This window comes from Falsibacillus pallidus (assembly GCF_003350505.1).
GTDB lineage: Bacteria > Bacillota > Bacilli > Bacillales > DSM-25281 > Falsibacillus > Falsibacillus pallidus.
Map to the genome: position 1 here is coordinate 1 of NZ_QQAY01000005.1, position 55202 is coordinate 55202.

Annotated in this window: 65 protein-coding genes and 1 pseudogene (1 of these 66 running past the window's edge); 22 read left to right on the forward strand and 44 right to left on the reverse strand. The window is 43.6% G+C overall.

All coding sequences use genetic code 11. The annotated features are described in order from the left end of the window. Positions 1 to 127 precede the first annotated feature (127 nt). From DFR59_RS10315 to DFR59_RS10365, 9 genes are all read right to left on the reverse strand, one after another. Positions 128 to 499 carry a thiol-disulfide oxidoreductase DCC family protein gene (locus DFR59_RS10315; protein ID WP_114745564.1) on the reverse strand — a complete coding sequence of 124 codons (372 nt, stop codon included), beginning with the start codon at positions 497 to 499 and terminating at the stop codon, positions 128 to 130. A 63-nt stretch (positions 500 to 562) separates the two neighbouring features. After that, a complete protein-coding gene (locus DFR59_RS10320; RefSeq protein ID WP_245948450.1) occupies positions 563 to 2050 on the reverse strand; it encodes an MFS transporter in 1488 nt (495 codons plus the stop codon). A 207-nt stretch (positions 2051 to 2257) separates the two neighbouring features. Further along, complete coding sequence (locus DFR59_RS10325) at positions 2258 to 2791, reverse strand: hypothetical protein (protein WP_114745565.1); 534 nt, start codon at positions 2789 to 2791, stop codon at positions 2258 to 2260. Between the two features lie 416 nt (positions 2792 to 3207). After that, positions 3208 to 3660 carry a GNAT family N-acetyltransferase gene (locus DFR59_RS10335; RefSeq protein ID WP_114745567.1) on the reverse strand — a complete coding sequence of 151 codons (453 nt, stop codon included), beginning with the start codon at positions 3658 to 3660 and terminating at the stop codon, positions 3208 to 3210. Between the two features lie 25 nt (positions 3661 to 3685). After that, positions 3686 to 3994, reverse strand: a complete 309-nt coding sequence (locus DFR59_RS10340; protein WP_114745568.1) for a hypothetical protein — start codon at positions 3992 to 3994, stop codon at positions 3686 to 3688. A 104-nt stretch (positions 3995 to 4098) separates the two neighbouring features. Next, positions 4099 to 4722 carry a zinc dependent phospholipase C family protein gene (locus DFR59_RS10345; RefSeq protein ID WP_114745569.1) on the reverse strand — a complete coding sequence of 208 codons (624 nt, stop codon included), beginning with the start codon at positions 4720 to 4722 and terminating at the stop codon, positions 4099 to 4101. 486 nt (positions 4723 to 5208) lie between these two features. After that, the gene (locus tag DFR59_RS10355; protein ID WP_114745571.1) at positions 5209 to 5559 is read right to left on the reverse strand and encodes a VOC family protein; all 351 of its coding nucleotides are present in this window, start codon (positions 5557 to 5559) and stop codon (positions 5209 to 5211) included. 33 nt (positions 5560 to 5592) lie between these two features. Continuing rightward, positions 5593 to 6156: a DUF4256 domain-containing protein gene (locus DFR59_RS10360; protein ID WP_114745572.1), complete on the reverse strand. Its 564-nt coding sequence runs from the start codon at positions 6154 to 6156 to the stop codon at positions 5593 to 5595. A 12-nt stretch (positions 6157 to 6168) separates the two neighbouring features. Continuing rightward, the gene (locus tag DFR59_RS10365; protein WP_245948451.1) at positions 6169 to 6969 is read right to left on the reverse strand and encodes a putative protein N(5)-glutamine methyltransferase; all 801 of its coding nucleotides are present in this window, start codon (positions 6967 to 6969) and stop codon (positions 6169 to 6171) included. A 182-nt stretch (positions 6970 to 7151) separates the two neighbouring features. Here DFR59_RS10365 and DFR59_RS10370 point away from each other — a divergent pair, with 182 nt between their 5' ends. The 7 genes from DFR59_RS10370 (at position 7152) to DFR59_RS10400 (ending at position 12416) form a co-directional block, all read left to right on the forward strand. Then, on the forward strand, positions 7152 to 8186 hold the full coding sequence (locus DFR59_RS10370) for an ABC transporter permease (protein ID WP_114745573.1): 1035 nt from the start codon (positions 7152 to 7154) through the stop codon (positions 8184 to 8186). Position 8187: 1 nt separating this feature from the next. Then, positions 8188 to 8868, forward strand: a complete 681-nt coding sequence (locus DFR59_RS10375) for an ABC transporter ATP-binding protein (RefSeq protein WP_114745574.1) — start codon at positions 8188 to 8190, stop codon at positions 8866 to 8868. A 90-nt stretch (positions 8869 to 8958) separates the two neighbouring features. After that, a complete protein-coding gene (locus DFR59_RS10380) occupies positions 8959 to 9639 on the forward strand; it encodes a response regulator transcription factor (protein ID WP_114745575.1) in 681 nt (226 codons plus the stop codon). Continuing rightward, positions 9636 to 11027 carry a sensor histidine kinase gene (locus tag DFR59_RS10385; RefSeq protein ID WP_114745576.1) on the forward strand — a complete coding sequence of 464 codons (1392 nt, stop codon included), beginning with the start codon at positions 9636 to 9638 and terminating at the stop codon, positions 11025 to 11027. Before DFR59_RS10380 ends, DFR59_RS10385 begins: the two co-directional genes overlap by 4 nt. Before the next feature lie 277 nt (positions 11028 to 11304). Next, positions 11305 to 11556, forward strand: a complete 252-nt coding sequence (locus tag DFR59_RS10390; RefSeq protein ID WP_114745577.1) for a hypothetical protein — start codon at positions 11305 to 11307, stop codon at positions 11554 to 11556. Further along, on the forward strand, positions 11556 to 11975 hold the full coding sequence (locus DFR59_RS10395) for a hypothetical protein (RefSeq protein ID WP_114745578.1): 420 nt from the start codon (positions 11556 to 11558) through the stop codon (positions 11973 to 11975). The genes DFR59_RS10390 and DFR59_RS10395 overlap by 1 nt, the downstream gene beginning before the upstream one ends. A gap of 27 nt (positions 11976 to 12002) precedes the next feature. After that, positions 12003 to 12416, forward strand: coding sequence for a hypothetical protein (locus tag DFR59_RS10400; protein WP_114745579.1), 414 nt, complete (start codon positions 12003 to 12005; stop codon positions 12414 to 12416). Between the two features lie 139 nt (positions 12417 to 12555). Here the strand turns inward: DFR59_RS10400 and DFR59_RS10405 are convergent, their stop codons facing one another. From DFR59_RS10405 to DFR59_RS10420, 4 genes are all read right to left on the reverse strand, one after another. After that, complete coding sequence (locus DFR59_RS10405) at positions 12556 to 13848, reverse strand: globin-coupled sensor protein (protein ID WP_114745580.1); 1293 nt, start codon at positions 13846 to 13848, stop codon at positions 12556 to 12558. 226 nt (positions 13849 to 14074) lie between these two features. Beyond that, complete coding sequence (locus DFR59_RS10410) at positions 14075 to 14758, reverse strand: BMQ_0737 family morphogenetic spore coat protein (protein WP_114745581.1); 684 nt, start codon at positions 14756 to 14758, stop codon at positions 14075 to 14077. Positions 14759 to 14994: 236 nt separating this feature from the next. Then, on the reverse strand, positions 14995 to 15300 hold the full coding sequence (locus tag DFR59_RS10415) for a putative quinol monooxygenase (protein WP_114745582.1): 306 nt from the start codon (positions 15298 to 15300) through the stop codon (positions 14995 to 14997). A 213-nt stretch (positions 15301 to 15513) separates the two neighbouring features. Beyond that, positions 15514 to 16131, reverse strand: coding sequence for an NUDIX hydrolase (locus tag DFR59_RS10420; protein ID WP_114745583.1), 618 nt, complete (start codon positions 16129 to 16131; stop codon positions 15514 to 15516). 98 nt (positions 16132 to 16229) lie between these two features. On the opposite strand from DFR59_RS10420, the gene DFR59_RS10425 reads away from it, so the two are divergent. Continuing rightward, entirely contained in the window at positions 16230 to 16439 is a 210-nt protein-coding gene (locus DFR59_RS10425) for a hypothetical protein (protein WP_114745584.1), read from the forward strand. A gap of 89 nt (positions 16440 to 16528) precedes the next feature. On the opposite strand, the gene DFR59_RS10430 is transcribed toward DFR59_RS10425, so the two are convergent. Both DFR59_RS10430 and DFR59_RS10435 read right to left on the reverse strand, forming a co-directional pair. Then, positions 16529 to 17335, reverse strand: coding sequence for a membrane lipoprotein lipid attachment site-containing protein (locus DFR59_RS10430; protein WP_114745585.1), 807 nt, complete (start codon positions 17333 to 17335; stop codon positions 16529 to 16531). Between the two features lie 86 nt (positions 17336 to 17421). Next, positions 17422 to 18006, reverse strand: coding sequence for a histidine phosphatase family protein (locus DFR59_RS10435; protein ID WP_114745586.1), 585 nt, complete (start codon positions 18004 to 18006; stop codon positions 17422 to 17424). A 188-nt stretch (positions 18007 to 18194) separates the two neighbouring features. Here DFR59_RS10435 and DFR59_RS10440 point away from each other — a divergent pair, with 188 nt between their 5' ends. Next, positions 18195 to 19016, forward strand: coding sequence for an MBL fold metallo-hydrolase (locus tag DFR59_RS10440; RefSeq protein WP_114745587.1), 822 nt, complete (start codon positions 18195 to 18197; stop codon positions 19014 to 19016). A 181-nt stretch (positions 19017 to 19197) separates the two neighbouring features. On the opposite strand, the gene DFR59_RS20330 is transcribed toward DFR59_RS10440, so the two are convergent. Then, complete coding sequence (locus tag DFR59_RS20330; protein ID WP_211318548.1) at positions 19198 to 19620, reverse strand: SEC-C metal-binding domain-containing protein; 423 nt, start codon at positions 19618 to 19620, stop codon at positions 19198 to 19200. A gap of 103 nt (positions 19621 to 19723) precedes the next feature. Here DFR59_RS20330 and DFR59_RS10455 point away from each other — a divergent pair, with 103 nt between their 5' ends. Beyond that, entirely contained in the window at positions 19724 to 20095 is a 372-nt protein-coding gene (locus tag DFR59_RS10455) for a hypothetical protein (protein WP_114745588.1), read from the forward strand. Between the two features lie 98 nt (positions 20096 to 20193). Here the strand turns inward: DFR59_RS10455 and DFR59_RS20515 are convergent, their stop codons facing one another. From DFR59_RS20515 to DFR59_RS10480, 5 genes are all read right to left on the reverse strand, one after another. Continuing rightward, positions 20194 to 21360 carry an SEC-C metal-binding domain-containing protein gene (locus tag DFR59_RS20515; RefSeq protein WP_211318549.1) on the reverse strand — a complete coding sequence of 389 codons (1167 nt, stop codon included), beginning with the start codon at positions 21358 to 21360 and terminating at the stop codon, positions 20194 to 20196. A gap of 113 nt (positions 21361 to 21473) precedes the next feature. Then, positions 21474 to 22112 (reverse strand): pyridoxamine 5'-phosphate oxidase family protein, encoded by a 639-nt coding sequence (locus DFR59_RS10465; RefSeq protein WP_211318550.1) that lies wholly within the window; start codon positions 22110 to 22112, stop codon positions 21474 to 21476. A gap of 34 nt (positions 22113 to 22146) precedes the next feature. Further along, on the reverse strand, positions 22147 to 22545 hold the full coding sequence (locus DFR59_RS10470) for a hypothetical protein (RefSeq protein ID WP_114745590.1): 399 nt from the start codon (positions 22543 to 22545) through the stop codon (positions 22147 to 22149). A gap of 1 nt (position 22546) precedes the next feature. Then, positions 22547 to 22750 carry a helix-turn-helix transcriptional regulator gene (locus tag DFR59_RS10475; RefSeq protein ID WP_114745591.1) on the reverse strand — a complete coding sequence of 68 codons (204 nt, stop codon included), beginning with the start codon at positions 22748 to 22750 and terminating at the stop codon, positions 22547 to 22549. A 150-nt stretch (positions 22751 to 22900) separates the two neighbouring features. Next, on the reverse strand, positions 22901 to 23167 hold the full coding sequence (locus DFR59_RS10480) for an MATH domain-containing protein (protein WP_114745592.1): 267 nt from the start codon (positions 23165 to 23167) through the stop codon (positions 22901 to 22903). A 286-nt stretch (positions 23168 to 23453) separates the two neighbouring features. Here DFR59_RS10480 and DFR59_RS10485 point away from each other — a divergent pair, with 286 nt between their 5' ends. Continuing rightward, on the forward strand, positions 23454 to 25505 hold the full coding sequence (locus DFR59_RS10485; protein WP_114745593.1) for a S9 family peptidase: 2052 nt from the start codon (positions 23454 to 23456) through the stop codon (positions 25503 to 25505). 81 nt (positions 25506 to 25586) lie between these two features. On the opposite strand, the gene DFR59_RS10490 is transcribed toward DFR59_RS10485, so the two are convergent. From DFR59_RS10490 to DFR59_RS10505, 4 genes are all read right to left on the reverse strand, one after another. Next, positions 25587 to 26159, reverse strand: coding sequence for a hypothetical protein (locus DFR59_RS10490; protein ID WP_114745594.1), 573 nt, complete (start codon positions 26157 to 26159; stop codon positions 25587 to 25589). A gap of 231 nt (positions 26160 to 26390) precedes the next feature. Then, positions 26391 to 27344, reverse strand: a complete 954-nt coding sequence (locus DFR59_RS10495; protein ID WP_114745595.1) for a tRNA dihydrouridine synthase — start codon at positions 27342 to 27344, stop codon at positions 26391 to 26393. 183 nt (positions 27345 to 27527) lie between these two features. Then, entirely contained in the window at positions 27528 to 28295 is a 768-nt protein-coding gene (locus DFR59_RS10500; protein WP_114745596.1) for an SDR family NAD(P)-dependent oxidoreductase, read from the reverse strand. A gap of 367 nt (positions 28296 to 28662) precedes the next feature. Continuing rightward, the gene (locus DFR59_RS10505) at positions 28663 to 29448 is read right to left on the reverse strand and encodes an SDR family oxidoreductase (protein WP_114745597.1); all 786 of its coding nucleotides are present in this window, start codon (positions 29446 to 29448) and stop codon (positions 28663 to 28665) included. A 167-nt stretch (positions 29449 to 29615) separates the two neighbouring features. Between DFR59_RS10505 and DFR59_RS10510 the strand changes: the two genes are divergently transcribed. The 4 genes from DFR59_RS10510 (at position 29616) to DFR59_RS10525 (ending at position 33358) form a co-directional block, all read left to right on the forward strand. Then, positions 29616 to 30524, forward strand: coding sequence for a Gfo/Idh/MocA family protein (locus DFR59_RS10510; RefSeq protein WP_245948452.1), 909 nt, complete (start codon positions 29616 to 29618; stop codon positions 30522 to 30524). Positions 30525 to 30644: 120 nt separating this feature from the next. Beyond that, positions 30645 to 31466 (forward strand): endonuclease VIII, encoded by an 822-nt coding sequence (gene nei, locus DFR59_RS10515; RefSeq protein ID WP_114745598.1) that lies wholly within the window; start codon positions 30645 to 30647, stop codon positions 31464 to 31466. Positions 31467 to 31582: 116 nt separating this feature from the next. Next, on the forward strand, positions 31583 to 32392 hold the full coding sequence (locus tag DFR59_RS10520; RefSeq protein WP_114745599.1) for a cupin domain-containing protein: 810 nt from the start codon (positions 31583 to 31585) through the stop codon (positions 32390 to 32392). A 195-nt stretch (positions 32393 to 32587) separates the two neighbouring features. Then, the gene (locus DFR59_RS10525) at positions 32588 to 33358 is read left to right on the forward strand and encodes a class I SAM-dependent methyltransferase (RefSeq protein WP_114745600.1); all 771 of its coding nucleotides are present in this window, start codon (positions 32588 to 32590) and stop codon (positions 33356 to 33358) included. 80 nt (positions 33359 to 33438) lie between these two features. On the opposite strand, the gene DFR59_RS10530 is transcribed toward DFR59_RS10525, so the two are convergent. The 6 genes from DFR59_RS10530 to DFR59_RS10560 all read right to left on the reverse strand — a co-directional run bounded on the left by DFR59_RS10530 (position 33439) and on the right by DFR59_RS10560 (position 38961). Then, the gene (locus DFR59_RS10530) at positions 33439 to 34089 is read right to left on the reverse strand and encodes an SDR family oxidoreductase (protein ID WP_114745601.1); all 651 of its coding nucleotides are present in this window, start codon (positions 34087 to 34089) and stop codon (positions 33439 to 33441) included. Positions 34090 to 34232: 143 nt separating this feature from the next. Further along, positions 34233 to 34430 carry a hypothetical protein gene (locus DFR59_RS10535; RefSeq protein WP_114745602.1) on the reverse strand — a complete coding sequence of 66 codons (198 nt, stop codon included), beginning with the start codon at positions 34428 to 34430 and terminating at the stop codon, positions 34233 to 34235. A gap of 52 nt (positions 34431 to 34482) precedes the next feature. Beyond that, positions 34483 to 35868 (reverse strand): 23S rRNA (uracil(1939)-C(5))-methyltransferase RlmD, encoded by a 1386-nt coding sequence (rlmD, locus tag DFR59_RS10540; protein WP_114745603.1) that lies wholly within the window; start codon positions 35866 to 35868, stop codon positions 34483 to 34485. A 6-nt stretch (positions 35869 to 35874) separates the two neighbouring features. Next, positions 35875 to 36747, reverse strand: a complete 873-nt coding sequence (locus DFR59_RS10545) for a DNA-3-methyladenine glycosylase family protein (protein ID WP_114745604.1) — start codon at positions 36745 to 36747, stop codon at positions 35875 to 35877. A 253-nt stretch (positions 36748 to 37000) separates the two neighbouring features. After that, positions 37001 to 37804 (reverse strand): delta-lactam-biosynthetic de-N-acetylase, encoded by an 804-nt coding sequence (gene pdaA / locus DFR59_RS10550; RefSeq protein WP_114745605.1) that lies wholly within the window; start codon positions 37802 to 37804, stop codon positions 37001 to 37003. Positions 37805 to 38175: 371 nt separating this feature from the next. After that, entirely contained in the window at positions 38176 to 38961 is a 786-nt protein-coding gene (locus DFR59_RS10560; RefSeq protein ID WP_114745727.1) for a LysR family transcriptional regulator, read from the reverse strand. Positions 38962 to 39082: 121 nt separating this feature from the next. Here DFR59_RS10560 and DFR59_RS10565 point away from each other — a divergent pair, with 121 nt between their 5' ends. Together DFR59_RS10565 and DFR59_RS10570 are read left to right on the forward strand one after the other, a co-directional pair. Continuing rightward, a complete protein-coding gene (locus DFR59_RS10565; protein WP_114745607.1) occupies positions 39083 to 39580 on the forward strand; it encodes a DUF4865 family protein in 498 nt (165 codons plus the stop codon). Positions 39581 to 39595: 15 nt separating this feature from the next. Beyond that, positions 39596 to 39990: pseudogene (locus tag DFR59_RS10570) on the forward strand (tautomerase family protein). 68 nt (positions 39991 to 40058) lie between these two features. Here the strand turns inward: DFR59_RS10570 and DFR59_RS10575 are convergent. The 3 genes from DFR59_RS10575 to DFR59_RS10585 form a co-directional block, all read right to left on the reverse strand. Beyond that, complete coding sequence (locus tag DFR59_RS10575; RefSeq protein ID WP_114745608.1) at positions 40059 to 40358, reverse strand: hypothetical protein; 300 nt, start codon at positions 40356 to 40358, stop codon at positions 40059 to 40061. Positions 40359 to 40436: 78 nt separating this feature from the next. Beyond that, positions 40437 to 40691, reverse strand: coding sequence for a hypothetical protein (locus DFR59_RS10580; RefSeq protein ID WP_114745609.1), 255 nt, complete (start codon positions 40689 to 40691; stop codon positions 40437 to 40439). A gap of 445 nt (positions 40692 to 41136) precedes the next feature. After that, entirely contained in the window at positions 41137 to 42684 is a 1548-nt protein-coding gene (locus tag DFR59_RS10585; protein WP_114745610.1) for a fumarate hydratase, read from the reverse strand. A gap of 337 nt (positions 42685 to 43021) precedes the next feature. On the opposite strand from DFR59_RS10585, the gene DFR59_RS10590 reads away from it, so the two are divergent. Then, positions 43022 to 43651: an HAD-IA family hydrolase gene (locus DFR59_RS10590; protein ID WP_114745611.1), complete on the forward strand. Its 630-nt coding sequence runs from the start codon at positions 43022 to 43024 to the stop codon at positions 43649 to 43651. 80 nt (positions 43652 to 43731) lie between these two features. On the opposite strand, the gene DFR59_RS10595 is transcribed toward DFR59_RS10590, so the two are convergent. Beyond that, positions 43732 to 44145 carry a GNAT family N-acetyltransferase gene (locus tag DFR59_RS10595; protein WP_114745612.1) on the reverse strand — a complete coding sequence of 138 codons (414 nt, stop codon included), beginning with the start codon at positions 44143 to 44145 and terminating at the stop codon, positions 43732 to 43734. 292 nt (positions 44146 to 44437) lie between these two features. Beyond that, positions 44438 to 44623, reverse strand: a complete 186-nt coding sequence (locus DFR59_RS10600) for an SE1561 family protein (protein WP_114745613.1) — start codon at positions 44621 to 44623, stop codon at positions 44438 to 44440. A gap of 147 nt (positions 44624 to 44770) precedes the next feature. Here DFR59_RS10600 and yfkAB point away from each other — a divergent pair, with 147 nt between their 5' ends. Both yfkAB and DFR59_RS10610 read left to right on the forward strand, forming a co-directional pair. Next, on the forward strand, positions 44771 to 45895 hold the full coding sequence (gene yfkAB, locus DFR59_RS10605) for a radical SAM/CxCxxxxC motif protein YfkAB (protein ID WP_114745614.1): 1125 nt from the start codon (positions 44771 to 44773) through the stop codon (positions 45893 to 45895). A gap of 360 nt (positions 45896 to 46255) precedes the next feature. Continuing rightward, positions 46256 to 46540: a hypothetical protein gene (locus tag DFR59_RS10610; protein WP_114745615.1), complete on the forward strand. Its 285-nt coding sequence runs from the start codon at positions 46256 to 46258 to the stop codon at positions 46538 to 46540. A gap of 35 nt (positions 46541 to 46575) precedes the next feature. Here DFR59_RS10610 and DFR59_RS10615 read toward each other — a convergent pair whose 3' ends face one another. The 6 genes from DFR59_RS10615 to DFR59_RS10640 form a co-directional block, all read right to left on the reverse strand. Continuing rightward, on the reverse strand, positions 46576 to 46785 hold the full coding sequence (locus DFR59_RS10615; RefSeq protein ID WP_114745616.1) for a hypothetical protein: 210 nt from the start codon (positions 46783 to 46785) through the stop codon (positions 46576 to 46578). 18 nt (positions 46786 to 46803) lie between these two features. Further along, positions 46804 to 47040 (reverse strand): DUF3977 family protein, encoded by a 237-nt coding sequence (locus tag DFR59_RS10620; protein ID WP_114745617.1) that lies wholly within the window; start codon positions 47038 to 47040, stop codon positions 46804 to 46806. Positions 47041 to 47050: 10 nt separating this feature from the next. Beyond that, positions 47051 to 47491, reverse strand: coding sequence for a hypothetical protein (locus tag DFR59_RS10625; RefSeq protein ID WP_114745618.1), 441 nt, complete (start codon positions 47489 to 47491; stop codon positions 47051 to 47053). Between the two features lie 92 nt (positions 47492 to 47583). Continuing rightward, positions 47584 to 48390, reverse strand: a complete 807-nt coding sequence (locus DFR59_RS10630) for a YfkD famly protein (RefSeq protein WP_114745619.1) — start codon at positions 48388 to 48390, stop codon at positions 47584 to 47586. 365 nt (positions 48391 to 48755) lie between these two features. Then, the gene (gene cax, locus DFR59_RS10635; RefSeq protein WP_114745620.1) at positions 48756 to 49814 is read right to left on the reverse strand and encodes a calcium/proton exchanger; all 1059 of its coding nucleotides are present in this window, start codon (positions 49812 to 49814) and stop codon (positions 48756 to 48758) included. A 66-nt stretch (positions 49815 to 49880) separates the two neighbouring features. Then, positions 49881 to 50264 carry an OsmC family protein gene (locus DFR59_RS10640; protein ID WP_114745621.1) on the reverse strand — a complete coding sequence of 128 codons (384 nt, stop codon included), beginning with the start codon at positions 50262 to 50264 and terminating at the stop codon, positions 49881 to 49883. A gap of 121 nt (positions 50265 to 50385) precedes the next feature. On the opposite strand from DFR59_RS10640, the gene DFR59_RS10645 reads away from it, so the two are divergent. After that, a complete protein-coding gene (locus DFR59_RS10645) occupies positions 50386 to 51579 on the forward strand; it encodes an MFS transporter (RefSeq protein ID WP_114745622.1) in 1194 nt (397 codons plus the stop codon). A gap of 15 nt (positions 51580 to 51594) precedes the next feature. On the opposite strand, the gene DFR59_RS10650 is transcribed toward DFR59_RS10645, so the two are convergent. Then, positions 51595 to 51999, reverse strand: coding sequence for a YidH family protein (locus DFR59_RS10650; protein ID WP_114745623.1), 405 nt, complete (start codon positions 51997 to 51999; stop codon positions 51595 to 51597). A 257-nt stretch (positions 52000 to 52256) separates the two neighbouring features. Here DFR59_RS10650 and DFR59_RS10655 point away from each other — a divergent pair, with 257 nt between their 5' ends. Further along, entirely contained in the window at positions 52257 to 54167 is a 1911-nt protein-coding gene (locus DFR59_RS10655; protein ID WP_114745624.1) for a heavy metal translocating P-type ATPase, read from the forward strand. Between the two features lie 477 nt (positions 54168 to 54644). Here DFR59_RS10655 and DFR59_RS10660 read toward each other — a convergent pair whose 3' ends face one another. Then, positions 54645 to 55202, reverse strand: the 3' portion of a protein-coding gene (locus DFR59_RS10660) for a YihY/virulence factor BrkB family protein (protein WP_114745625.1). 282 nt of this gene lie beyond the right edge of the window; only the last 558 of its 840 coding nucleotides appear in the window; its start codon lies off the right edge, out of view; the stop codon is at positions 54645 to 54647.

A 55202-nucleotide genomic window follows, 5' to 3' on the forward strand; every position in this document is an offset into this window, starting at 1 on the left:
CAGACAATGCACTACCTGTCAGCTAGACACTTCCGCCACTGCGGTGTGTCAGGGACTTTCACCCATTAGTCCGATGCGCTGCCAAGCGCACAAAAACAGCCTGCAGATAGTCTGCAGGCTGTAAAAATCATGAAGTCTGTGGAACATCATACCTTCCAAACCAATCATATCGGTTCGTCGACACCCACATGTATACGGGGCTAAGCAATTTTTTCATGAATGGCAAGTAGAATATCCAGCTGATTGGAAATGTCAAAGGCAAGAGAGTCAAGATTTTCCTTACCGTTTCGAATCCCGCCAATACTTCCCCTTTTGCGGTTACCATGTGAATGCGGTCGTACAGATCCCGCCCTTCGTCTTTTAAAAATTTATAAGGTGTCTGTTCGATATACTGAACCGGAATCCACTCAATTTTTTTGCCCCAATCAAGTGTCTTGATTACCTTTTTCGCATTGGAACAAAGCGGACATCTTGCATCAAAGAATACCTTGTGTTTCATGATCGATCACCTTCCTAATTCATGTTTTCCACCTTGGCATAGTGATAAACTAAATCGAACAATCTACGCTTTATTATCACTTATGATCGTTTCTTCTCTTTTTTCATCAAGTAAATCTTTTTCTTTCTTCCACCATAATGCTTCTTCCGGTTCTTCTAAAACTTCCGCAATTTCGTGTTTTTCTTCAACTGCCGGAGCGGATCCGCGCAGGGACCTTCCTGCAGTTTCTTTCACGAAATATGCCACGACAATGATTCCAATGGCTGATGCACCAATCAAATAGTAGGCAGGAATCATTCGATTTGCTGTTATATCAATCATCCAGGCAAGCACCAATGGCGTCGTGCCACCGAATAATGACGCGGAAATATTATACGTGATGGCCAATCCCCCATACCGAACATCCGTAAAGAATAAGGATGGCAGCAGCGAAGGCATTGTACCTTGAAAGGCTGCTAAAAATACTGCCAAGATCATTAAGCCGAAGAATACAAGCCAGTTGCTTCCCGACCCGATTAACATGAACGCCGGAATGGATAAGAGCACCAATCCAATCAGGGCGCTTAAAATGATCTTTTTTGCCCCGATGCGATCACTGAAATGCCCCATCAAAAGCACAATTGGAATCATAATGAACATGATCACCAAGATTAACAACAAGCCCTTCGTTTCGCCATATCCAAGCACTGCTGTTAAATGGGACGGCATATAGGACAGCAGCATGTAGTCGACAACATTATAGAAAAATACCAATATCATTCCGATCAGGAGCGTTCTCCAATGGTAAACTAAGATATTTTTCATCGAAACATGCTTTTTCTCTTCCTCAGCTGCTTTTTCCATCGCTTCAAATGCCGGCGTTTCGTCTAAATTGCTGCGCAAGTAAAGTCCGATAAGACCGATAGGAGCGGCAATCAAAAATGGAATCCTCCATCCCCATTCCAACATTTTTTCCGGCCCTAGCAAAAATGTCAGCAGCGTTACGATTCCAGACCCGGCAATATAGCCAATCAGCGTTCCCACTTCCAGGCCACTGGACATTAGACCCCGCTTTTTATCAGGCGTTGACTCTGCTATAAACGTCATGGCGCCAGAGTATTCGCCGCCGGTTGAAAACCCCTGCAGCAGACGCGCCACCAGCAGTAAGATGGGAGCTGCCATTCCGATTGAATTATAGCTCGGAATCAACCCTATGCTTAGCGTGCTCAACGCCATGATTACCAGCGTGATTGCTAAGATTTTTTTACGACCCAGCTTATCCCCCAACATGCCGAAAAACATTCCACCGATGGGACGGACAAGGAATGCTACAGCAAATGTTGCAAATGTGTAGACTAGCTGCGCTGAATCATTTAAATCGGAGAAAAACACCTTTCCGATGGTGACGGCCAAATACGAATAAATCCCAAAGTCAAACCATTCCATGGCATTACCAAGCCCTGTTGCCACCACTGCCTTTTTCGCAACTTTCGTATCAATGACAGTGATATCATCTTTATGTAGTTTGTGTTTGGATTTTTTCTTGAAGGAAAATCTCTGTTTATCAGACAACTGTTTTCTCCTTTCTTTTTTAGAATCCTTTTTATTTCCATTCCCCTTCATATTTAAATTAAACAAAGACATAGTTGCTGATGAATTTCCCCGGTACTGTCGATATCAAGAGCTCACCTTTACTTTTCAAGTAATATAAAAAAGCATCTCCAATTTACGTTGGAGACGCTTTACCCTTTGAAGACACTCGTACTAGAAACTTGCTCTTTATCCATTAACGGTTTTTCCCTTCGAAAACCCCGTAATCACAAAACAAGTCAGAAAAGCGACACTCGTCACGATAATTGCAATGACTAAACCAATCGACGCCATAAACATATCATCTCCAGGATAAGCAGGCTTCAGATTCTTTAGCCAAAAAACGAATACGATGGTCAAAACTAAATAAAAACTGCTTCCAACAGCACTCATTTTCAAACGGTTTTTCCTGCTGCCGCTCCAAGCCTTATGGATTAAAATCCAAAAATAAATACTGGCCCCTACAGCAATGAACATAACAAAAAGATGTAAAAACGGAATCATCAGCTTCATCAATAAGTAAATCAGAAGAATGGCGGCAAAAAACAAAACGGCATTCAGTCCAAATAAGAATAGCCCAGACAGCCAATGGTTTTGAAACCACTCTGCATTTCTGAGCTTATGTACAAATCTATTATCTTTCCCAACTTGATTGGTCAAGGGCCTTTTGAAAATAAGGACCAGCATTACCCCTACAAATCCTATTAGTAGGATTGAACTCATGTTATTCCTCCTTGTTGCGGAAGCGTAGAAACGGTTCTCACACTTCCTTTCCCTCTATAGGACTCTAATTTTTCACCTGCTTCGACCAAAGTTCTTATTCAATAATCTCCCCATCGATAAACTTAGTGTCACAATAAGGGCAGCGGTAAATATCATTTAGGTCCTTATCTTTATCAAATTTCAATGGCAATCGCGTTTTACATATCGGACATTTCCATAAGGTGAATGTCATGAAGAGAAATATTGCGAAAAACGAAATGCCGATGATGGTCATCCATCTGTTTCCTACAAAACTGTTTATGAAACTAAGGGAGATGGCAAGAAATAAGAACACCAAAGATATTTTCCGATACTTCATAATGTCTCTAACTTTCTGCGGCACAATAATCCCCCTCCTTTGTGAGTCACATCTATCCTTAATGCAGCTCCATATAGTGAGTGGAGTTCGGGTAAGCGTCTCCTTTTGTAAACCCGTAAGAAGTATAGAAGCGATCAGCATCTATAGTATCCGTATGCAGCACCAATATGGAAAAATGTTTACTTGCCTCGTCTATAATGCTTTTAAGCAACAGACTTCCTAAACCGTTCCTTCGATATTCCCTACTAACATAAAACCTTCTCAGCCTGCCAGTATTCGGGCGGTCTGAAAACGGATCAATATTCACTCCACCAATTACAACAATCTCTCCGTGCTCATTAAACACGCCAAATAAAGCCTCACCATGCTGGCTAAACGTATTCGTACCATCATGATAATCATTGACCAGCCTTTCTACAAAACGAAACCCGTCTTCTTTGCTTTCTTTGATTAACAAACTCAAATCAACCTTTGAGAGGTCGTTTATCTGTTTTACTACATAGTTCCCCATAACAAACCATCCTAAAGTATTTATTTTAAAATCCTATATTGTATAATACCAGCATCGTAAAAGCTGCAAACGACAGCCCTAATATAGAGGCTGCAAACTTACTTTTGTTTTTATTTTTATTAAAAATCAAATAGACTAAAACAATCAAAAACCCTACTGGAAACCAGAGTCTAAATTGTCCATGAACTCTTGTGACTGAATAAACAGGGTAAATTAAGCAGCTTCCTAAAAAATACAAAAATAGTATTGTTTTATTATTTTCTAATCGTTTGGCCCAACCTATAAACAAAAAAACAAGGCATGCAAAAGCCATTAAACTCAATAATCCTAACATGAATATTAATCCTTTCTTGCTGCTGATTTTAATGGCTTTGAATTATAATCTCAAAAGCTCTTTTTAGACAGCTCCAAATAGCTTAACTTCATGATACTTGTATGTCATTTTAGTATCTCCCTTAATTTCAAAACACCCAGTCCAATTGAAGTTTCCAGATAACCTACAATTTGAACTAAGGTAAACACCTTCAGTTCCTCATCCAATACAGACTTTTCATATTCCATATCCCCTAATACATATGGAATCAATTCTTGGACCTCTTTTGCCTTCACCTCTTCCAGATCGATAATCGCTGGAAGTTGGCTGAATGCCTGCTTTAATTCATTTGCCACTCCGTAATGTTCGATCAGCTTCCCGTTCAACAGTCTAAAGTCATTATGATAAATCTTGTACATTTCTTTATCAGCATTCATACGGTTTCTCAGCCAGGAAAGATAGAAGCCTTTCAGCCAAATATCATCCGCAGCCAGATGGGCATAGTATCCCAGCAAATAAGGATTTTTCCGTTTAAATTCGGAACTGTATTTTTCAAGAAAACCTTCAAAATCTACTCTTCTCGTATAATCCTCAGCATCCCCTACAAAGAAATGGGATGCGTTTTTTTCATCAACAGAGAAGACAGCATCAGCTGCGACACTTCCCGCCATGAAAGATGTTCTATCTTCTATCTCTAATATCTCTGCAATCCTGTTGCCAATAATGGCATGCATAATTCTTGAACCCATAATTCCCTTCCCCCTTTAAGAACATACTTCGACATTTTTTGGGAATATCCTCCAATGGAGTGCTAAGAAACAACAGCACTATTCCAAATAAAAAACCTGCACCCCGCACGTAAAAGAACTAACGTATCGGGGGGCAGGCTAATTGACCTCCACAAAATGTGAGGTCTGGATAATGATTAGTTAAAGAAACAAAAATTCATGCAAAAGGAATTGGCAAATACTACTTCCTACCCAACGGAGCAGATTGTCCTTTTTTTGCGAAAATAAAGGATAAAACCAATAAACCCATACAGGATATGACATACGCTATCCCTTTAAATAAGAAATACACTGAAAATGATGCTGAATATTCAGGATGATGCAAGTAATGTTGATAATCAATTATTGCGTTTGCTATCATTACGAAGATCAAGAGAACAGATAAAGATAAGAATAATATAGATGCTGCTTTATGTTTATTTCTCACCCCAACTGCCTCCTGAAAAACTAGCATTTACAAATCATCAAATGATTCCCGTCCGGGTCTTTAAAATTGAACCAGTGCCCATTCTCGACTTCTGTTGTAAGCTCGACGTTTTTTTCCTTCATATACTTATAGGCTTGTTCGATATCGTTTGTATTCAGATGAAATGGCGGTGTTTTAAATGTGTTCTCCTCTGAATAGATCTTGCTGTCCAATACGATGTTGACGCCTTCCATCGGCAATATGTATAGATGTCCAAACAAGATTTCCCCGCCTGCCGGCACCCCTAATACATCGCAGTACCAATCCCGTGCTTTTTCAATATCACTGACCGGTATAAATAAAGCCCCGATCTGATTTAATATTGGATTCATTTTTTCCCTCTCCTTTGTTCATAAAAATTACTTTTACACCCTAAGAGATCCGCGGAATCCCCTGGCCGCATAGTAGGAATCTGCTCCATTATGGTAGACAAAGATTGTATTGTAGCGGCGGTCGCAAAAAATAGCCCCGCCAAGCTTGCGAATATTATCAGGGGTCTTCACCCAGCTGGAGGTTTTCTTGTCGAATTCTCCAAGTGCCTGCAGCTCCCGGTATTGTTCTTCGGTCAGAAGTTCGATGCCCATGGCGGCTGCCATATCCATCACGCTGTTTTCCGGCTTGTTCTTTTTCCTCGCATCCAACGCTTCGCGGTCGTAGCACAGGCTTCTTCGGCCGGTGGGACTTTCCGCTGAACAGTCGTAAAAAAGATATTCTCCAGACTCTTGATCATAGCTGACAACATCCGGCTCTCCGCCTGTCTCCTCCATTTGATGGAGCGACCACAGTTTATCTGTCGACGCTGCTTCAAGCTTTGCCTGTACCTCTTTCCATTCCAATCCTTCATGGAGATTCCTATTCTCTTCAAATCGCTCTTTCAACGTACTTAACAGTTCATCCCGATATTCAGGCGATAATTCTTTTTTGCTCATTTTCAATTCCTCCTAATCTATTGAAACTCTGGTCCCGACCACAACCGTCGCATCCCATTCCTCATTCCGGACAATCCACGGCGCCAGACCCGCATTCTTAAAGATTTCGAATGTGAGTGCAGCCTGCCTCTCGCTCGTTTCTATTAAAAGATGTCCCCCATGTGCGAGCCACAAAGGTGCTTCCTTTGCGATTTTCCGCTGCAAGTCAAGTCCATCCGCTCCCCCGTCGAGCGCCGTTTTCGGTTCATACAATCGTGCCTCTTGCGGAAGCCGTTCGATTTCAGCTGTCGGCACATATGGCGTATTGGCAGTAAGAATATTGACGGTTCCTTTCAATGATTGTGGCAGCGGCTTGTACAAATCCCCTTGGAATACACTTGCTCTATATCCTTTGAGATTTTGTTCAGCACATTGGATTGCTGCTGGATCGATATCTGCCGCATATAGGGAGATCTGATCTGCTCCAGCCGCAATGGCAGCACCTACTGCTCCCGACCCGCAGCACAGATCCATCACGATATCATCTGAACGTGCCAACGCACATGCCTGCTCGACAAGAAACTCTGTCCTTCTGCGCGGCACGAACACGCCTTTATCTAATTGAATCCGAATACCGCAGAATACAGTTGCCCCGATGACATACTCAAGGGGGATGCCTTCAGCTCGGCGATTTACCATTAAAATAAGCTCTTCCATCAACACATCTTCTGACAAAAGCAGCCTTGCCTCTTCCTCCGCGAAGACGCAGCCAGCTTCCCGCAATATTGTGACAACCTCTTGTTCGGTCATTCCTTCACCACTTTCGGGAAGCATCCGGACGTTCTCCTGCTTCTTTCTTTACATGGCTGAAGCACAGGAACCATCCCCTCGCTTCCTATTTCGCTATAATCCCCCCATATCCTTCTCACTGTGGAAAAATGTAATATCCCGTTCATGGTCCATTCATATACGCGTCATATTCTTAGGGTGTAGGAAAGAGATTGGAGGAGATCATGATGAATCTTGCCTGGAAAGAAATGAAGAAGAACAAAGCTAAATTTTTGATTTTAGGTTCCATTATTTTTTTGGTCAGCCTGCTGACTTTTATCATATCCGGACTGGCCAACGGCTTGTCCCAGGACAATGCAGCGTTGATAAAAGATTTGCCGGACGGACAATTTTATATGAACAAAAATGCTGATAAAACATTCACCCTGTCACGAATCGATAATGACACGCAGGAAAAATCCCTGAACAATCACAAAGATGCGTCTGCCCTTTCCATCCAAATGGGCTTCGTGAATGATGAGGATGGCAAGCAGCAGAGCGTCGCATTTGTCGCTTCAACCGATTCTACCTATTTGCCGAAAATCAAAGCCGGTGAAATTCTTTTGGACCGCACGATAGAGAAAAAAGGGATAGATGTTGGAGATACGCTGACAAATAACCAATTCAACGGAGCATTCAAAGTGCAAGGCTTCGTTGATCAAAAGAAATTCAGCCATGCCCCTGTTGCTTTTATCAATATTGATGACTACAAAAAAATGTACAGGACCGATGAGATGCAGCTGATTTTCCTTCCTGGAGGCGATACAGCTGATGCATTCCCTGGTCTGCAGGGATTTTCAAAGCAGGCTTTTCTCAAAACGATCCCAAGCTATCAAGCAGAACAGATGTCTTTGAATATGATCGTCTGGTTTTTAGTGGTGATCAGCGGCATGCTTTTCGCGATTTTCTTCTATATGATGAACGTTCAAAAGATTGGATTATACGGAATTCTAAAAGCCATCGGATTGAAAACAAGCAGACTATTCCGCATGATGTGGACGCAGATGATCATGATTACCGCCGCTTCCCTTGTCTTGTCCATTATCTTCAGCCAATTCTTTAAGATGATCGCACCTGAAGGGATGCCGTTTCACTTGACCATGGGAACAACAGCACAATTGTCTGGAATCTTCGTGATGATCGGATTCATCGGAGCCACCCTATCCGGGATCCAAATGAAGAAGGTTCAGCCGCTGCAAGCCATTCAACAAGGAGAGATGTAGGATGTCGATATTTACGATTGATGGAGTCAGGAAATCATTCACAAATGGGGAAATCACGGAGGAAATCTTAAAAGGAATCGACCTTTCCCTTAAAGAAGGCGAAGTGACTGCCCTGGTGGGTGCATCCGGTTCCGGGAAAAGTACGCTGCTCACCATTGCGGCAGGACTTCAGCCTGCAACTGATGGACAGATTAGTTTTGACGGAGAAAAAATGAACGCCATGAATCAAGAGGAAATCCGAAAAATACGCGCCAGCAAGTTTGGATTCGTCTTTCAATTTGCCCATCTCGTCCCTTTCCTCACAGTGGAAGAACAACTGATGCTCATGCTGGATGTGGCGGAGTCAAAATTGCCAAAGCGCGCTCAGAGAAAAGAAGTCGAGCGCATCCTGAATCTCGTCGGCATGGATCACCGAAAAAATGCCTATCCTTCTTCCTTGTCCGGCGGGGAAAAGCAGCGTGTGGCGATTGCGCGTGCACTCATTCATCAGCCCAAAGTTCTTTTCGCAGATGAACCGACGGCAAGCCTTGATTCAAAGAGGTCCAATGACATCATGTCCTTAATCAGGGAATTAACGAAAACCCTGGGCATCACTACCCTTCTTGTCACACATGATGAAGAAATGCTCGTCTATGCAGATCGCGTGATCAAGATGAGCGACGGACTCATTTTGCCGAACTGACTTATTTTTTATCCCGCCCGGCTGTATTGCGCTGGGCTGTTTTTTTCTATACAGTGGAATTAATTTCATATTTTAGTGGGAGTTAACATGATGACAAATATACTAATCGTAGATGACGATATCCATATTTTGAACCTTCTCACGATCCATTTATCAAAGGATGGCTATCAAGTTTTCCAGGCAAAGGACGGAGTAGAAGCCTTAGACCTCCTTCAGGAAAAAAGCTGCCAATTGGCTGTCGTCGATGTGATGATGCCTTATCTGGATGGCTTTGAATTAACGAAAAAAATCCGGGAGCAGTACAATATCCCGGTTATCCTGTTGACGGCGAAAAACCAAATTGAGGATAAAGAACAGGGATACGCGGCTGGCACAGACGACTATCTCGTGAAGCCATTTGAACCGAAAGAATTAAGCTTTCGGATCAAGGCTTTATTGCGGAGGTATGATTCCAGAGCGGATGACTCCGTTGTCCGCATTGGCCATACAACGATCGACAAGAAAAGCTATGAAGTGCAGACGGGAAGCCGGACAATTCTTTTGCCGTTAAAGGAATTTGAACTTTTGTACTTCCTCATGTCAAACCCCCTGCAGGTGTTTTCCCGGGACCGCCTGATTGAACAGGTGTGGGGATTCGATTTTTCAGGAGACGAACGGACCGTCGATGTTCATATCAAACGAATCCGGGAACGCTTCTCCACTTTGACCGACGATTTCCAAATCAAAACCGTACGCGGGGTCGGATACTCACTGGAGGCAAAACGGTCATGAAAACTCTTTATGTAAAATTTGTCGCCATTACGATCGGCATCATGCTGTTGAGCAGCATTATCGCCTTCCTTCTTTCCAACGCCTATTATCAGCAAAAATTAAAACCGTATAATGATGAAAAAATCACGAAAATGGCCCAGTCGATCGCTGCGTACACAGATGATCATCCGGATGTCGACCTGCCGGAATACTTGAACAGCATCTCATCCATCGGCTATCAAATGTTCCTGATTGATAAGGCTGGGGACGAAACGTTCTACGGGGCGCCATTCAGGGTTAATAGCCTTCCTGCTTCGACGCGGGCTCAGGTTTTGGACGGGCATGTCTATCACGGTATTCTTCATTTTCCGCAGGCCCTGTTTATCACCGGATTTTTTGCCAATGAATTGAAGAACACAATTGGTGTCCCATTAACGCACAACGGGAAGCAGTATGCCCTTTTCATCCGGCCTGATATCAAACTTCTATTCAATGAAATGCATCTATTATTTGCCTGGCTGCTTGGTTTGACGATATTGTTGAGCATTTTGCTAGTGCTGTTCGGCACGAAGTATCTAGTGAAGCCAATTTCCACTTTGACCCACGCCACGAAGTCCCTGGCTGAGGGAGATTTTAATGTGAAACTTGCAGTCAACCGACGTGATGAACTGGGTGAGCTTTCCCGTAGCTTTCTAGGGATGGCAAGGAAACTTGAGCAAATGGATGAGATGCGGAAGGAATTCATATCTAATATTTCGCACGATATCCAGTCGCCACTTTCCAATATTAAAGGCTATACAAACCTATTGGAGAACGAATCCTTGAGTGTCGAGGATCGGCGCCAATACACTTCAATCATCAATGATGAAATCAAGAGGCTGTCGACGATGACCAAACAATTATTGCTGCTTGCATCATTAGACCGCAATGATCAGATGTTAGAGAAAAAGCCTTTCAATGTCGGTCAGCAAATCAAAGAGCTGGTCCGGAACTACCAATATCTTGTCAGCGAAAAAGGGATCATGCTCAGCTATTCGCTGCCGAATGTTGAAATCATCGGGGACCCTTCCCTGCTTCATACCGTTTGGGACAACCTTTTAACCAATGCCATCAAATACAACAAGCAGGATGGCAGCATCGATATCTCTATTGATGAAAAAGAGACGGAAGGCGGCGGCGCGATCCTGGTCACCTTTAAAGATACTGGAATCGGCTTGAACCAGGCAGAAACAGAGAGAATCTTCGACCGCTTCTATCGGGCAGACGCCGCCCGTACCCGAACCATCGAAGGCACAGGCCTCGGGTTATCCATTGTTCAAACCATCCTGCACCTGCACCACGGCCGGGTTTCCGTGGAAAGCCAGTACGGGGAAGGAACAGCTTTTATCGTGGAGCTTCCTGCTAAATAACGGGGCCGACATAAAGGTGCCTGTTACCCCCCGATTTTTCTTGTTTCACATGATGTTTCACGCACTGAAAAAGGGTCTGTTTCCCTGGCACGTACATTAGTACCGGGAAGCAGACTCTTTTTTAAAAGTTAAGTTTTTTCTTATCTTTAGGGGATTGCCTCTTAAATTAATTCTAGAAAAATCAAGAAGTCATTTACCTTTTTTTGGTATTGTTATAACATAAAGCTTAAACCTAATTGAATTTTTTTCATAGTATCAATTTAAAGGGGGATCCGAAATGCGCAGTAAACTGAGTTCAATTTCCTTTATTCTATTTCTAATTGCCGTTGTATCCTATTTAGTTACGTTGCTAGGTTTGGAAAAATTCCTTATCATAGCTGTTTTATGTTCTGCTGCCGGATTTGTAATTGCTCTGTTTTCAAAAAGTGGAATGTATAAAACGATCTCACTATTCGGGAATGGGATTGTCATTTTTATCGCAATCCTTATCCCATTTGTTGTGACCACATTCTTTTGGAATCGACCTTAATGTTAAATCAAAAGTTAAAAATGAATGACGAAGTGAGAAAAAACACTATTATTCTAATATTCACTTCTTGTCTGCTCTTGCTCGCTGCCTGCAGCAAAGGCCATGTAAAGATGGTACTTAGCAAACAGGACTCTGCGCTTTCCTACCATGAAAAGAAGAAAAACATCAGCAAAGCCGACTATCAATTCATTGAATCGATTACTCATCCATGGGATCAAACTCAAGAAAACCGGAATTTAAAAACCAAGCCATTTTATAAGTTTTATTTCAAGTCAAAGGAAAATGACTACGCCAAAATTGCAGGATACAGCGTATGGATTTTGGAAGGAAACACTGTGGAGATTGGCCAGTCGGGGACCACTGCTTATAAAACGCTGACAAAAGAAGACTCCATGCATCTTCTCGACATCTTAGAATAAAAAATGCCAAAGGGTGGTGAACAGTGAATGAAAAAGATAGCCTCATTATTTCTCATATCAATCATATTGGCCGGCTGCTCTAATTCTTCAAATATTCCTATTGACCCGCTGCTTAAACTCTTTGAAGAAGAAGGAATCACACTTTCAAAAACCGATCCCATCAAAGAAAGCATTTTCTCCCAATCACTCAATGGGGTTAGACCCAGAGCCTATTCCGATGGAGTAAGCTACTATTATTTCTTTGCCTATTCTAATGAAAAGAAGGTTTCAAGAGCTCTTAAACAGTTCGAAAAGAAAACCGCATCCATGGACCTCATCAACCATCATAAATACCCCATGAACAACCTCCTGCTGTTCTATATCTATAATCCAAACGAACAAAAAGACCTAGATACAACCATCAAAAAAGTGCAGGATCGGTATATAAATACTAAGAAGTGACACTACAGGTGACAGGCACCACCCGAATTTTCTTGTTTCACAGAATGTTTCACACAACTTAAAAAGGGTCTGTACCCGACGCGGCCACCTTTAATCGCAGCGAGGACAGTTCCCTAAATTAATAATAGAAAAATAGCTATTAGTTCATTTCATTGGTTATTGAGGTGAGGCTGTCTGCAGAGATGGCCACTTCTTGGAAGGCATCCCCCAGCTCGTTTACCACATTAACAACCGTCACAAGTTCATTTTGAATCTTATTATTTTGAAGCATGGTTTCATTCATGACATTAAGGATCTGTTCAAAATAGCTTTCCGTTGTTTTTATGTTGGTATTGCCGCTTTCTACATCTACACTGATTTTCTCCAGGGATTTTGCCAATTTTTCGACTTGATTATTTGTATTCAGTATCAGGGATGAGACACTGCTGACGGAGCTCTTGGTTTCTTCAGACAGCTTGCGGACTTCCCCCGCTACCACTGAAAATCCTCGGCCAAATTCGCCTGCCCGTGCAGCTTCAATTGCGGCATTTAAAGAGAGCAAGTTGGTTTGATCAGAAATTCCCGTTACGATATCTACGATTTCCTGCATTTGATTTAGTATTTCAACTAAAAGCCGAACTTCTTTTGAAATATCATGGATCGAGCTATGTATATTTGACATGGTTAGGGTTTGTTTATGGATCTGTTCCTTTCCATTTTCAGCACGCTCTTTAGCATGAAGCAATAATTCAGTTCCAGTTTTAGCAATAGAGACAATTTCATTCGATTGGGAAATCAGTTGTTGGAATGAAGCATTGGTCTCTTCGGAAATAGCCGCCAGGTTTTGTGAAGCACTTGCAACGTTGTCACGGACCGTCCTTTTTTGCTCATTTATGACCTCTTTTAATCTCTCAGCTTCTGCATCATAAGCTTCCAAAACTAATTGCTGTTCTAAGTTCAGGATTTTCGATACAGCCCTGATCGACAGAAGAATGTCATCTTTTTGTGTGACGTTCTCTTCGATAATATTGATTAGCGATAATAATAGATCCTGAAACGCACACATATACCATTTCGTCTGCAAGCCGATTCTCACATGGACATGCGCAATTCTTATCCGCTTTAACAGATAAGATTCATCTACTATCCCGTCAAACATTTCAACAATATGCTGAGTTAACGTCTTTTTTAACCGTTCAATCGAACTGTTGTCATTGATAATTTTGAACAAAGAAGGTTCATTTTCAAGATTTTTATAAAATCTATCCACGATATAGTCGATCTTTTTCAAAACAAATGGCTGCAGCGAATTGATCACTTGCAAATCTTTCGATGTCAAACCGATCATTTTTAATTGGGTTTCGACATCACTTTCCGAGATAACGTTAATATCCCCGCGTCCACTCTCAAAATGAAGAGCAGCCGCCCCCTGATTTCCCTTTTTAAAAAACATGAACTTTCCTCCTGTAATTTACATGGTTGAACAGGAACATTATACCACCTCCAGTATCAATAAAATACCATTTTTGGTGACAGGCACCACCCGAATTTTCTTGTTTCACGGAATGTTTCACAGAGCTCTTGCTCCATTTCAAACAAAAAAAGAAGAGAATCATTGAAAATTCTCTCCTTACACGGTGGTAATAATTTTTTAGGTATACCTGTAACTAGCCCCAAAATTATCGTGCAGCAAGCCCATTGGCAGGAAAAATAATCGGGCATTGCGGTGGGATGGCAGGTGATGGGCACTGTTCGTTGATGATGTCCCGAGGCTGACAGAACTCTGCTTCCAGCTCGATTGTCACATCGGCAAAGGTCTGGACAGATTGGCAAACGGTTATAAAAATATCCACTGTGTAGGCTTCCTCCACTAAACAGTTCAAACGCGTCCTGCAATTTAACTCAGTCAATCGCACCAGCAGGTCCGTTCCTTCCGGTGCACATAAGAAGGCCGATTCCGGAATTTCAAACAGAATTGGCTCTCTTCTATAAACAAACGGTGTGACTCCTAGAACCCCCGTAAATTCCACTACAATATAAAATGATTTTATCCATGAAACATTTTGAAGCGTTACGACCGCCCCATCTACGATAAACTGCTGAGATTCCCTTGTCCCGATTTCTTGAATGGAAACGGCATTAGGAGAAGATAAGGAAACGGGTGTACCGGACGAATCGGTTAAAATACAATTGATTTCTAAATTGGTGACTTCAGGAGAACAAGGATTGATCAGTGCATCTCCGTCTGGTGCCGCGCTCGTTACCGTCATTGATTCACTGGATTGTAACATCACCCAATCATAAATCTTTTCTGCATTGATACACAAAAGCTCTTGAGCACCGCGTAATGGCTGTGCCTGCATAAACTCTCCACCTTTCAAATACTTCATCTAAATACAATATGAAATATAAGGCTAATTGCCTTGGTCAATCGCTGAATTTAAATGAAATAGGCGGGGAGAATGAGTAACACTCCAGGTGACAGTCACCACCCGAATTTTCTTGTTTCACGGGATGCTTCACACATCAAAAAAGAATCTGTCCCCCCGGCGTGTTAGCAACGTAACACACCGATGGCCAGATTCCCTTTTTAAATAAACTAGATACCCTTTCCACCCATTGCCTGCATGGTGCTGATCCTCTCAACACCCTTAATGAGCGGTTTTGCTTCGCTGATTAACGTTTGGGCAGCTTCTTGATTCAACGAGGCTTGATGAGCAGCTGCATCACTCCACACTTCATACACATACACCGCATTTTGTTCATTCTCATCAGTATTAACTAGATAGATTTCACACTCCTTTAGTTCATTCATAGATTCTGCTGCCTGCAGCATTATATCCACCATTTTGTCCCGTTTGCCTTCCTGTACTAAAAATTTATTAAACAAACTGTATTTATTCATACCATCCTCCGTTAGAATGTGTCCTATTTATCATTTCGGCAACCCATGAACAATCTCCTGTCAGGATAAAGGAGTCTATAATTCTTCCTAGAACATATTCTCCTGTTCTCACTCCGGGTGCCTGTCACCATCCGAATTCTCTTGTTTCACATGATTGTTTCACAGAGTTAGCATTCTTCATTTACCGATATTTCTATGAGACCATAAATTCTATCAATCCAAGTAAACGGACTCTCCCGGATTTCGCAAATGCTTAAACGACATCCGTATTTGCGATTCCGTGTTTCTTTCTACAGACAACGGCGGTAGGCTGTCTTCAGCAAAGAAGGCCACTGCACTCGTCTCCATACCTTCTTTTGCCTGTCCTCCTAAGATTTCGCATCGGATGAACATCTTATAGACGTGATATGGAGATGGTGGGTGCGGGTGGCACTTTTTATCCAGCACGCCCAGTAATTTCACTGGCTTCACGTCTAGCCCTGCTTCTTCCTTCACCTCTTTGACGACCACTTCACTTGGTGTCAGCCCTATGTCGCCCCATCCTCCCGGCAGCGACCAGGCGCCATCCATCTTTTCTTTCACCAACAAGATTTTTTCATCCTTAAACACCACTGCCCTGATATCTACCTTTGGTGTGGCATATCCTGTCTCATTCGCAAACAATTCCTTGATGACGGTTTTCTCCATTTTTGTTTGCTCTGCCAACATTTCCACGCTAATATTTCGTATCATTTCGAATCGTTCAATGTCATAAATATCTTTAGAATAGGTCAATCCCGCCTGTGCAATAGACTGCAGCTGCTTTGCCCATTCCAGCCATTTTGGTTCCATTTAGCTTCACCGCCCATTTGAAAGATTTGAAGAAAACGTATTGGAAAATATTGTGTTACTATATAAATAACTAATTTTACAAGTTTGGAGTGTCTACGATGGAAAATAATACGGAGAAACAGATCCTAAATGAACTGCAAAAAATATCTCATGCACTAAAAGAGTTGAACGAAAAACTCGAGGAAGACAAACCGTCCTTCGTCCTATGGGACATGCTCAAATCACTGTTGATTGGGTTGTTCATAGTTGGGCCTGGAATTGCAGTCGTATTTGGGATTTTTGCCATTATTTCTGCTAAACTATCTTAATTTTTCATTCAAAAGGTGCCTGTCACCACCCGAATTTTCTTGTTTCACAGCGATGTTTCACAGCGCCTCCTAGTAGCGGAATTCCCGCTTCACTTCTTCCACAATACTTCTGTTTTCACAACGTGGTAATCCGAATTCCTTACCGTATACCGTTCGAATGGATTATCAGGGTACGAGGCATTCCCATCAAATGCAGTAATTTCAGTGGTCTCCCCATGCTTCACTAATTGCGCATAGCTTCCGCCGGCTCCACCGATATTGGTAAAGTGAAGCGTTATCGTATCTCCTGAGGTCCTATCCTTAACCAAACCCCATAAATCTTTTCGGTAATTCTCCCAGATCATATTTTTGGAAATCTCATTGTCCGTATTTTTATAGGTCTTCTCCCAGAAATTAATGGCCTGATCCACGCTTCCCCAACTGTTTTCTTGCAGAGAGAATTCAATTCGCTGTCCATCCGGGACTGTTCCATCTGCTAAGTATTTTTCGTAAGCCTGATTTTCAGCGGTAACTCCTTCTAGTTCCTTGCCCTCGCCCTTTAATAGCAACGCATGTTTCTTGCCATTCTGATTTTTTATCGTCATAACTGTATATCCTTTGGCATCCTTATTCTCAGCGACCTCATAAAAAAAATCATTATTGTAATTCACGACAAGCTGCCCGTCGTGGAAATACCATGTGCTTGGAATTCCATCCTCTTGACCCTTCGCGAGCCAAACACCCTCCACATCATCACTTGCTTCCGCTTTATCCTGAGACTGCGAATTCTCCTTTTGTGAGGACGTTTCTTCCGTTTTTACATTTTTCTCTGAAGTCCCTGCGACTTCCTCGTTCGATTTCTGGCACCCTGCCAAAATCAGCCCAAGAAAAACAGCTGCGCATATCATTTTCTTCATTTACAATCACACCTTTGTGTCCTTATTTCCGTGGCTACTTGTGATGTAACACTACAGGTGACTGTCACCACCCGAATTTTCTTGTTTCACAGCAATGTTTCACACGGCTCCCAAAGTCTTTCAAATCCGACCAGCTGAAAGTCGGGATCAATCGTGAGTTTATATATATCCGGCTTTGTCGTCTTCTCCCAAAAGTCAAAGTCGAATTTCTCACCAAAATAACTCAAAGTACAGGTCATTATATTCCCATGGATGCCAATGGCGACTTTCTTTCCCTGATAGTTGGAGACCACGTCCTTTAAAGCACTGATCCCCCGCTCCTGCACCTCATGGTTGGATTCACCGCCTGGAAAACGGAAATGCGGATCTTCAAACACTTTTTTCATCGCCTCCGACGGATCTTCAAAATGAAAATCCCTCGCTGCCAAATCCCTTTCCCTGAAGCGTTTGTCTAACTCAATCTCTATATTCATTAATTTTGCCAGCCCCTCGACCGTCTGCCTCGCTCTCACATATGAGCTGGAAAGGATGTAATCGATTCCCTCTTTCGCCATGATCTCCGTAATCCTCTGTGCATCCTGCCACCCCTTTTCGGACAACTCCCTCGTTTCCTCATTCTCTAATGAAAAAACGGAATGGGCATGCCTGACAAAATAAATCTCAGTATTCAATCCATTCCCCGCCTTTTTCTTTTTTCCTTATTATACCTAAACCAACACTCCATTTGGGTGATTATGGAAATATTGATAGTCTTCTACTTTCTGTATCCGAATCTGGGGTTCTTCTAATTTTCCAAAATAAAGAACTTTCTATAGAATATAAATATAATAATTTTCCATTTTTAAAAGGAGGTTTTCTTTTGCAGCGATACATATGCAGAACTTGTGGAGTTCAATATGGTGAGTCAACCGAGGTGCCCGACCATTGCTTGATTTGTGAGGAAGAGAGACAATATGTCAGTCCAACTGGCCAGACTTGGACCACTTTGGAGGAAATGAAAAAGGAATCATTTAAAAATGAGATCAAGCTGGAAGAACCCGGTTTATACAGCGTGAAAACAGAGCCTGAATTTGCCATTGGCCAGACTGCTTATCTCGTGCAAAATGAAGGGTTTAATCTTCTATGGGACTGTGTCACTTTTCTAGATGAAGAAACCATTAATGAAATCAATAGATTGGGAGGGTTGGATGCCATCGCCTTATCCCATCCTCATTACTATTCCACCCAAGTGGAGTGGGCGGAAACGTTTGATGCGCCGATTTATATTCACGAAGACGACCGCGAATGGGTGACGAGAGACAGCAGCCGCATCGTTTATTGGTCTGGCGAGTCACTCGAGCTGCATAATGGATTGACCATCCACCGCCTCGGCGGACACTTCAAAGGTGGTGCCGTACTCGAATGGAAAGCAGGATACGACGGCAAAGGCATATTGCTTTCAGGCGATATTATCCAAGTTGTTGCTGACCGTGAATGGGTGAGCTTTATGTACAGCTATCCCAATTTGATCCCCCTTCCTGCAGCCAAGGTTAAAGAAATGGCGGCAGCGGCAGCAGGGTTCCAATTCGAGCGCCTATACAATGCCTTCCATCGGATTGTAAAAGAAAACGCCAATGAAAGAGTGCAAAAATCTGCGGAACGATATGTGAAGGCTTTGGAAGGTCGGTTGTTTGATACCTAAAAAGTGCCTGTCCCGCCCCGATTTTTCTTGTTTCACAGAGATGTTTCACGGACTACCAGATTTCAAAAAAAATTCCAGCCCCCAGAACAGCAGAATTTCTCCTCTGCTGTTCTGGGGGCTGGCGCCTTATTATTAGATTCCAAACTAGTAATCTGGTCCATTTGGGACACTAAACCTGTCCCTATTTACCGCAGCACTTTTTGTATTTCTTACCGCTTCCACATGGGCATGGATCATTTCTGCCCACAGAAGGTCCTAAACTCACTGGCATAGCATCATCATTGTACTCTCTTTCTTCAATCCCATCTAAATAATCAGGCAATAAAGCCAATTTTTTTTCATAGCGTTTTTCGTTGAATGGATCTTGTTTTTTCATAATGAAGTATATTTCTTCCGTTAAAACGGTAGCAATCATTTGTTTTGCAATTTCTTCTTCAAAACCAAGATCCATTAGTCGATTTAATGTTCTCCTCGTACATTTTGGATCGTTCATGTTCAATTGATTATCTACCACTTCTAATATCTTGGATTTCAATCTATAATTAACCACGTAAATCCCCATTTCATTAGAAAATATATGGACATTATAATCAAATTTTAACATAGCGATACACCAATCTAAAAGTGAGGGTAGGATTTTGGGTAGCAAAAAGAAAAAATCAAAAAACAAGCGAAAGCAATATTGGGGTTTATCGAAGGAAGAGCGAATGGAGATAGCGCGGCCTTGGATCAAAGAACTCGACGGCGAAAACACAGTAATAGCATATTCAAAAAAATTCGGGCTCAATCTTAAGAACTCCATGAAAGATCTAAGAAGCATCGGTTATAAAATTAGCAGTCAAGAAAAGGTTGAAGTTGATAAAATATTGGACGATAAAAGACAACGAAAATTAAGCAAAAAGAGAAAAAAGGAAGAACAGGAAGAACGTAGACTTGCGGAATTATATGATTTTGATGAAACATTCGCATTCATAGCAGGGTATACAGAAGGCGGCGCTCCATTTGGTGTTACTTATGAAGAAATGGATGAAATGGACGAGGAAATGGATGAAATTGAAGATAACGACCTACCGTTTTAAAGTTAACCAAATGGATGATGATTGAGGATATGACAGTTTAGTTGGACAGGTTCATCGTTCCGCATGTCAAGCGGGACGATGAACCTGTCCCTCTGTCCCTATTTACCGCAGCACTTTTTGTATTTCTTACCGCTTCCGCATGGGCATGGATCATTGCGGCCAACTGTTGTTTCTTTTACAACTGGATTTATCGTTGATGGTTGGAAGATACCTTCTCTTTCTTTCTTAGAGCGATCATCTTTCTCTTGAATCAATTCCTGCCAGCTTTCTAGATTCTGGTGCTCTAAATTCATGATGCGATAATACCCATACGCAGTTTCTTCTACATCAATCACAAATGATCTTCGCTGTTCTTTTAAATATTCTTCGATTTCTGGAAGCCCTTCTAATGCTAATTGTCGGCATAGGCCTTCAAATACAAGGTCCTTGCTTTCAGGATCCGTTATTTCGTGGAATAATTCCTTTAATTTCTCAACAGCAAGCGGCGTTTTTGTCCCACCTAGTACCGAAAGGGCAAAAATCGATGACTCCTCTTTTTTGCAAAGTGGATATACACTTTCTACAACTTCATCACTTTGGAACGATTTTAGCGTACCAGCCACTTCCTCAAGCAATATATCTTCGTCGCGCTCCAATAACGGGGACATTAAAGGTATAAACTTTTTTAATTTCATTAAACCAATCATATAGACTATTAAAATCCCTTCGTAGTCAAAGAATGGCTCCTTTAATTGTTCCATTAGCTTTAATTCAACCTTTTCTTCCGTAATCCACCCATTCTCTACGATTAATCCAGCTAGATGTTTAGCCTGTCTATATAATTGAGAATTATAGTAATGTTCTTCTTCCATCTCTTTTAAAATTTCTGCATATCTCCCCAAAATTTCTATTTCAGTGCTGCTTTCTAAAATTTTATAAAACTTCATTTCTGTCTTTGAAAAGTGTCGCTGCAATTCTTTTTTATATTTCTGCACCATTTTGAAGTCCAATTTCTTTAATAACCGTAAATAAAGATGCATATACAACGGATTTGATTTTTTTATTCCTTTAATAAGCAAGCCGGCTGCCTCTTCATTCATTGGAAAATTATCTAATGTTGCAAAGTTCGTTTCTTTTTCCTTATTACTTAATGAATCTTTAATGATGCGGACAGTCCATTCCTCAGGCACCAAAGTAGGAATGTCACTCAAAATGTGCAAAGCGAATTTCTGCAATTGAATATCTTCACTTGTTATATGTGGCTCTAATTTTTGTAAAAATTCCATTTTTAAATCCTCCTATCTATTTCATGCGGCCCTATCCACAATGTTTATCTGCTCGTATAATGAGAGCCGTGCGGACCTGAATGGGACACTAAACCTGTCCCTCTATCCCTATCCTAGTAAAGCTTATTGGCATATCCTTCTTCAAGTCGTTTATGTATTTCTTCTTCGCTGCTGTTAGAAAGCTTGGCATGTTCAAATAGCATCTTGGCCGCGGAAGGTAATCCGTTCTTATCCAACCAAGTGTCCGGTTCCCATAATCCTGACCGTTTAAAAGCCTTGGCACAATGAATGAAGCACTCTTCTACCTCTATCCCAATTCCTAATTGCGGCACCTTATCCCCTACAGCCATCTCCCTTAGAAGTTCTTCATCCTTAACGATGGAAGCCGTCCCATTTACCCGAAGCGTTTCCCCTAGTCCCGGAATAAAGAAGAGTAGCCCAACCTTTGGATTGACCAATATGTTTCTCAATGAATCTATTCTTTTATTCCCTGGTCTTTCTGGAATAATCATCTGTTTTTCATTTAGTACATGCACAAACCCTGGTTTGTCCCCTCTTGGAGAAGCATCACAATAGCCGCTGTCGTCCGATGTAGACAGCACTAAAAATGGCGATTGTGCAATAAACTCCGTGCAATTGTGGTCCAAATAAGTAATCACTTTCTTTTGCACTAATTCACTAGGGTGGCCCACTATCGCACGCAGTTCTGCTTCTGACTCTACTAAATTCCCAAATCCATTCCCCTTTGTCAACACGCACACTCTCCCTTACAGATAAAAAACTAAATCAACGCCTTTTTACAACAAGCGTCCCTACCCCAAGCAGCATAAATAACAATAGTAAATAGATGCTTAATGCTCCTATTTCAATCGTTCTCACACCACTGGCAAACAGAATGCAGACAAGAAGCATGCTTCCTATCAGTACAAAGTACAGTGAGATGGCATAAAAATTTTTGATATTCATCCACGTTCTTTCATCAACTTCAGGAACGTTGTTGGTCTTCCGCCTTTGACGTAGCTTCTCAACTCCCATCACTATTCCGATCCCTGCAACAGATCCTCCAAATCCAGCCGCAATCGTTCCAACAGGCAAGTCAGGGACAAATAGTTTTCCAAAAAACACCCCTATGCACACCCCGCCAACAATTACAGCTGCAATAATAATAGACCCCCACTTTTTCATCTTACTCCTCCTCTAGCTTGAATAAATCGTCAATTCCGACGCCAAAGTACTTAATCAACTTTAATGCTAATTCTAAGCTGGGATTGTATTTATGATTTTCAATGGCATTAATGGTCTGCCTCGTGATCTGCAGATCCTCGGCCATCTTCACCTGGCTGATTCCCTTTTCCAAACGGATCTCTTTAATTCGGTTCGTTACATTCAAATGAATACTTCCCCTTTAACAAGCATGTAAAGATATCTTTACACATAGAATAAAATAAAAAACCAACGATGTAAAGATATCTTTACGTTGTTAGTTTTGATTAATTAATCAAACTCTCCACTTTTATATTGCAGTTGAGCCCATATGACCTTATATAAAATCCTTCTCCGTAAGTGATTTTAATAACTCCGAAGTAGTCATACCAAGACCTTTTTTGTATTGCTCTTCACTTTCTTTAAACATCATTTCAAGCTGTGGATTCTTTATTACATCCTCTTCTATTGATTGGTTTTCTTCCTCTTGAAGAACAAGTGTAAACTGCCCCTTACCCGGAATAGAAAATTGCATGACTGAATTTTCGCGATTCATCTCATGAATATACTTCATGAGTTCCTCTGAAGATAAAACTTTATTCATTTTATCACCACCGATTGAGGTTTACTTATTTACATTTTATCACAAACCTAAAAACCAAGGAAATCTGTTAAAAAGTGCCTGTCACCACCCGAATTTTCTTGTTTCACCGCAATGTTTCACAGGACATCCAATACACAAATATTCTCCTACCCTCCACTGGATTAGACCGCTACCCAATAATGCTGAGCACCCAATCCGGGACAACAAACCTGTCCCCCCGTCCCACAAAAAAAGGATTTTTCACTCTTTTTCGCGAAATTACTACATATATCGGAAGGAGGATTTTATGAAGACACCTATTGCAAAGCGCATTCCATATCCTCATGAGCTTCATGGGGATGTACGAGAAGATGATTATTATTGGCTGAGGGACCGCGAGAATCCTGAGGTCATCGCTTATTTAGAAGAAGAAAATCGTTATTACGATGAAGTGATGCACAAACTTGAAGATCAAACTGAACGGATCTATCAAAAGATGGTGGACCGTGTTCCAGATTCTGAAATGAACGTGCCGGTGCAGCACGGATCTTATTTCTACTATTCTGTTTTGGACAAAACAAAACAATATCCAGTCTATGCACGTAAAAAGGCGGAAAGCCGCGAGCTTCTTTCAGAGGCAAAAGAAGAAGTGGTTCTTGATCTGAATAAGCTTGCCACAGATGATGAGTACTTAAGTGTAACAGTGCAGCGCATCACTACGGATCAAACCCGCCTCGCTTATTTGGAAAATCGGGACGGCACTGACCGATACACCGTCCATATCAAGGATTTGGAGACAGGCGAGCTTCTGCCTGACCGCATTCCCGATGTCTTTTTATACGAAAGCATGGAATGGAGCCGGTGCGGAACCTACATATTCTACACCACCGTGGATGAAAGTCAGCGCCCATACCAATTGTGGCGACATCGGTTAGGAAGCAGCGCAGATCAGGATGAATTGATTTTTGAAGAAAAAGACACAACCTATTCAATCGGCATCGCCAAATCGCAAAGCGGGAAATTCATTCTTCTCACCTCAAGATCCAAAACGACGAGTGAAATTCATCTGCTGGACGCGGATTCTCCGCTGTCTCCATTGCAGCTTCTGGATGAACGCCGTGAAGGAATCGAATATGATGTCGAGCATTGGGGAGATGACCTGCTCATCCTGACAAATGAAGGAGCACTCAATTTCCAGCTCCTCCGCTGTCCACTCGATGACCTTTCTTCAAGGGAAAATGTAGTTGCCTATAAGGAAGAGCGCTATCTCCAATACATGTATCCTTTCAAGGACAAGCTGCTGATTTTTGGCCGCGAAAACGGAGTGACGCAAATCTGGATGCTTAACGGCGATGAGTTGGAGCCGATCGAATGGGATGAGCCGATCTATACGGTCTCTATTGTATCCGGCCAAAGCTTTGAGACTTCTGAAGTTTTAATCCAGTATGAGTCCTTGCTTACGCCAAAAACGACGTACGGACTGAATTTGCTGACCGGGGAAAAGCAGTGCTTGCAAGTGGCTCCAGTCAGCGGTAAATACGATCCTTCCCGCTTCCGCCAAGAACAGCTATGGGCAGAAGCCGAAGATGGAGTCAAAGTTCCAGTGACAATCGTCTACCATGAAGTGGCTCTGGAGTCAGGTCCTGCACCATTGATTCTGCATGCTTATGGATCTTACGGAGCAAACAGCAATCCTCGCTTCAGCCCATACCGCCTGCCGCTGCTCGAAAAAGGAATTGTGTTTGCCACTGCACAGGTTCGCGGCGGTTCCGAGATGGGGCGAAGCTGGTATGAAGATGGGAAAATGCAAAACAAGCGAAACACATTTACCGATTTCATCGCTGCTGCGAAAGCACTTATTAAAGAAGGCTATACAACCTCAGATAAAATGGCTGCACGCGGAGGCAGTGCGGGCGGTCTGCTCGTTGGCGCTGTGGCTAATATGGCCGGCGATCTATTCCAGGTCATCGTTCCGGAAGTGCCGTTCGTCGATGTCGTCACAACGATGCTTGATGCCACGATTCCTTTGACAACCCTTGAGTGGGATGAATGGGGCAATCCGCAAAAAGAAGACGACTATTTTTACATGAAATCATACAGCCCGTACGACAATGTGGAAGCGAAAGACTATCCGCATCTGTACATCACAACCGGCTTGAACGATCCGCGGGTCGCTTATTGGGAGCCGGCGAAATGGACGGCGCGCCTAAGAGAGCTTAAAACCGATGACAACACCCTTGTGCTCAAAACTAACATGGGTGCCGGTCACTTCGGAGCATCTGGTCGATTCAGCCAGCTAAAAGAATCAGCCGCCTGCTACGCCTTTATCCTTGATAAACTTGGCGTCAGTGCAGAATAAAAAATGAAAAAGGTGCCTAACTCCAGCGGATTAATTCCGCACTAAGGGTTAGGCACTTTTATAAACTAAAGCAGAATAGACTCAAGAAAACTTCTTCCCAGTAATGCCCCTGATTATTTTGCAGAAAGCATCCCATTCATCTGGAAACTTAATATTTCCATGCTTGCTTATTTTCCGCCCATCTCTACTAATCTCTACACTCCAATTAGTGCCATCGAGAATACCAGGTTCAATATACTTTGCCTTCCAATTCAGCAAGTTAATCATTTTCAGATCTTCTATCAACTTCTTAGCCGTGTCAGGACCAATGGACTTTTGAATTGTTTCGTCCTCTCCTCGACCATAAAAGCTCCACACAACTTGCCGGCTGATTAGATTAATTTCAACAATGTAATGGCCATCAAAGAAACCTCCAATGGTAGCTTTTATCCCTTCTATTCTGGTATATGCCGCATCCACAGCTTGTTCCTTATTCCATTCATTCTCGCAATCTTTACAGTAATATTCCGGTCCATCTTCTAAAATACAGCAGCCGCCAAGCCTAATTTCACCTTTTTCAGCTTTTTGAAGAGCTGCAAAAGTGGGCTCGCCAAATACAATTTTCACTGTATTTTTTGACCTGCACTTCGGGCACTGCTTGTAGATAATCGCCATAATTTCACCGCTTTCTTTACGCCGGCGTCCATTCGCCGCTGCTCAAATCCCCATTATAGATAAGTATAAATTCAAGAATTATATCAAAAAAGCCCATTTTATGTATGAAAATAATATCTATCCATTTCAAGCACAAAAAAACAAAAGCCTGATCCCCGGTGAGATAACTTACTACCACACCAGGTATCAGGCATTATACTATCTTGGGACACTAAACCTGTCCCCATGTCCCTACTCCGTCAAATCGAATTGATCAAGCAAGTCTCGGACTTCGTCTGTGGATTTTGTGTTCATGAGTTGGTTTCTTAGTTCACTTGCTCCTCGGAATCCTTTGACATAGATTTTAAAGAAGCGGTGAAGGGCCGTGAATTTCCGCAGCTGATATTGATCATGAAGGTCGAGATGCATTCTTAACAGATCTAGCAATTCCTTGCTGCTATGCTCTCTCGGCTCTTTTTCAAAGGCAAATGGATTGTGGAAAATCCCGCGTCCGATCATGACGCCGTCTACACCGTATTGTTCCACGAGCTTCATACCCATTTCACGGTCTTCGATATCCCCGTTGATTGTCAGTAATGTATCCGGAGCTACTTCATCACGGAGTTTTTTTATTTCCGGGATCAGCTCCCAATGGGCATCCACTTTACTCATTTCATTCCGTGTACGCAGGTGGATGGAAAGATTGACAATGTCCTGCTCCAACAAGTGTCGAAGCCAGCCTTTCCATTCATCTATTTCCGCAAAGCCAAGCCTCGTCTTGACACTGACAGGCAATCCTCCTGCTTTTGCAGCCTGGATCAACTCGGCTGCAACTTCAGGACGGCGAATAAGGCCGCTCCCCTTCCCGTTCTGCGTCACATTCGGGACAGGACAGCCCATATTGATATCGATTCCTTTAAAGCCGAGCTCCGCCATGCCGATGCTCATCTGACGGAAGTATTCAGGCTTGTCCCCCCAAATATGGGCTACAATCGGCTGTTCATCCTGCGTAAACGTCAAGCGTCCGCGCACACTCTGGATCCCGTCCGGGTGGCAGTAGCTCTCCGTATTCGTGAACTCCGTAAAAAACACATCAGGTCTCCCTGCTTCACTCACAACATGACGAAACACAACGTCCGTCACATCCTCCATTGGTGCTAATATAAAAAATGGCCGTGGCAAATCACGCCAGAAATTTTCTTTCATAATGAAATTCCAATCCTCTCATTAAGGGATGCAAAAACAAATGCCCCCAAAATTAAAAAGCAGAAAGTCTCTGCTCCATCTACACTTATACCACGATTAGGCCAATTTTATCAAACCCATTGCATAAAAAAAGCGCCTGCCCCCAACATAATAGCTCGATGCTATTTGGGGGCAGACGTTTTATCAATCTCTCAATCTAACCGCATAAGGAAAAATGGGATCTTTTAAATGGAATTCATACGTTTCGCCATCGACAATTCCAACTGCTTTGCCGCTGTCATAAAGATCGAGCATGAATCCAGCCATTTCTTTAGCAGTATGATATTTCGGCAGGAGCCCTTCGAATTTAACATTCTCCTCCAGGTCATTTGAAACCTTAGCAAATTCCGTTTCCGTTGCTGCCGGAGCCAACACTTTCGCCTGCATCTTAGCACCTTTTTCTTTTAATTCATGTGCAAGACCTTCCGTAAATGCACTGACATAGAATTTCGAAGCGCAATAAGTGACCGCATTTCCAATGATCGTGTAGCCGCCGCCAGATGAAACGTTGATTAGCTGCGTTCCTTCAACCTCTGAATAATCGCGGACATAAAGAGACGTTAAAATCGTCAATGCTTCAATATTCAAATTCAGCATTGTTTCAATCTTCGTTAAATTTTGTTCTCCAATGGATGCGAAATTACCGAATCCGGCATTATTAATCCACGTTTCGATGTCTAATTCTTTTAATCCTTCATAAAAAGCATGTACATTTTTCGTATCAGACAAATCAACTGTTTTGATGATGACATCCAATTCAGCATTTTCTTTCACAATTTCAGATTTAAGTTTTTCAAGCTCCTCAGTTCTGCGTGCCGCAATGACTAAATTTTTCCCGCGTGCCGCAAAAGCAAGTGCTGTCTCATACCCAATCCCAGAGCTCGCACCTGTAATGACCGTATATTTCTTCATTTCGATTCCTCCTATTTCTTCACGTAAAAAATTCATGCTAATTGTCATTTCTCAAAGATAATATACCCAAACATTCCGGTAATCAATAAAGTCGATGTGCCCGCAACAAAAAAATGCGATCTTCTAGCAAAAAATCGTGGTCTTCTAGCAAAAAACAAGCGAGTTCTAGCAAAACCTGATGAACTTCTAGCAAATCCCCGATCAACTCTAGCAATCTCTCTCAAATCCATGGGCAAGCGCCATGGTCAGCACCCGCCATCAAAGGTACGCTTATGACCTCGAGGTGCTAGCAGTTGGATTTGCACAGAGCCTTTCAAAAAAGGAGGCACCCATTCCCAATGGTTACCTCCCCTCCTCATTTATGAAATCAAATCTCCATTTCCCAACGTTCTTTTTGAGTCTGCTTCAATTGTTTTTCTGTTTCTTCCGGATATACCGTCCGGAATTTGTGATGATCTGCAGGGATGATTTCAATCATCTTTTGGATCATATCTTCAGGATCGAACTGATCTTCCAGCCCTTTCTGCTGTTCCAGGATGTCTTCTTTACGGGTGAAGTTCTTTTCGTCGTCGAACCACTTCCAGATTTCTTCCCCGGCCCGCTTATTAAATCCTGTTTCGAATGCGCCTGGATTGATGGTTGCGACCTTCACCCCGAACTCTTCAAGCTCGGATTTCATGGTTTGGGCAATCCCTTCGATGGCATGCTTGGTGGATGTATAAGGACCGACATAAGGTGTTGCGGAAATCCCTGCCATGGAGCTCATGAACACGATTTTTCCGCTGCCTTTTTTCACAAGCTTTTGCGCGGCCAATTGAACCGTTTCAAGGGTGGCAAAGACGTTCACTTCGAAGAGCGCGCGAAAACGGTCCATCGGCACTTCCGCAAGCGGCCCCCCTTCATTGATGGCTGCATTGGCCACAAATACATCAAAATCATATTGCAATATCTGCTCGCGGTCCCTCTCATTCTTAATATCCAGCTTGAATACCTCTATATCCAATCCCCGTTTTTCCGCTTCTCTCATCAAGTCGGTTTTCTGCGAAGTCAGCTCAGTCGTTGCGATAACGCGATGCCCTTTCTTAGCAAGGCCAAGTGACGCTCCTTTCCCGAGACCGCTTCCTGCACCTGTGATGAAAATCGTTTTACCCATTCTGCAAGTCCTCCTTGGAAATCTATTTTAGTATAATCTTCCCTTTACCTGGATCAGTAAACTTTTCCCCATATAAAGGGACCCCTTTACGCGGAAGGCACCTTCATCGAAAGTCCACATAGTTGCTATCTTTTTGCAGAATACTATAATAGGAGAAAAACAACGAGGTGAAGAACGTGAAAATTGGTCTGATCGGATTAGGAGATATCGCAAAGAAAGCCTATCTGCCTGTTCTCTCTGAAAAAGAAGGAATAGAGCTGGTGCTTTGCACGCGAAAAGCAGAAACGCTTGAAAAGCTAGGAGACAAATACCGTATAGAAAAAAGAGTCCAGACGGTCGATGAATTGATTGCCGAAAACATTGACGCAGCTTTCGTCAGTACAGCAACAGAGGCACATTTTGAGATATCGGAAAAACTTCTTGAAAACGGCATCCATGTGTACATAGACAAGCCTATTTCCTTGAACTACCCGGAAACGGAACGCATTGTTCAATTGGCGAAAGACACCGGGAAGATTGCCATGGTCGGATTCAACCGGCGCTTCATTCCTAAGGTGAAAGAACTGAAAGAGTACGGGAAACCAAGCTTCCTGTTGATGCAGAAAAATCGATTCGCTGCACCGGACGAGCCAAGGAGGTTTGTCGTCGAAGACTTCATCCACGTCGTCGACACCCTGCGTTTCCTGATGGATTCAGAAGTAAAGGATGTCAAAGTTCAGTCCCTTAAAAAAGGAGATCTCCTGCATCACCTCGTCATTCAGCTCATCGGTGAGGACTGTACGGCTGTCGGCATCATGAACCGGGACGGCGGCGTGACCGAAGAAATCATCGAATACTCTGCTGGAAATCATAAGTATGTCGTGGACAGCCTTGTGGAAACGACCCATTACCATAACAAAGAAACAAGCACTTACTCCTTTGGGGACTGGGAGCCGACATTGTACAAACGCGGATTCTATGACCTCGTCGACCACTTCCTTGAATGCGTGGAAACAAATCAAGAGCCCGATCCTTCCATCAGTGACTCATTGATCACACATGAAATATGCGAAAGAATAGTTGAAATGATCGAATAGCATCAAAGTAATAGGGATGGACCTTTCGAGGTTTGTCCCTCTTCTTTTCCCTCCTAGCCCATCCAAATGTTACTGCCAGCTGAAAAAGGGAACAATTATATTAAAAAAGGAGAAACCAACATGCCAGAAGGTCCCGAAATCAGAAGGGCTGCCGATAGCGTTGAGCGAGCCCTTAAAAATAAAACGGTACAGGATGTCTATTTTGCCCTCCCCCATTTGGAAGACTACGAAGACCTCTTAAAGGGGGCGGTCGTCACTCGTGTCGACACTAAGGGAAAAGCCATGCTCATCCGCTTCGATAACGGGTACACCATCTACTCCCACAATCAGCTCTACGGAAAATGGATGATCCGGAACCTGTACAACTATCCCAATACTAATCGACAGCTTCGGTTGGCTCTGCATAATGAAAAAAAGTCGGCGCTTCTTTACAGCGCATCCGACATCGAAGTACTCCGTGATGAAGAAGTCTCCAGTCACCATTTTGTGGCCAAAGTGGGTCCTGATATTTTGAGTGAGGAAGTCACTGAGGATGAATTGTTTCAAAGAATGAAAGATAAACGATTCTACAAGCGCAAATGGGCGATTCTTTTATTGGACCAGGCGTTTGTCGCTGGAATAGGCAATTACTTGAGATCTGAAATCATGTTTGTTGCAGGCCTCCATCCTTCACTTCGCCCCGTAGATTGTTCCGAGTCTCAATTGAAGAAAGCAGCACGGGCCATCATTGATTTAATGCAGCAATCTTATAAGACAGGCGGGATAACGAACGACCTCGAACTGGCTGAAAAGCTAAAATCCCAAGGAGTCAAGCGATCGCAATATCGGCACTGGGTCTTTAACCGCGAAGGAGCGTCCTGCTTCGTGTGTGGAAATGAAATTGAAAAGACGGTGGCCGCTTCGAGAAGGCTGTATTATTGTCCGGTTTGCCAGGGGATATAGTGAGGCACAGGGACGGTTCCGCCGTTTCTTTTTTACGCGAGAATTGTCCCATTAAGTACCTTTCCCAAACATGTGCATAGGATTATTACATATACCGTGAAGGGAATGAGGTAAATATGTTTCAGAATCCTTATGTGTACGCTTATCAAAATCCTTATTATGTGAATATGCCAAGGCAGCATTATAGCACGCAGTCGAGTTATTGGCCCTATGCAAATCAAAACGGCTATTATCCATCACGCTATCCTACTGGCGCTGAAGCTATGTTGTTAAAAGATTATGGAGCAAATCCATTTGTTGTTGATATCAATGCAGCCACAAAGCAAAACAATACGTACCGGACCGCACTATGGACTGGATCTCATTTGCAGCTCACCTTAATGAGCATCGACGTTGGCGATGATATTGGCTTGGAAATCCACCCTGATGTCGATCAATTCCTGCGTATTGAACAAGGACAAGGGTTTGTTCAAATGGGCAAAAGCAAGGATCGTTTAGATTTTGAAGCAAATGTAGCTGATGATTATGCCATCTTCATCCCTGCCGGCACATGGCATAATGTGACCAATACCGGTCCTGCGCCGCTAAAACTTTACTCCATCTATGCCCCGCCTAACCATCCGTTCGGTACCGTTCACGTTACCAAAGCAGCTGCTGAGGCTGCGGAAGAAAGCCATAATCAGAAAAAGGATTATTTCGGCAAGACTCCAGATGAATGGGTACAATTCACAGACTTTCTGGTGAAAGAAGGCTTAGAGGATGTTAAAAGAGGCATAAATGCTGGGCATATTCTTCAAGAATTCATATTAATGGGCGTCCTTGTAGGAAAAGGCTATTCTCCCGAAAAAGCGTATGAGACAGTAGAAGGATGGGAAAAGACAGGAGAATCCAAACTCCTTCAGCAAAGCAAAAAATACGGCGTATAAAAAATGTGAAGAATAAGGTATTTCTAGGGCTTGCAGGCTATTTTCCAAGCCTTTTTTTATTTCCTGAAAATGTAATGGCATAATAAAAGCTTATGATAAAACATAAATTTTACAAAATATACTTATGTCCCCAATTGCGTTATCGTTAAAGTATGAATTGGAATATTTATCAAGAAAATTGACGGAGGGGTAAATGTGGATATTAAATCAAAAGTTCAAGACCAGTTTGGAAAAACGGCAAGCGACTATGTGACAAGTGACATTCATCGAAAAGGCGCCGACCTTCATCTGATTGTAAAAATGGCAAAGTTGACTGATAAAGAAAGTGTTCTCGACGTCGCGACGGGCGGCGGACATACAGCAAATGCCCTGGCTCCTTTTGCAAACGAAGTGACCGCTTTTGATCTAACAAAGGAAATGTTAGCCGCGGCTGAAAATTTTATCACTTCCAATGGGCACCAAAATGTTGCTTATGTTCAAGGTGATGCTGAAAAGATGCCGTTTGCAAATGAATCCTTCGATGTTGTAGCCTGCCGCATTGCCCCTCACCATTTTCCGAATATCGACTCCTTTATAGCCGAAGTTTATCGTGTGTTAAAACCAGGCGGCCGTTTTCTATTAGATGATAATGTCGCACCTGAAAACGATGAGTGGGACCAATTTTATAATACGGTTGAAAAGACACGGGATCCAAGCCATAGCAGAGCTTTGAAAAAATCAGAATGGCTGCGGAAAATCGAACTGAGCGGGTTTGAAATCAGTGAATGGGTCGCGTTCCGTAAAACCTTTGTGTTTGAAAGCTGGTTTAACCGCATGAAGCAGTCGGAGGAAGTAAAAAAGTCTCTAAACAGCTATATCTTGAAGGCTGGACCAGATATTCATAAAAAGTTCCGGGTAAAGATGAACGATGAGACCGTGGAATCATTTGAAGGGGAATCTATCGTACTAAAAGCGATTAAATACTAAAAATGTGTGGCTGCGCAAACAAAAAAAACACAGCTCCCTTAACAAAATAAGGGAGCTGCATTTATATAATCACTATTTAATTATAAGGAATCAATCGCTTCCTTCACTTCTACGTCGCCTTTCACGACCTGGAATTCCTTCCCGATCGTTGCGTTGTTTTCCAAGACGGCCACAATCACTCGGGCCACGTCTTCTCGTGGAATTTCATTTCGCTCGACTGTTGTGGCTGCATTTACTTTGCCAGTTCCATCATCATTCGTCAGCGCGCCTGGGTGAATGATTGTGTAATCGAGGTCGGTGTCCCGCAGCCATTCATCTGCGTAATGCTTGGCCACGACATATGGCGCAAAGGATGAATCTGCAGACTGGATCGCTTCACGCGTTGTATCATACGAACTGATCATCACGTAGCGCTTCACGCCCGCTTGTTTTGCGGCTTCGATGGTTTTTACTGCCCCATCCAAGTCGACTAATATCGTTTTGTCTGGGCCCGTTTTTGGTCCTGAACCAGCTGCAAAAACGATAGCATCGACGCCTTCAGCGGCTTTTGCAATGTCTGGGATGTCTCCTTCGAGATCCACAACGACCGTTTCAGCACCCAACTCTTTAAAGTAGGATGCCTGCTTCTCTTTGCGAATCATGACTTTTGCTTCCAAATCTTGATGATCCTGAATAAAGGAAACGAGATGTTTCCCAACTTGACCGTTTGCTCCAACAATTAGTACTTTCATTGATTACATCCTTTCTTCCTTTTACTCACAAATGTAATATACCCTGAAAGGAGGATGGTCAAGCATCTGGATGTGCTGGAAACAAAAAGGTGCCTGTCCCCCATCGCTTTAACTCACCTGAGGTCAGACACCCATTTCAATTCCTATTCATCTTCAATAACTCGAGACACATCATTCCCACAAACCTTGCACTTGCCTTCTAAGACAATCCCATTTGAATGATTCTCAATCGTAAACTGTTCAATTTCTACAACATCTGAACAATTCGTGCAGAAAACGTTCTTTTTTAGTTTCTTTCTAATATCTTCAGGAATTGCGAGCCATTTTTTATTTGCATCCATGTGTTAACCCCTTTCTGCATTCGAATTTTTCTTATCATCAAACAGAAAAGCGTTATTTAAGCTCCAACAGCGTAACGGCTTCTACATGAGCCGTCTGCGGGAACATGTCCACTGGCTGGATGTATTTAATGTTATATTGCTTGCTTAAGATCTGCAGGTCCTTCGCCAATGTTGAAGGATTGCAGGAGACGTAGACGATTTTCTTTGGCTTACTTTTGAGCATGGTGTCGAGCAGTGCCTGATCGCAGCCGGTTCTTGGCGGGTCGACGATGATGACGTCCGGCTTGAAGCCTTGCTTCTGCCATTTCGGGACGACCTGCTCGGCTTTGCCGCTGACGTACAGGGCGTTTTCTACGCCGTGCTTCTTGGCGTTTTTCTTAGCGTCTTCGATCGATTCCGGGATGATGTCCATGCCGCGGAGCTCCTTCGCGCCGTCTGCGACCCAAAGGCCGATGGTACCTACGCCGCAGTAAGCATCGATGACGTTTTCCTTTCCTGTCAGGGCTGCTGCATTTTTCACTTCATTATAAAGCTTCACCGTCTGGACGGGATTCAGCTGGAAGAACGCGCGCGCGGAAAGTTCATAGGAAAACTCTTCAAGGTGCTCCTCGATGATTTCCTTCCCGCTCAAATGAACCGTTTTGTCGCCAAAAATGATGGACGTTTTCTTCGGATTCACGTTCTGCATGACAGAAGCGACTTCCGGCAGGCGCTTCTTGATTTCTGCCACAAGAAGATCTTTGCGCTTCAGCTCGTCTACTGCCGTCACAAGCACAACCTGGACTTGGCCGGTCTTGATGCCGACGCGGGTCACGATGGTGCGCAGTACGCCTTTTTTCGTTTTTTCATTATAGATAGGAATGCCGAGATCTTTCACAATCTGCTTGATGACATTCGTGACTTTGTTCGTTTCCGGCTGCTGCACGATGCATTCCGGCACGTCGATCAGCTTATGGGAATTGAGGCTGTAAAGGCCCGCAATGATTTTTCCGTCGCGCTCCCCAAGCTGGAATTGACTCTTATTGCGGTAGTGCCAAGGGTTGTCCATCCCGATTGTTGAACGGATGTCCATTTGGCCGACCTTGAATTTTGTATGGCGTTCAAGCGATTGGATGACAATGTCCCTTTTCAGCTCCAGCTGTTTTACGTACTCCAAATGCTGGAGCTGGCAGCCTCCGCACTGTTCATAAACAGGGCATGGCGGCTTCGTCCTGAATGGCGACGCTTTGCGGATTTTTTTAATTCGGCCTTCTGCAAACTTCGGGTGAATCTTCGTTGCTTCCACGACGACCTCTTCGTCTGGCAGCGCACCTGGAACGAAGACGACTTGGCGCTTAAAGTAGCCGACTCCTTCCCCATTGATCCCGAGTCGCTTGATCGTTAGGGGGAATGTCTGTTTTTCTTTGATGAATACTTTTTGTTCTGCTTGTTTTTTCACTGCAAATCACTCCGTTACTTCAATGCTTCTCCATAGGTAGAGAGAGGCGTAGCTTAAATATGGCTTCCATTTTTCGCTGGACTGTTCCATGAAGTTCAAGTCCGGTTTCGCTTCCAGCTGATATAGTTTCTTCAATGCATTTTGGATTCCGACGTCGCCCGTTGGGAAAAGATTTGGACGACCGAGCCCAAATAATAGGAAGTTCTGTGCGGTCCATGGGCCGACTCCGCGGATTTTCACTAGCGTCTTCATGATCGTTTCATCCGATTCTTCACTCAATTGTTCTAAATCTAGCTTCCCGCTTACGATCATCTCGCTCAATCCGATGATATACTCTGCTTTTCGCTGGCTGAACTGCAGCTCCCGCAATTCCTCGATTGTAAGGGAAGCCGACCTTTCCGGCGACGGATAGAACCAGACGTCGTCGATTTCTTCACCGTATGTCTGGACGAACCGCTCCGTCAAGGTGAACGCGAACTTCAAGTTCAACTGCTGATGGATGATGCATTTCACCAGGCATGAATACGGCGAAAAATCAAGGATGAGCGGCGTTCCGCGGTGCTGGTGGAAAATATCCTTCAGATCGCTCTCCTGAAAATGGCTGTGGATTTCCGACAATGGAATGTCCCACTGAAATACATGGGCGATCCGCTTCTGAACGATTTCCTTCGTCTCATCTTTTTTCCCCTTGATGAGAAAAACCGGCTCGTCCAGCGTTCCGATTGCCTGCACCTCAACCACTTCATTCTCCGGTTCGTATATAGGTACACGAGCAATTCGGGCTTCCCTGTCAACGCTGTTCAATGGATCGAGTTCAAGGCGTTCCAGCACTAGATCAAAATTATATGGTCCTTCAATCTCCATTCTTTGTTCCCACATGACGATTCTCTCCCAATCCCACTTGTTTTCTCGATTATAGCATAGTTGACCTGGACAAAAGAAAAAAGCCCATTTAAAGGCTCTTCAGACTGTTGACAAACGCTCGCATTCTTCGTTGCCCGGCCTCTTCGGATGCTCATTGCCGCTTTAGGCAACTCCGCCCCTCATCGGTCGCGCGCCTCGACTGACAAGCGTTTTCATTCAGTCTGAAGGATTCCTAAACAGACTTTTCCTAAATAACTATTAAGGTACATTAAGGTGTCACAATAGGATTTTTCATATGCTTGTTCATCATGTAGTCATCAAGGCTTTTGAATTCATAGCCCTGTTTCTTCAAATCCTTGATGGCTTTATCAAGGGCGTCTGCATTGTCCTTCGAAACAGTGTGCAGCAGGATGACGGCACCCGGGTGGGCCTGCGCCATGATGTTGTCGTAGGAATACTTCCAGCCTTTTTGCTGATCAGTTTTCCAATCGACGAAGGCAAGTGACCAGAACACATGGGTATACCCCTCGTCCTGCGCGATTTTCAGCGTGCGTTCACTAAAGATCCCGCGCGGCGGCCTTAAGTACGCCATGTCTTTCTGCTTCGTGATGCGGGCTGTTTCGTCCTTTACTTTCTGCAATTGTTCCTTGATCTGTTCATCGCTGATCTGCGTCATATCCGGGTGTCCCCAGGAGTGATTCCCGACGATGTGCCCCTCATTGACCATCCGCTTGACGAGGTCCGGTGCACTTTTTAGATAATGGCCGGTCACGAAGAATGTCGCCGGCACTTTTTCTTTTTTCAAAACATCCAGCACCTGCGCCGTATAGCCATTTTCATAGCCGTTGTCGAACGTCATATAGAGGACTTTTTTGTCCTTGCTGTCCTTGTAGAAGCTTCCGTATTTCGCAAGCAGCGTGTCGAGTTTGGCTCCCGCCTGCCCCTGTTCGCCATTCTTGCCTTTTTGGAATCCCCAGTGAATCGGTTCATTCGAAACCGCGAACACCGCATGCGTGAAGGATAAAATCAACACCAATGCGGCAGCGCTAGCGACTGCATACCATTTTTTCATACTGTTCCCTTCCTTTACCGCTTTTGGTATTAGGGTTTGTGTAAAAGAAAGGAAACATGCTTGCTTTTAAATGGAAAAATCGTTGGCTAAATAAAGAAAAAACACTTGGAATAATCCAAGTGCCGGTCATCTGCTTATTGCGTTGTGTCTTTTGTTTCGAATCAAAATAAGAGAACTTAAGGTACAAATGGAACAAAGGGAAAGTTCTAGGCTCTGATTATCCCAATTCAAGGCGATACTAGTTATCAGGCCTCCAAATGATAGCACAGCAATCACTTTGAGAACTAAATAAAACACATCCTTCATCTTTATCCTCTCCTTATTAACAATAGTTAAATTATACCATAAGGTTGGCCAATTTTTCGAATTCTCTAAAAAAAATCCAGATTCATCTTGTTTGAATTTCTCTTCATGTAGAAATAAATAGCCAGTTCCTCACACGGAACCCCCTCAACGATTTCCAGTCGTTCCTCCTCCTGCATCGGTAAAAATGCCAGCCCCAAGCCGCTCGACACAAAATCCTGAATGACCGTATATGAATCTACGTACTGCAGCTGCTTCTCGGAAATATTTTGCTCCCGAATGAATCTCAATGTGCGGTTTCGGTGCGGACACTGCGTATCATGGCTGACAAAGAAAACCTCATTCGAAAAATCTGATACCACGTAGTCCTTCGCTTTCCAGAGTCCCATTTTAATTTTTGAAGTATGGATGCACTGAAACTCAGGCTCAAAATCATCTGCGTATGTAAGGGCCACATCAATTTTCTGCAGTCTCAAAAGCTCCCTCAATCGTTCGCTATTATCCATAAACAGCTGATAATCCTTTATATTCCCTTTGATTCGACTGCTCAAATAACCCGCTAAGATGGATTGCGTCGCACCGATTCTAGTGATAGCTCCAGTTCGTTTGATTTCGCTTTTCGCCTCATCTATCAGGTTCATGATTTTATCTGCGTATGCCATTAACGTCTCCCCAGCTGGAAGCAGCGAAATGCCTTTATTTGTCCGTGCGAAAAGCGGCGTGCCTAATTCCTGCTCCAGCTTCTTGATCCGTTCCGTGACATTCGGCTGCACATATCCAAGCTCCTTTGCCGCCTTGCTGATCGAACCTTCCTGTGCCACCGTTTTGAAAATGATCAAATCATTGAATTCCATCCCATCACCCCCGCCATCAGTTGAACTGATACCAACCATCATTTACACCTATTTTACAGTATTTCACTCCAGAACTATTATAAAAATATAAAGCTGAAAGGAAGTGCCGACAGATTATGATATGGGGATCATTCGAAAAAGAGTCGCAGATAATGGATATAAAACCGATGGGTTTCCAGGTCTGAAGTTTAAGGCGTACTTAGTATCCGAAGCAAGTGAGAGTGGAAATTTGTACAATGCCTATGCTCCCCTCTATGTTTGGAATGAGGCGGATGGAATGAACAAATTTGTCTTTGAAGGCTATTATGACAACATTTTGGGCTCGTTCGGATGGCAGCAAATCCAAATCGGCGTGCCGTTATATTTGGACTTGGCGGAGAATTTTTCTAAAAGCAACTATGTTGTGGAAGCTGCCGGTCGTATTTCGGAAAATAAAACATTGACTCAAACCACATTTATGGATGCCGGCGATTTTGCAATTGGGGAACAGTTAGGAAAATGCTTGATTTACAACCCGGATAAATGGGGCTACAGCCAGTTCACTTTTTATAAGGAAAAGCCGGAAATTGCTCAAGACGCTCCCGTGACCGTATATGAAATCCTCCACATTTCCCAATAGGAAGGATTTTGCATTATGCCGATTGTGACCGTTTATTATCCTGAGCAGCTTGCAAGTTCTGGCAAGCTGGAGTCAGCGAGCAAAGGCATCCACCAATCATTGATCTAGCATTTCCACATCCCTGAAGCTGACTATTTCCAGTTGTATATGCCCTATCCTTCTGATCACTTTTTCTTCGATCCTCTTACCTGCTTGCGGAGGGGCAAAAGAGAACAAAAAACATGGTGTATATCGCCATTACTTGCGGACCCGGCAGGACGGCTGAGCAAAAAAAGGGGCTGTATCAGGCCATTGCTGAACGTGTATCTGTGGATCTGGAAATCGCTATGACCGACGTGTTTATCACAATGAACGAGACGCCTGCCGAGAACTGGTCGTTTGGGGATGGGTTGGGGCAGATGATTCCATGAGTTTTTTTAATTTGTGAAAAGGGAACCCCACTTTTTGGAGTTCCCTTATTTTTTGGCAAATGCAAGTACTAACGTGGGGATGTACTTGCACTTGCATTCTTTGTAAGTAAACCTATAAAAATCACAACAAGCCCATTTATAAAAAATAAAACAGCATAAATGATAGAAATGATACCTGTTCCAAATCCGTATGGGTCGAATGGGCTTACTGAAATGGCTGTTAAGAAGAATATTAATGGAGTTAGAAGTAGAAAGACAATGCCTGACCAAACCTGCTTCTTTCTATTTGTTTTTGATATTTTAAAAGCAATAATATTTGCTGCCGCCATTATAAGCAAAATAATGACTAAGAATAATCCCATCAACATTACAATCAACCTCCTTTCGATTTAACAAAACAGTTTCACAATAATTGAACAAACTGAAATGAAAATCCATCCATCTATTCATTCAAAAAATGGAATGATGATAATTAGCCCGACTATAATAGGCAGGGCTACATACCATTTCACCCTAATTTCAGACCAGTCTTTGAACCACTTCCCCATAATCGTTGCAATTATCCATGTTATAGTTCCAATCACAATTCCTGCTACGAGTTTCTCGAATGCATTATTAAACCCAAGCTGTTCCCTTGTTGTATCTACAATTCCAAAAATAATTAAAGTCGCACCTGCTAATAGTAAGTTATCTAGTTTCATCCCCATCCCCCTCGTTTAAACCCTTACACTCATTATGGAAAAAACAGGAATGAAATTCAACCCCTTCTCAGCCAGTGGCGCATAGGCACAGCATTTTCGCGCATAAGCCATTTAGTTTCGCGCATAGTCGATTGTTTTTCGCGCATAGAGGATGAAGTTTAGCGCATAGATAAGACTTTTTCGCGCATAGGACCGCTCATGAGAGTGAATTCACCTTAATTTCCATGCCGTTTTGACCCTCCGCAGTGTTGAGAAATACATTTTGTCATTTATTTTCCCTCAAAATGTCTTTTCAGCTCGCTAAATGGTTCACTTTTGCCTTGCAACTCCCCATTTCCCCCTCGATCACTCGGCAAAGGGCCATTTTCATGCACAATCGCACCGCCATTTTGCCCCAGCCAACGCAAAAACCCGCCACAAAGGACGGGTTCTCCACTCAACTATATTAGTTGAATACGCGATCTTTGAATTTAGCCAATTTCTCTAAAGATGATTTGTCGACTTCTTCGTGCAGGGAGTTCCCATGGGAGTCCATGGTCACGACTGCTGTGAAGCCTTCTACCTTCAGGTGCCACATGGCTTCAGGGATGCCGAATTGCATGAGGTCCACGCCTTCAACAGACTTGATGCAGTCTGCATAGTACTGAGCCGCTCCACCGATTGCATTCAGGTAGACGCCGCCGTGATCCTTCAACGCAGCAAGGGTTTTTGGTCCCATTCCGCCTTTTCCGATGACAGCGCGGATGCCGAAGCGTTTCATGATGTCGCCTTGGTATGGCTCCTCGCGGATGGATGTTGTCGGACCGGCCGCTTTCACGTGCCATGTGCCTTCTTCATCCTTCAGCATAACCGGGCCGCAGTGGTAGATGATTTGCCCATTTAAATCGATTGGCGCATCGTTGTCGGAAAGATATTTGTGGATTGCATCGCGGCCTGTGTACATCATACCGTTGATGCGGACAACGTCTCCCACTTTCAATTCGCGGATTTGCTCTTCTGTGATTGGAGCTTGAAGCGTCACGACATTGCTTTCAGATGCAGCCGCTGTTTCTTTTTCCGCTTCGTTTTCTTCTTTGAATGTGATCAGGTCGCCATCTTGGTAGAACCATTCTTGGATATCGCCTGATTCAGGGTTCACGCTCACACCTAAGCGGCGGAATGCCCAGCAGTTGTAGGCAACAGACACGAAGAAGCTCGCTGGGATGCGGTTCATCACGCCGACTTTACAGCCAAGAAGCGTTGTTTCGCCGCCGAAGCCCATTGTCCCGATGCCAAGTTCATTCGCATGTTCCATTACGTACTCTTCCAATTGGCGAAGGGATTCATTCGGATTGACGTCGTCGTTGGAACGGAATAGCTGTGCTTTCGCCAAATCGTATCCGGAAGAACGGTCTCCGCCGATGCCTACGCCGATGAAGCCGGCGCTGCATCCTTGACCTTGTGCTTGGTAAACAGAGTGCATGATGCACTTGCGGATACCATCAAGGTCGCGGCCTGCACGGCCAAGTCCTTCAAGTTCACACGGAAGGCTATATTGGATGTTTTTATTTTCGCAGCCGCCGCCTTTAAGGATCAAGCGCACGTCCACGTAGTCTTTTTCCCATTGCTCGAACTTGATGACAGGCGTTCCTGCCCCAAGGTTGTCCCCGCTGTTTTCACCAGTCAGTGAATCAACAGAGTTTGGACGAAGCTTTCCGTCCTTCGTTGCTTTCACAATCGCCTCGTAGATCGCTTCCTTGATTTCAAGCTGATTTACACCAACCGGAGTCTTCACTTTGAATGTTGGCAAACCAGTATCCTGGCAAATTGGCGATACATTTTCATCAGCCATTTGAATATTATTCGTAATCGTCGCCAAACTCATTGCAGCACGCGTACCCTCATTCTCACGGTGCTTCGCCTTCTGGATTGCACGGCGCACATCCTTCGGCAAGTTCGTTGACGTTTCAACTACTAATTGATACATACTTTCTTTAAGCTTTTCCAGGTTCATTTTTCCCTCTCCCAACTTGTCAGAACACATGTAATCTCTCTCTAACTTGTCCTTTATTATTTCCGTAAACCATTATACTCCTGTCTGAAAAGGTTGAAAAGTGGAATCGGTTACAAGGTTGGAAGTTCCTTTGAAAATAGCGGCAATATGGGAAATTCCGCAATGTTCGAGTGATAATCATGCTTGTTCCAGCAGTTTTCTCGTATGTTCTAGCATCTTTTCCATATGTTCCAGCAATTTTCTACGAACTTCTAGCAATTCGTGGCCATTTTCTAGCAGATCAAATTTCTACCTTGCACCATTATTAAGGTACACTGAATAAAAAGGGGGACTTTAAATGTACAAACACGTAATGTGGGATTTTGATGGCACGCTATTTGATTCGTATCCCATTATGGGGAAAATTTTTCAGGAATCTCTTCTAATCATAGGAATCGATGAACCTCTTGATGAAATTTTGAAGCACATGAAAGTATCCATGACGGAAGCCTTCAATCATTATGAAAAGACCTATCAAATCAATGATGAGTTTAAAGAAAACTATCATGCTAAACGGACGAAACAGGAAATCGATATGGCAGAACCGTTCCAAGGTGCACTGGAGATTTGCCGATACATACATGAGTCCGGCGGGAATAATTACTTATACACCCATAGAGGGCAGTCTTCTATCGTGATGCTGAAAAAATTCGGGATGTACGACTACTTCACTGACTTCATCACATCCGAGCATGGATTTGAGCGCAAGCCAAAGCCAGATGCCATTCAATTCCTGCTGGACAAACATGGAATCAATAAAGAGGAAGCCATTATGGTCGGAGACCGTTACCTGGACATTCTAGCAGCTAAAAACGCCGGCATCAGCGCCTGCTACTTCTCAGAAAACGGCGACACCAGCAGCCACGCCGACTACAACATCACAGACTTCGAGCAGCTGCGGTCCCTCCTCCAAGCGACACATAAGTGACAGGCACCACCCGAATTACCCCGATTTTTGTCGAATGAAAAAACTCGCCATAAAAGGCGAGTTTTTCAATTCCATTTTATTTATTCGTTAGCGGCACCAGACTGTCTCTCGTAGTTCCTGAAAAGCATTCCATTCGCCTTGAACATTCCAAGCTTTTCGTAATATGGAACGAGATCATCATCGCAGCACAGGTCGACCATATAGATTTCCTTTAATTCTTCAAGTATCTGCTTCACCAGCACATTGCCGATCCCTTTATTTTGGTAGGCCGGCAATACCTCAAGGAACGGGATGTATGCCGAAAGAACCCCATCGCTGATTGCTGTAATGAAACCCACTACTTGATTTCTATTATTGTCAATCGCTACTACTACCTTGCTGCTGTTTTTCAGCATTTTTAAATGCGTTTCCGGACTTGGTCGATTTGGCCATCCAACAAAGAAGCCATTCAGCATATCAGGTGAAATGCCCTCAAGAGAATTTTTATAGATCATTATTTACCACTCTCACTATTTATTTACCTATTGGAAGAGGTTTTATCAAAAGTAAAGGAGCAAAGTGAGGACCTCCAGACGTAAAATTGCACACGTATAAAGGATTCTATTTCAATTGTATTTCTCCTGCCTGCGCCTTCTAGCAAATTCCCCTGAAGTTCTAGCGAAATTCATGCACCTTCTAGCAAATATTGCGGGACTTCCAGCAAACGCAAAACTTCTTCTAGCAATTCAGCCACAACAGCAGGGCCAAATAAAAAAGCCCGCCAACTCTCAGTCAGCGGACTCCTCATTACTTCTCATCTTTTTTAAATTGTTCGCACTTCGTCTCTATGTCATCAATCATGCCAATCAGGCGATCGATATCGTCTAGTTCTGTATTTTCAGGATCGATGGAGTCAAGGACATCCATGAACATATTCAATCTTGTTTTTAAATAAGATAGTTGTGATTCGTTATCGTGGATTGCGTTGCCCATTTTGCAACCTCCTTTCGTACCTCTTAATGGTAACGGATGTAACGGTATTCTGCAATAACTTTGTGGCAGCCTCAAAAACGAGTTGACACCTTCGAAAAACAAGAGAATAATGGCAGTTGAACTCTAACTGCAAGAAGGAGCAAGAACATGCCAACTAAAGAAATCAATCTAAAAACCATCACACCGGACCATGATCCTTGGGAAGCCTATATGGACATCGAGGAGCATGGCCGTCTTACTTTATCAAATGTGGAATTCACCACGACCACTCTTTGCAACATGCGCTGTGAGCACTGCGCAGTTGGCTACACCCTACAGCCGAAGGATCCGGATGCACTTCCGCTTGATCTGCTTGTATCCCGGCTGGACGAAATTCCGCATCTCCGCTCATTGAGCATCACCGGCGGGGAGCCGATGCTTTCAAAAAAATCGGTAAAAAACTATGTGCTGCCTCTTTTACAGTATGCACATGAACGCGGGGTCCGTACTCAGATCAATTCTAATTTAACGCTGGATCTCCCGCGATATTTAGAAATTGCACCGTTTTTAGACGTCCTGCACATTTCCCATAACTGGGGAACCATCGACGATTTCATCGAAGGCGGCTTCGCCATGATGGACCGGAAGCCGACTCCCGCACAAAGGGAAAAGCTGTTCCACCAAATGATTGAAAACAGCCGTGCACTCGCGGAGTCCGGCGTCATGGTTTCCGCGGAGACCATGCTGAATAAGCGAACCCTTCCTCATATGGAGCACATACATAGACAGATTACGGAGGAAATGAAGTGCGCCAGGCACGAGATTCATCCTATGTATCCAAGCGATTTTGCTTCAACGATGGAAACGCTCAGCCTGGAAGAAATGCGCACAGCCATCCACCAGCTGCTTGATATGCGGAATCCAGACGTCTGGATGCTGTTCGGCACGCTTCCATTCTATCCGTGCAGCCAAAATGATGAGGACATTAAGCTGTTGAATCGACTTTACAGCAGTCCAAAAGTGACCGTCCGCAATGATCCTGACGGCCGTTCCCGTCTGAACGTCAACATTTTCAACGGAGATGTCATGGTGACAGACTTCGGCGACACGCCTCCGCTCGGGAATATCGCAAACGACCAGCTGACCGACGTCTTTGACAAATGGATGGACACGAAGCTGGCAAAAGAACTGAACTGCCACTGTCCAGCCGTCAAATGCCTGGGGCCGAACGTACTCGTCAAAGATGCTTACTACCCTGAAGTTGATTTCACTAAGCAGGCGTCACGTATTTAATATCAAAAAAATGAGCAGTCCCATTCATAATCGATGTGGGCTGCTAATTTTTACTCTTTTAAAATGTTATCACCATAAAAATAAGTACCATCGAAATTATAAGGATAGGAACCGCGCATCCTACACCAAAACACCCAATCTCCAATAATGAAAAAACCACGTCTAAAAAAAGAAACCTCTCGCCTTCGCTTTCCTTCTTCCCCCAAAAACTCATTAAAGATAGCCACCCCACATCCGATTGACCTTTATCCATATTTTAACATACAATTTCATCATATTTTAAAAAGATAAAATCCTAATATTTATTGATAATACGTTAAAATATAGAAAATACATATTCGCAATGAGGAGCAGTCATTGATGGGAAACGAAGAAGCAATATGGGAAATCATTAAAGATATTTTTGGATACCTTAAATACCTTACCCTCTCAAAAGAAGCTAAAATTATAGCAAATTTTAACTTAATTAAAAATAAATATTGGTTTGAGCAATTAGTGAACAATCAGCCATCTATCCTTAAGCTGATTGAAGAAGATGATGATATAAGGGAATATTTTGCATCAAGGAAGAATGTTAGAAGTTTACTGAGCAGCAAGAAAGACCGGCAGCATTTTAAAAATTTGTTGAACCAGAAAATAAACTAACAAGATAATTATTCAAATCTGCAGCTTATACTAAATCAAATTAAAAATCTAAAAATACAAAAGAACAAAACAACAGTAAAAGCCACGCCAAATAATAAAGACCATAGCATATCCCTGAATTTCTTATCATCATGCCTAGCTTCTTCTGCATCATTCATAAAAGAAAAGAGTCCAGAGGTGAAAATTCCATCCCATATCTTCCAGATTTCCTTTTCTCGCTTTTTTTTCTTCGTCTTCTTCTCCAACAAACTTCACCTCCACATTCATTCACTCACAATACCAACAATGACTTTGTACTTGTTTCGATCCTTCTTCATTCTCTTAAATCCTTCTTTCAGATCCAGAACCAGAACTGTCTTTCGTATCCAAATTCTCATATACAAAGACCTGAATTTGACCGGACCCACTATACCTTTTTCTTCAAACTCCGTGCCATCATCATGCTCTGTTTCCGTCCTGACTAGCCAACTGTTGCCTAATCCAATTTCAATGTACTTCAAGTGCGTTCCCTCACTTCACTTCAATCGTAAAGACAAAACTTCCGGTTCCTTGTTTCCACATGGCGTATACAATATAAGCGTAGTTCCCTTTTTCGTCCGGCACAGTGAACGTATTTCCATTAAATATAACCTCTTTGGTGTCTTTGCCGCTCACCCATTGGGAGCCGCCAATATCATTAATAGGCTTTTTCCTAAATTCAACTTTAACTTTGGATCCTGGCTTCGCTATTGTCAGTTTCAAATTTTTTGCCATGTCTAACGGGGAAATCATGTCTGCACATGAGCCTGAAAACAAGCCTTTCCAGCAATACGAACCTTGAGCAACCTCTGCGTTTTTCCCGTCAACAGTAATGGTCGGCTTAGGGGGTTCAGTGTTTAATAAGCCATCAATCAAATACGCTCCCATTATAAGTACAACTATTATCACTGCAGCTGCAAATATTCTTTTCATGTCCTATCCCCTTTCCATTTTATATTAACATAAAATGGAAATTAAAAGACATAAAAAAAGCACACCAACCAAATGGTGCGCTTCCCTTTTTCTTATCTCGGCCTCTCTGTAGCCGCAAATCCAAACGACACATGATCCTGAACCGGAATCCATGCTCCGATTCCTTGGGACGTGACATTCTTCACGGTGATGATTCTTTTTGTCCCTTTTAGAACGAGGTACACTTCGCCGTATGTGACTTTTCCTTTTTCATTGACTGCTGGCGCGTAGGCGTATAGATAGCCAAGTCGCTTTGGCGGGATGTTGTAGATTTGGTCTTTTTTCGTTCCGGCTCCGACGATGGTGTCGAAGGACAATGGAAGGTTTGTGTTATCCATTGCTTTAATGAGCATCATTTTCTTGACGTCTTCACTGTTCGGAATCTTAGCTGTGAGGCCGCCTTTGATGACTTTTTGCGATTCCTGTACATAGTGGAATTGATAGTTCGTCCTGCCTCCACGGTTGTCGAAGTAGTTCGTGTTGATTTTTTGATATTCCCAATTTGGGGATGTTTCCGCTGATTCATAGTTCAACGGCCATAGTCCCAGGAAAATCGTTGCGCGGAGACCGATGGAGAATGGCGATTTATTGATATTGGATTCATTGAAGATGCGGATGAGGTCCGGATTTTCAATTTTTACATTAGAAGATTTCAGCAGCTGCTTCGTAAAGTCGCTTGGCTGCAGATACGGCTGATCCTGCGTCGAGTTTGGGTACGTATTTTCCTTGGCGATATTCATCACCGAAGAGGGAACCTTCACCGGCGGTTTGGCCGCTTTACCCATTTTTTCTGCATAAGCAGGAGTAATCATGAGGAAGAGTGAAAATATGACCGTGAAAATAAAGCTGTACCATTTCATGCTGTTAGTTCTCCTTTCATAGTGTTCATATTTTTTTCTTATTTTCTTCCATGCGGCACGACTTTATCCTGATGCGAAAAAGGGATTTTTTTGAAGGAAAAGAATATTATTCTGAATGTTTACAATTATCAATCAATGGGGTATAATCAGATTATTAAGAAGGAAGGAGGTCCTTTCAGTAAACATTGTAAACATTACCTTAACCTTTAAAGGAGGAATGTGTATCGATATGCGAAAAACCTTCTTCCCGTGTGAAAATTATACTTAGAACGAAATGAAGAAACGCTGCAGGCTCAATGCAGCGTTTTTTCGTGTCACAAAAAAAATGACCCGCAAGGAATCTCTCCCCACGGGCCGGCCGCAATTTACAACAAATAAAATCCCATTCCCATAATCACATACGCAGCGAGCAGCGTCGCCCCTTCGAACCAGTTCGTCTCTCCGTCGTTCGCGATGACGACCGTCAACAGAACGGCGGTGACCATAGATACCAGCTCCGGAATTGTAAAGATAAGCGACATTGATTCACTGTATAACAGGGAAATGAGGACAAGCACCGGTGCCACGAACATCGCTACCTGCAAGGTTGAACCAACTGCAATTTCCACAGCGACATCCATCTTATTTTTGTAAGCCATCAAGATAGCGGATGCGTGCTCGGCAGCATTTCCGACAATCGCGACAATGATGACCCCAATGAACAATTCGCTCCAGCCGAAGCTTTTTGCTACGACTTCAAATGTATGGACAAGATTTTCAGAAATGTAGGCAACAGCCAATGTCGCTATCAGCAGGACCAGGATGGACTTCCCTTTCCCCCATTCCGGCTCCTCATGTGCCTCACCGTTCCGCTCTTCATTCTGGCTGTTGTAGACGCCGCGGTGCGTGACGAGTTTGAAGAACAAAGCCGCTAAATACAGGACAATCAAGATAATGGATATTCCAACACTCAAGGAGATGGTGCTTGAAGTGTCCATCGACATAGCAAAAATCTCTGGGATCACGAAGGCCACGATGACGGCAAACATCAAGAGACCTGAATTATGGCGAGCATCAAATACGTTGAATTTCTGGCGTTTAAACTTGATTCCTCCGACAAAAAAGGAGAGTCCGGCTACGAGAAGCAGGTTCCCGATTACAGAGCCTGTCAGTGATGCCAAAACGACCTCGATCAACCCTGCCTGCAGGGCAAAAATAGAAATGATGAGCTCGACGGCATTTCCGAATGTGGCATTCAAAAGACCGCCAACCCTTGGTCCCGCTACAATCGCCAAGCTTTCCGTCGCCCTTCCCATATAAGAGGCGAGGGCAATAATCGACACGCAGTAAATGATAAACATCATGACACTCGGCCAATGCATGAGCGAACCGATGATCGAAAGCGGCACCCCGATCAGCACCAATATGCCGAAAATCTTATCCATTCCCAACCCCTCATTTCCGTAATTTCATTTACACTCATAATACCCAAAAACGGCTTTGATTAACGGCTATTCAACGATTTCAAATGTCTCTTTCACTTCGATGCCTCCGATGACGGACTGCACCATCGAACAGTTTTTGCGCGTCAACTCCATGGCTTTTTGCAATTTTACAGGCTTCAAGTCTTTCCCTTTAATCAGGAAATGAACGTTTACTTCTTCCACACGATTAGCCATTTCTTCATTTCGTTTCACTTCTGTCTGGATTTCGATATCCTCGATGTCCATGCGCTGCTTCTCCAGGATCTTTCTCAAGACGCCTCCACTGCAGACGGCAATGGATGATACCAATAACTGATACGGTCTGAATCCGAATTCTTCGTCTCCTGATACATCTAATCTTCCAAATGGCAGTTCTGTAAAAAAGCCGCCTTCTTTCATTGTATATTTCATATGTATGCTCCTCCTCTAAAACCCTTTTCCTGAATTTTAATTGATTTTATTTCAACTTGCCATTATCAGCAATTATCGTTACCATCAAAATTGAATATTATGTGCGTCAGGAGAAAACAAAATGGGTTCTATTAAAACAAGATTTTGGATTTTAGTCAGCATTGTTGCGATATCAGGTTTCTCTCAAGGAATGCTTTTGCCATTGATCGCCATCATCTTTGAAAATGACGGCATTTCATCTACATTAAACGGGTTGAATGCGACTGCTCTTTATATCGGAATCCTGCTGATCTCTCCATTTATGGAATACCCTCTGCGGAAATACGGCTATAAACCGATCATTATGTTTGGAGGCGGGATTGTCGTCCTGTCCTTGATGCTTTTCCCGCTGTGGAAGACGTTCTGGTTCTGGTTTTTCCTGCGGCTTCTGATCGGCATAGGGGACAATGCCCTTCATTTCGCCACACAGACATGGATCACATCCTTTTCTTCCGAGAAAACAAGAGGTCGGAACATTTCCTTATACGGGCTGTTCTTCGGAATCGGTTTTGCCGCCGGTCCTTTGATGGCGCCTCTCATCAAGATCAACCCGTCCTTGCCGTTTGTCGTGTCATCCCTGCTCTGCCTGTTCGCTTGGTTCTTCCTGTTCACCTTGAAGAATGAGCGTCCGGAGCAGTCGATTGAAGTGAATTCCTTCCTGGAAACGATGAAACGCTTCTCCCAAGCCTTTAAATATGGGTGGATCGCCTTCCTCCCGCCGCTTGGCTATGGCTTCCTTGAAGCTTCTTTAAACGGAAGCTTTCCGGTTTATGGACTAAGAATCGGGCTGGATGTCAGCAGCGTCTCCATCCTGCTCACATCCTTTGCTGTCGGCGGGATTGTTTTTCAGCTTCCCCTAGGGATCCTCAGTGATAAATATGGCCGCCGTAATACTTTGATCGCCATATTGTTCATTGGGTTCTTAAGCTTTATGGGCGCAAGCTTCCTGGAAAACTCAGTGCTTTACTTGTCCCTTTGCTTATTTTTCGCGGGAATGGTCGTAGGCTCTACTTTTTCCCTTGGCATCAGCTACATGACTGACCTCATGCCGAAAAATCTCCTGCCGACCGGGAACCTGCTTTGCGGAATAGCCTTCAGCATCGGCAGTCTGACCGGCCCATATATCGGAGGATTCTTCATACAATATGTGCCGTCGGTGAGTTTCTTTCATATCATCAGCTTCCTGTTGTTCGGCATATTCATCTTCATCACTTTTGCAGGAAAAAAAGCAAACCAAAATAGATTCATGGCGAACACAAAAAATGCGGGCTCCTAACAGAGTCCGCATTTTTCATCTAAATGTTATGGAAAAGAGATAATAGGCGAAAATACAAATGACCATCATCAGCAAAATCGTCAGAATGACCACGGGGATCCTTGACGCTCTGAACGTCTGTTGGTTGATGTCCCTTAGTTTTCTAAAATAGCTTATCGTCGAAAATAAAATGGTAAAAATGCCGAAAATGACGGAGAGTGCACCGATCATGTTGGCGATGACGTCGCCAGCAATCGTAAAGGACGACTTCAATGAAAAGTGGAGGTTCGTAATCAGAAAGCCTACCCCGATTACCGCAATAGCCGTCCGAATCCAGGCAAGGTAGGTCCGTTCGTTGGCTAGATGCTGCTGTATGTATTTGGAATCAATGGTGGGTTCTATTACTTTCTGTGCAGCTTGTTCTTTTCCTTCCTGCGCCATTTCATCACCTGCTTTCTATATCCATTTTAGTATGCCGGCAGCATGCCTTCAATCTAATTTATTTTAGGTGACGTTTCCCTTTTCAACTCATACATTAATATGGTAATATGTCTTTAAACGATTTTTATTTAATAATTATTTTAAAAAAGCAACTTCAGCTATTCATGCTGTCATCCCCGAGATGGCAGCTTTCGTCATTTAATAAGGCAATTGATGTTGATTATTTTTCTCAATTAGAATCCAAGGAGGTCTTTCGTATGAGTTCAAATGCCAAAGCATTCTCAATGAAACAGCCGTCATCTCCATCCTTTCTCGAAAAGATAAAGCCCCATGCCGAACTGGCTGCCGCCCTGTTCAGCGGTGTGCTCATTCTTTCCGGATGGCTCCTGCAAAAGCAAGATTCAGAACTTGCCATCCCGCTCTTTATATTAGCATTTATAATCGGTGGATACGCCAAGGCAAAGGAAGGCATCGAAGAAACGATTGAAAACAAAGAACTCAATGTGGAAATGCTTATGGTATTTGCCGCCATCGGTTCAGCCATCATCGGCTATTGGACAGAAGGCGCCATCCTCATTTTCATTTTTGCGGTCAGCGGAGCCCTTGAAACTTACACGATGAACAAAAGCCAGAAAGAAATATCCTCCCTCATGGATCTTCAGCCAGAAGAAGCGACATTGCTCGATGGAGATGAAGAACGCCGCGTCAATGTTTCTGAGCTTTCCATCGGGGACAAAATATTAGTGAAACCGGGGGAACGCATCCCTTCTGATGGATCGATCATCAAGGGGCAGACAACCATCGATGAAGCTGCCATTACGGGAGAATCCCTCCCTGTTTCAAAGTCTCTTAAAGAAAACGTTTTCGCAGGAACAGTCAATATCACGGGATCTGTGGTCGTTGAAATTACGAAAGCTTCGGATGAAACCCTTTTCCAAAAAATCATCCAGCTTGTCCAGTCGGCTCAAAGCGAAAAGTCCCCTTCCCAGCTGTTCATTGAACGCTTCGAAGGAACTTACGTCAAAATCGTTCTTGTAGCTGTATTCCTAATGATGTTCGTTCCACACTTTGCCTTGGATTGGAGCTGGAAAGAAACGTTTTACCGGGCTATGATTCTCTTGGTTGTTGCCTCGCCATGTGCACTTGTGGCGTCCATCATGCCGGCAACGCTATCAGCGATTTCCAACGGCGCCCGCCATGGGATTCTGTTTAAAGGCGGGGCGCACTTAGAAAATTTGAGCAACCTTAAAGCAATCGCCTTCGATAAAACCGGTACGCTGACCAAAGGCAAGCCAGAAGTGACCGATGTGATTGTCCGTGAAGGATTGAATGCAGATGAGGTCCTTGCTGCTGCAGCTTCCATCGAGAGCCACTCCAACCACCCTTTGGCCCAAGCTATCGTCACTCATGTGAAAGACGGGGGCGCTGTATTGAAACAGCCTGAGTCCATTGAAGATGTTTCAGGATGGGGTGTCAGAGCGGTCTTGAACGGAGTCGAGTGGAAAATCGGAAAAGCTGAATTCGTTGGGAAAGAAGAAGCGGGTGCCTTTGCAGAAGGGGCTGCAGCTAAGCTTGCTCATGAGGGAAAAACCATTGTCTATGCTGCAAATGAAGAAGGAATTGCTGCGATCCTCGCGTTGAAAGATACGGTTCGCGACATTACCGTGAAAGCATTAGACCTATTGAAAAAGCAGGATATCTACACGATCATGCTGACAGGCGACAGTGAAGCCACGGCGAAAGCCATCGCATCAGAAGCACACGTCGATCAGTATGTGGCGGAATGCCTCCCGGATATGAAAGTGGATGAATTGAAGAAATTGATGAGTCGATTCGCTTCCGTTGCCATGGTTGGCGATGGAATCAATGATGCACCTGCCCTTGCAACGGCGAACGTCGGAATTGCCATGGGAGAAGGAACGGATGTCGCACTCGAGACAGCCGATGTCGTTCTGATGAAAAATGACTTGACCCGCATCGCGGAAGCCATCTCGATTTCCAAGCGGATGAACCGCATCGTCAAGCAGAATGTCATTTTCTCCATTTCTGTCATCATGCTGCTTATCGCCTCCAACTTCCTGCAGTTCCTCGACTTGCCATACGGGGTCATCGGACACGAAGGAAGCACGATTTTGGTCATCTTGAATAGTCTGCGATTGCTTCGATAAATGGAAGATAGCTCCTGGGTGGGGCTGTCTTTTTTTGGATACAAGTGGTGTAATTTCTGCGCCGATGCTGGGGACTGGGGGCTGAGGTCGAGTGGCGCATAAGAGGGTCATTCTCGCGCAAAGGGACTGACTTTTCGCTTATAAGCTTCAGTTTCTGGCGCATAAGCTGATCACTTTCGCGCATAAGCGGCATAATCTGGCGCATAACCCCTCCCAAACGCACACCATCGCACACCAGTCCCATCAAAAAAGCGGCCATCCCAAGGAATAGCCGCTTCTCCATTATTTAGTGATAGCCATTTTGCCCGTTGGCAGAGCCGGATGTCTTGCCTTTTGGCTTTTGCTTGCTGTTTTGCTTAGTTCCGCCATCTTTTTTAGTCTGCTTTGTCATGTGGATGACCTCCATAATTGAAGTATTGTGTCACCCCGTTAGTTTGCTCAGAATTCCCGGAAGGTTGTACGGTAATTATCGGCAGCCTAGTCGCAGGTGCTGCCCTTCTTTTTATGGAATTGCGCGTTCACTTCGCCTCCGAGAATGAGCATGAGGCCGGACAGGAACAGCCACACCATCAGGACAATGATGCTCCCGATGCTTCCATATGTATTTGAGTAATTTCCGAAGCTTCCAACATAGAATGAAAATGCGAGCGACACAAGCACCCAACCGATTGTTGCTACAATAGCGCCGGGCACTGCTGTGAGGCACCTGATTTTTTCACTCGGGGCGAAATAATAAATGCCCACAAATATGATGAAAAGAATAATGGCACTGATGACAAATCGTAGCGCGTTCCAAATACTGACGAAAAATCCGGAAATGCCGAGGTGCGAAAAGACGTACATGCCAATCTGCTTGCCAAACACCGGCAGCAAAAGCGCGACCATAAAAACGATGATCATGCCGAATGTCAAAAAGATGGACATCCCTCTAGCCACCAAATAGGATCGGGTTTCATCCACATTATATGCTCGGTTCAATGCTTTAACGACCGCCTTCATTCCGTTGGATGCAGACCAGATCGTGGCAATGATCCC

Excerpts from the sequence above, each read along its gene's own strand:
- DFR59_RS10315 (WP_114745564.1), bottom strand. The coding sequence starts at position 499 with ATGAAACACAAGGTATTCTTTGATGCAAGATGTCCGCTTTGTTCCAAT.
- DFR59_RS10325 (WP_114745565.1), bottom strand. The coding sequence starts at position 2,791 with ATGAGTTCAATCCTACTAATAGGATTTGTAGGGGTAATGCTGGTCCTT.
- DFR59_RS10335 (WP_114745567.1), bottom strand. The coding sequence starts at position 3,660 with ATGGGGAACTATGTAGTAAAACAGATAAACGACCTCTCAAAGGTTGAT.
- DFR59_RS10340 (WP_114745568.1), bottom strand. The coding sequence starts at position 3,994 with ATGTTAGGATTATTGAGTTTAATGGCTTTTGCATGCCTTGTTTTTTTG.
- DFR59_RS10345 (WP_114745569.1), bottom strand. The coding sequence starts at position 4,722 with ATGGGTTCAAGAATTATGCATGCCATTATTGGCAACAGGATTGCAGAG.
- DFR59_RS10355 (WP_114745571.1), bottom strand. The coding sequence starts at position 5,559 with ATGAATCCAATATTAAATCAGATCGGGGCTTTATTTATACCGGTCAGT.
- DFR59_RS10360 (WP_114745572.1), bottom strand. The coding sequence starts at position 6,156 with ATGAGCAAAAAAGAATTATCGCCTGAATATCGGGATGAACTGTTAAGT.
- DFR59_RS10365 (WP_245948451.1), bottom strand. The coding sequence starts at position 6,969 with ATGCTTCCCGAAAGTGGTGAAGGAATGACCGAACAAGAGGTTGTCACA.
- DFR59_RS10370 (WP_114745573.1), top strand. The coding sequence starts at position 7,152 with ATGAATCTTGCCTGGAAAGAAATGAAGAAGAACAAAGCTAAATTTTTG.
- DFR59_RS10375 (WP_114745574.1), top strand. The coding sequence starts at position 8,188 with ATGTCGATATTTACGATTGATGGAGTCAGGAAATCATTCACAAATGGG.
- DFR59_RS10380 (WP_114745575.1), top strand. The coding sequence starts at position 8,959 with ATGACAAATATACTAATCGTAGATGACGATATCCATATTTTGAACCTT.
- DFR59_RS10385 (WP_114745576.1), top strand. The coding sequence starts at position 9,636 with ATGAAAACTCTTTATGTAAAATTTGTCGCCATTACGATCGGCATCATG.
- DFR59_RS10390 (WP_114745577.1), top strand. The coding sequence starts at position 11,305 with ATGCGCAGTAAACTGAGTTCAATTTCCTTTATTCTATTTCTAATTGCC.
- DFR59_RS10395 (WP_114745578.1), top strand. The coding sequence starts at position 11,556 with ATGTTAAATCAAAAGTTAAAAATGAATGACGAAGTGAGAAAAAACACT.
- DFR59_RS10400 (WP_114745579.1), top strand. The coding sequence starts at position 12,003 with ATGAAAAAGATAGCCTCATTATTTCTCATATCAATCATATTGGCCGGC.
- DFR59_RS10405 (WP_114745580.1), bottom strand. The coding sequence starts at position 13,848 with ATGTTTTTTAAAAAGGGAAATCAGGGGGCGGCTGCTCTTCATTTTGAG.
- DFR59_RS10410 (WP_114745581.1), bottom strand. The coding sequence starts at position 14,758 with ATGCAGGCACAGCCATTACGCGGTGCTCAAGAGCTTTTGTGTATCAAT.
- DFR59_RS10415 (WP_114745582.1), bottom strand. The coding sequence starts at position 15,300 with ATGAATAAATACAGTTTGTTTAATAAATTTTTAGTACAGGAAGGCAAA.
- DFR59_RS10420 (WP_114745583.1), bottom strand. The coding sequence starts at position 16,131 with ATGGAACCAAAATGGCTGGAATGGGCAAAGCAGCTGCAGTCTATTGCA.
- DFR59_RS10425 (WP_114745584.1), top strand. The coding sequence starts at position 16,230 with ATGGAAAATAATACGGAGAAACAGATCCTAAATGAACTGCAAAAAATA.
- DFR59_RS10430 (WP_114745585.1), bottom strand. The coding sequence starts at position 17,335 with ATGAAGAAAATGATATGCGCAGCTGTTTTTCTTGGGCTGATTTTGGCA.
- DFR59_RS20330 (WP_211318548.1), bottom strand. The coding sequence starts at position 19,620 with ATGTTAAAATTTGATTATAATGTCCATATATTTTCTAATGAAATGGGG.
- DFR59_RS10455 (WP_114745588.1), top strand. The coding sequence starts at position 19,724 with ATGGAGATAGCGCGGCCTTGGATCAAAGAACTCGACGGCGAAAACACA.
- DFR59_RS20515 (WP_211318549.1), bottom strand. The coding sequence starts at position 21,360 with ATGGAATTTTTACAAAAATTAGAGCCACATATAACAAGTGAAGATATT.
- DFR59_RS10470 (WP_114745590.1), bottom strand. The coding sequence starts at position 22,545 with ATGAAAAAGTGGGGGTCTATTATTATTGCAGCTGTAATTGTTGGCGGG.
- DFR59_RS10480 (WP_114745592.1), bottom strand. The coding sequence starts at position 23,167 with ATGAATAAAGTTTTATCTTCAGAGGAACTCATGAAGTATATTCATGAG.
- DFR59_RS10485 (WP_114745593.1), top strand. The coding sequence starts at position 23,454 with ATGAAGACACCTATTGCAAAGCGCATTCCATATCCTCATGAGCTTCAT.
- DFR59_RS10490 (WP_114745594.1), bottom strand. The coding sequence starts at position 26,159 with ATGGCGATTATCTACAAGCAGTGCCCGAAGTGCAGGTCAAAAAATACA.
- DFR59_RS10495 (WP_114745595.1), bottom strand. The coding sequence starts at position 27,344 with ATGAAAGAAAATTTCTGGCGTGATTTGCCACGGCCATTTTTTATATTA.
- DFR59_RS10500 (WP_114745596.1), bottom strand. The coding sequence starts at position 28,295 with ATGAAGAAATATACGGTCATTACAGGTGCGAGCTCTGGGATTGGGTAT.
- DFR59_RS10505 (WP_114745597.1), bottom strand. The coding sequence starts at position 29,448 with ATGGGTAAAACGATTTTCATCACAGGTGCAGGAAGCGGTCTCGGGAAA.
- nei (WP_114745598.1), top strand. The coding sequence starts at position 30,645 with ATGCCAGAAGGTCCCGAAATCAGAAGGGCTGCCGATAGCGTTGAGCGA.
- DFR59_RS10520 (WP_114745599.1), top strand. The coding sequence starts at position 31,583 with ATGTTTCAGAATCCTTATGTGTACGCTTATCAAAATCCTTATTATGTG.
- DFR59_RS10530 (WP_114745601.1), bottom strand. The coding sequence starts at position 34,089 with ATGAAAGTACTAATTGTTGGAGCAAACGGTCAAGTTGGGAAACATCTC.
- DFR59_RS10535 (WP_114745602.1), bottom strand. The coding sequence starts at position 34,430 with ATGGATGCAAATAAAAAATGGCTCGCAATTCCTGAAGATATTAGAAAG.
- DFR59_RS10545 (WP_114745604.1), bottom strand. The coding sequence starts at position 36,747 with ATGTGGGAACAAAGAATGGAGATTGAAGGACCATATAATTTTGATCTA.
- pdaA (WP_114745605.1), bottom strand. The coding sequence starts at position 37,804 with ATGAAAAAATGGTATGCAGTCGCTAGCGCTGCCGCATTGGTGTTGATT.
- DFR59_RS10560 (WP_114745727.1), bottom strand. The coding sequence starts at position 38,961 with ATGGAATTCAATGATTTGATCATTTTCAAAACGGTGGCACAGGAAGGT.
- DFR59_RS10565 (WP_114745607.1), top strand. The coding sequence starts at position 39,083 with ATGGGGATCATTCGAAAAAGAGTCGCAGATAATGGATATAAAACCGAT.
- DFR59_RS10575 (WP_114745608.1), bottom strand. The coding sequence starts at position 40,358 with ATGTTGATGGGATTATTCTTAGTCATTATTTTGCTTATAATGGCGGCA.
- DFR59_RS10580 (WP_114745609.1), bottom strand. The coding sequence starts at position 40,691 with ATGAAACTAGATAACTTACTATTAGCAGGTGCGACTTTAATTATTTTT.
- DFR59_RS10585 (WP_114745610.1), bottom strand. The coding sequence starts at position 42,684 with ATGAACCTGGAAAAGCTTAAAGAAAGTATGTATCAATTAGTAGTTGAA.
- DFR59_RS10590 (WP_114745611.1), top strand. The coding sequence starts at position 43,022 with ATGTACAAACACGTAATGTGGGATTTTGATGGCACGCTATTTGATTCG.
- DFR59_RS10595 (WP_114745612.1), bottom strand. The coding sequence starts at position 44,145 with ATGATCTATAAAAATTCTCTTGAGGGCATTTCACCTGATATGCTGAAT.
- DFR59_RS10600 (WP_114745613.1), bottom strand. The coding sequence starts at position 44,623 with ATGGGCAACGCAATCCACGATAACGAATCACAACTATCTTATTTAAAA.
- yfkAB (WP_114745614.1), top strand. The coding sequence starts at position 44,771 with ATGCCAACTAAAGAAATCAATCTAAAAACCATCACACCGGACCATGAT.
- DFR59_RS10610 (WP_114745615.1), top strand. The coding sequence starts at position 46,256 with ATGGGAAACGAAGAAGCAATATGGGAAATCATTAAAGATATTTTTGGA.
- DFR59_RS10625 (WP_114745618.1), bottom strand. The coding sequence starts at position 47,491 with ATGAAAAGAATATTTGCAGCTGCAGTGATAATAGTTGTACTTATAATG.
- DFR59_RS10630 (WP_114745619.1), bottom strand. The coding sequence starts at position 48,390 with ATGAAATGGTACAGCTTTATTTTCACGGTCATATTTTCACTCTTCCTC.
- cax (WP_114745620.1), bottom strand. The coding sequence starts at position 49,814 with ATGGATAAGATTTTCGGCATATTGGTGCTGATCGGGGTGCCGCTTTCG.
- DFR59_RS10640 (WP_114745621.1), bottom strand. The coding sequence starts at position 50,264 with ATGAAATATACAATGAAAGAAGGCGGCTTTTTTACAGAACTGCCATTT.
- DFR59_RS10645 (WP_114745622.1), top strand. The coding sequence starts at position 50,386 with ATGGGTTCTATTAAAACAAGATTTTGGATTTTAGTCAGCATTGTTGCG.
- DFR59_RS10650 (WP_114745623.1), bottom strand. The coding sequence starts at position 51,999 with ATGGCGCAGGAAGGAAAAGAACAAGCTGCACAGAAAGTAATAGAACCC.
- DFR59_RS10655 (WP_114745624.1), top strand. The coding sequence starts at position 52,257 with ATGAGTTCAAATGCCAAAGCATTCTCAATGAAACAGCCGTCATCTCCA.